Below are 42,405 nucleotides of genomic sequence, written 5' to 3'. Positions count from 1 at the left end.
GAAGCTCTTCCGCGGGGCGTGCACCCTTGAAACTGGACCAGTAAGTAGAGAATCGCTCTGAGGAAGGAGTCGATTCTCATGAAGAGAAGTAGGTTCGCTGAAAAAAGATTGTGAAGATTTTGGAGCAAGCGGACAAGGGAGACCAGACCATCACGGAGATCTGTCGTGAGCATGGAATCTCACAAGCTACGTTCTACAGCTGGCGTAAGCAGTTTCGGGGGATGAACGTAGAGAAGACACTACGTGAGTTCAAGCATCTCCGGTGGATGCGCCAACACATGGTGACCCACCCCCAAACCTTTCAGCGTTCGAGGAGTTCTTGAAAAAGTGCGGCATCCCTCCTATGCGTAAGATTGTACAAACAGCCATGAAAGGAGGGATGCCACCTTGCTGGCCTTTACGCTCACCGAAGCTTACAAGATCACCCACCCGGAGGGCAAAGTGACCTTAAGACTGAAGATCGTGGACACCTACAAGGAGTGTGGGAGCCTGAGGGAGACTGCCCGTCGGCTTTCCATCTCCCGCAATACCGTGCGCAAGTGGGTGCGGAGGTACCTGCAGGAAGGGGAGGCGGGTCTTGTGGATCGATCACGCCGTCCCCACACAAGCCCTCGCCGCACTCCCAAGGAGGTGGAGGAAGAAGTCCTTTCCCTGAGCCAGGAGCGGGGCTGGGGCAGAAGACGTATCGCTCACGCCCTGAGGCTACCCGAGGGAACGGTCAGGCACATCTTAAGGCGCCACCTGGGTGAAGGCAGGAGGAAGAGGAAGAAGCGCAAGACGTTCTACCCGGCCCGCTGGGCGTGGGAAGAGGAGGAGCCGTTCCGCCTTGCCCAGGTGGACACCAAGGACATCCTGGACAAGGGGACGCTGGGGACAAAGCGTTGGGACCACCTGAGGAAACACAGGCTTCCCCGCTACCAGTGGACATTCCTTGAGGGGCGGACAAGGCTTAGATTCTTAGCTTACAGCCACAGGCTCTCAGTGGTGAACGGGCTATGTTTTGTGGCGTTGGTGATGAGTTGGCTTAGGGCATGGGGGATCGAGGTCGAGGTGGACTGGCAAGAGGATTGGGGGTCTGAGTTTGGAGGAGAGAATCCAGAACACCTAGCCAAGCTGGACGAGAAGTACTACCGGCCGTTTGGAGCGAGGCTGCGGCGGGCTCCAAAAGGGAGGAAGGGGTACCAAGGGCGGGTAGAGCGGTCGCACCGCACTGATGACGAGGAGTTCTACATTCCCTGTCTTAAGCGGGCTAAAAACGATGAGGAGTTTCTGAGGTTGGCGCGGCGGTGGCAGTATTATTACAACGTGGAGCGGCCACACTTTGGGGCGGGGATGGAGGGGAAGACGCCGATGGAGAAGCTGCGAGAATTAGGATTAGATCTACCGGACGAGTTCGCTTGTTTCCCGGTGATCCTACTCGACAAGGTGGCGGTGATCTGGGCCTCTAAGGGGGGTCACGATGTCTTGGCCTACTACAGTACCTCATTGAAAAAGTTACCGAAGCCATGAATGTGTTGGAGCAAAGCGGCGAACCAACGCTCTGTCCCGAAGTTGAGAAGCTGGTGAGACAGATCAACTCTGTTACCATCTACCGTCTTCTCAGCGCGCATCGGCCGAAGTTTCCAAGAAGGTTATCCGGGCCTCAACCTAGTAGAGATTCGCCATCGAATGGAGAAGAACCTGAGTAAGCTGTGGAGATGCAATGGGTAACCCAAATTCTGAGGCAACGACGGATACCCCTCTGACAATTCTCGTTTTGAGGCATCACGCAAATCTTGATCGAAAGTTACGGATCACGAACCGCGGTGGTGAGCTCTATTTATGTTCCAATTCTTTGAGGACGAAGTGGACGAAATCGAGAAGGAGGATGACCCGAATCGCGTTCTCCCGGGTGGCGAACGCGAGGGATATCCCGTGTTCCACTGCGTGACGGTTGAGGGTTCCGTCGTCGGTGAACGCAGCGAACTTGACGAATCGATAGAACGGAAGCTCTTCCGTCCCGATCAGGCGAGAGAGAATCTCACGCAGGAATGCTTCCACTGTGACGTAGCTTCGCCCTTGGATCTCGATCAGCTCCTCCAGCGTGAGTTCGGCCGGGTTCGCCTCTTTCAGGTAGTCCCACAGGACACCCTCGGGCTGAGGGAGCAGTCCATAGATCGAAAGTGCGTACTCCCCACGCCGGAACGCGGAGATCGCATCGCGGATGATCCGTTCCCTGCGGATGAACGGGGGAAGGTCGAACCACGATTCGACGAGACCGACGATGAATTCCGCGGTCATGAGTTCTCCGAGCCCGTCCGGAGCGACCGGTTTACCGACCGCTGCGATGACGCGCGGGGAGAGGAGGTAGCCGTCCCGGGCGAGCTCACACAAACCAGATCGATCCATCCCGACCTGCTCGGTGTACGCTTTCTCCACCGCGGCGAGTCCTGCCTCCAGATGCGCCTTCCATGCAGCGAGCGCTCGCTGGAAGATGGCGTCCCGGTGCGCGGCCCGCTGCATGCGCCATGCGTTACGAAATGCGTTGTAGAAAGGCTTTTCCTTCTTCGGCTTGAAGTACGGGTCGAGCCCGTTCGCCTGTGCGATCAAACGGGCAAGAGGGCGGAGTGCCTCTTCTGGGAGCTTGACCCAGTCTTCTTTGACATACTCAGGCTCGATCAAGAGGGACTCGACGAGGGAGAGGAAGAACCCGCGCGCCCGCTTGGCCCGCTCCGCCTGCACGAGCTCCTCCTCGGTCGGAACGAGGCGGATCCTCACCTTACCGATCCCCGCTACTACGATCGTCTCTTCTTTCGTCAACTCACCACCTTCTCGACGGGTAGGATTTTACCGCAGAGATGCTGAAAGCACGGCAAAGGGATAATCCTGCGCAAGAGCGTGGACTCATCGGAAACCCCAGTCTCAGCGTCCTCTGCGTCTCCACGGTGCACCAAAAAAAGAGGCCGGGATCTCCCAGCCTCCGTTGTTATCAGGTGCCAATAGTGTCGCTACTTGTCGGCGAGCGCCGCCTGTGCCGCGGCGAGGCGCGCCACCGGGACGCGGTACGGACTGCAGCTCACGTAATCGAGCCCAACGCGGTGGCAGAACGCGATCGACCGCGGTTCACCTCCGTGCTCGCCGCAGATCCCGAGGTGGATGTCCGGCCGGGTCTTGCGTCCGAGCTCGCACGCCATCTTGACGAGCTTGCCCACTCCGTCCTGGTCGAGGACCTGGAACGGATCGTACTCGTAGATCCCCTTGGCGACGTACTCCTTCAGGAACTTGCCGGCGTCGTCGCGGGAGAATCCACACCCCATCTGGGTGAGGTCGTTCGTCCCGAAGCTGAAGAACTCCGCCTCGCGGGCGATCTCGTCGGCGGTGACCGCGGCACGCGGGACCTCGATCATCGTCCCCACCTTGTACGGGATGTCATCGGTGGTGAGGCCCTGTTCCTTGAGGACCTCCTGTGCAGTCTTGTCGATCACCGCCCGCTGCAGCTCGAGCTCCTTGACGTTTCCCACGAGCGGGACCATGATCTCGGGATGGACCTTGATCCCCTCCTTGTACACGGTGCACGCCGCCTCGATGATCGCACGGGCCTGCATCTCGGTGATCTCCGGATAGGTGATCCCGAGCCGGCAGCCGCGGTGCCCGAGCATCGGGTTGAACTCGTGCAGCGCCTCCACCTTCTCCTTGATTTTTTCCACCGGGATTCCCATCGCCTGCGCGACTTCGCGCTGTCCTTCAGCATCGTGCGGGAGGAACTCGTGCAGCGGCGGGTCCAAAAGCCTGATCGTCACCGGGCGGGCCCCCATGGCGCGGAAGATCCCCTCGAAATCGCCGCGCTGCATCGGGAGGAGCTTGGCGAGCGCCTTGCGCCGACCGGCCTCGTCGTCGGCGAGGATCATCTCGCGCACGGCGATGATCCGATCTCCCTCGAAGAACATGTGTTCGGTGCGGCAGAGCCCGATCCCTTCTGCGCCGAACTTCACCGCCTGGGCGGCGTCGTGCGGGGTATCGGCGTTGGTGCGCACCCCGAGGCGCCGGACCTCGTCGGCCCAGGTGAGGATGGTGCCGAAGTTCCCCGACAGCTCCGGCTCAATTGTCGGAACCTCTCCCAGGTAGACGGCGCCGGTGGAGCCGTTCAGGCTGATCGAGTCCCCTTCCTTCACTGTGTGCCCGTTGACGGTGAACTCGCCCTTCGCGTAGTCGATCACCAGATCTCCTGCCCCAGCGACGCAGCACTTCCCCATCCCGCGGGCGACGACGGCGGCGTGGCTCGTCATCCCGCCGCGGGCGGTGAGGATCCCCTGCGCGGCGTTCATCCCACCGATGTCCTCAGGTGAGGTCTCGATCCGGACGAGGATCACCTTCTTCCCCTGCTTGGCCGCTGCCTCCGCCGCCTCGGCGGAGAATACGACCGCTCCGGTCGCCGCGCCCGGGCTTGCCGGGAGCCCCTTGGTGAGCAGCACGGCCTTTTTCTCCGCCTCCGGATCGAATGTCGGATGGAGGAGCTGGTCGATGTGGGCCGGAGTGACGCGCATGAGCGCCTCCTCCTTGGTGATCTTCCCCTCGTTCACCATGTCGACCGCGATCCGCACCGCGGCCGCCGCGGTCCGCTTCCCGGTCCGCGTCTGGAGGAGGTAGAGCTTCCCTTCCTGGATGGTGAACTCGATGTCCTGCATGTCGCGATAGTGTTCCTCCAGGATCTCGCGGATCTCGAGGAGCTCCTGGTAGACCTGCGGCATCTGCTCCTTCAGCGTGGAGATCGGCTGCGGGGTGCGGATCCCGGCGACGACGTCCTCCCCCTGGGCGTTCAGCAGGTACTCACCGTAGAACTCGTTCTCACCGGTCGCCGGGTTGCGGGTGAACGCGACCCCGGTGCCGGAGTTCTCGCCCATGTTTCCGAACACCATCGCCTGCACGTTCACCGCGGTTCCGATCAGGCCGTGGATGTCGTTGATCTCGCGGTACTTGATCGCCCGCGGGTTGTTCCACGAGCCGAACACCGCCCCGATCGCCCCCCACAGCTGCTCGTTCGGATCCTGGGGAAACTCCACCCCGAGCTTGTCCTTGATCACCTGCTTGAACGACTCGGCGAGCTCCTTCAGGTCGTCGGCGGTGAGATCGGTGTCGAGCTCAACCCCGCGCTTCTTCTTCAGGGCGTCGATGATCTGCTCGAACGGATCGAGCTCCTTCTCGGACTCGGGCTTCAGGCCGAGGACGACGTCCCCGTACATCTGCACGAGCCGCCGGTAGGCGTCGTAGGCGAACCGGGCGTTCCCGGTCTTGCGCGCGAGTCCCTGCACCGTCTCGTCGGTCAGGCCGAGGTTGAGGACCGTGTCCATCATCCCGGGCATGGAGACCGCTGCTCCGGAGCGGACCGAGACGAGGAGCGGGTTGTCCGGATCCCCGAACCGCATCCCGGTCTCGGCTTCGAGCTTGCGCATGTTCTCCTCGACCTGTTCCTTCAATCCGGGCGGGTACTCACCCGGATGCTCCTCGGCGTAATAGCGGCAGACCTCGGTTGAGATGGTGAACCCGGGCGGGACCGGGATTCCGATCCTGGCCATCTCCGCGAGGTTCGCCCCTTTTCCCCCGAGGATATCCTTCATCGAGGCGTTCCCCTCGCTCTTGCCCTTGCTGAAGAAATACACGTACTTTTTCACTTGACTGCACCTCCATAAAAATTCTGCGATCCCGCGATTGAGCAATTTCAATCGCTATTTTCTCCCAATCATTCGATCCCTCAATCTCGCGATTTTACCCGGAGAAGAGCGCCTCGACGAACTGCTCGGCAGAGAACTCGTGCAGGTCCTCCGGCTGTTCCCCAACCCCGATGTACAGAATCGGGAGCTTAAGTTCTTCCCAGATGGCAAGGACCACGCCGCCTTTGGCCGTCCCGTCGAGCTTGGTGAGGACGATCCCGGAAAGGTCGATTGCGTCGTGGAACAGGCGCGCCTGCGAGATCCCGTTCTGCCCGGTCGTCGCGTCGAGGACGAGGAGCCGCTCGTCCGAGGGGCGTCCGAGCTTCTTTTGGACGGTCCGTTCGATCTTCTTCAATTCCTCCATCAGGTTGTGCTTGGTATGGAGCCGGCCCGCGGTGTCGATCAGGAGGACCCCGCCGGTCTTGACCGCGTGGTCGATCGCGTCGAACACCACGGCGGCCGGGTCGGCCCCGATCCGATGCTTGATGATGTCGGCTCCGATCCGCTCCGCCCACACCCCGAGCTGCTCGATCGCCGCCGCCCGGAACGTGTCCGCAGCAGCGAAGGTGATCGGAATCTCCGGCGTCTCGGCGCGCAGCCGAGCGGCGATCTTGGCCACGGTGGTCGTCTTCCCCGACCCGTTCACCCCGGCGACGAAGATCACCGTCGGGCTCCCGTCGGTTCGCAGGGCGAGCCGGCGCTCCGCCCCGGCGAGCCGGGCCTTGATCCCCTGCTTGAGCGCATCGAGGGGGGCGCCTCCGGCAGCGGCGAGGGACTCCACCAGCTCAGTGGCGACGCGTGCCCCGACATCAGCTGCGATCAACGCCTCCTCCAGCTCCTCCATCGTCTCCGGCTCAAGCTTGCCTCCCCGGAGGATCTGACCGAGCGGGGCGGCGAGCCCGGCGCGCGTCCGCTTCAGTCCCTGTTTGAGTCGGTCGAACCAGGCCATCACATCACCTCCGGTGCGGTCATCCCCAACAGCCCGAGCGACCGGGAGATGACGGTCTTCACCCCGGCGAGGAGGGCGAGCCGGGCGTGCGTGACTCCCTCTTCCTCTCCCAACACGCGGTATGCATCGTAATAGGCGTGAAAGGCACGGGCGACCTCGAGGGCATAATCGGTGAGAAGGTGCGGTCCGAACTCGCGTGCGCTCTGCTCGATTATCTCCGGGAACCGATCGAGGAGCTTGATCAGCCCGAGTTCCGCCGGCGCCGTCAATGGGGAGAGATCGACATCGGCCCATTCGCGTGTGATCTCCGCCTTGCGGAAGATCGAGGCGATGCGGGTGTGGGCGTACTGGATGTAATAGGCCGGATTGTCGAGGGATTGGGCACGGGCGAGGTCGATATCGAACTCGAGGTGGCTCTGCGGCTTGCGCGCCGCCATGAAGTACCGGACCACATCCTTGCCCACCTCATCCACGAGGGTGCGGAGGGTGATGAACCTGCCGGCGCGGGTCGACATCCGGGCTCTTTCCCCCCTCTCCCTGATGCTCACGAACTGGTGCACGGCGTAGGAGAGGAACTCCTCCGGCACCCCGAGGATGCGCAGCCCGGCCTTGACGCACGATTGTTCCACCACATGATCGGCCCCTTGGACGTCGATAACACGAGCGAAGCCGCGGCGAAACTTGTTCATGTGGTAGGCGATGTCGACCATGAGGTAGGTCGGGCGCCCGTCACTGCGGATGAGGACGGAATCCTTCGCTCCCCCGTGTTCCTCCGCCCGCAGCCATATCGCCCCGTCCTTTTCGTAGGTCCCGCCGCGGGCGCGCAGGGCATCCAGTGTCGCGGTCACCTCCCCGCTGCGGTGGAGATCCCCCTCGCTGAACCAGACGTCGAACTCCACCCCAAGGCGGGCGAGGTCCTCCCGGATCGACTCCTTGATCCGGGATACGGCGGCCTCCGCGAAGAACTCCCGTGCTTGGGGGGTGAACTCGGGGAACCGATCCCCGATCTCGTCCCGGACGGCGCGGGCGATCTCGATCAGGTAGTCGCCCTTGTATCCGTCCTCCGGGATCTCGCGCCGCTCCCCGAACAGCTCCCGGTATCTCACCCACAGGGACTCCGCCAGGAGATCGATCTGGCGCCCCTCGTCGTTGAAGTAGTACTCGCGCGTCACCCGATACCCGAGTGACTCATACAGGGATGCGAGGACGTCCCCGAGGACCGCCTGGCGCCCGTGCCCCACGGTGAGCGGGCCGGTGGGATTGGAGCTGACGAACTCAACCTGAAGTGACTTCCCGTTTCCGATGTTCGTGCTGCCGAATTCCTCCCCGGCTTGCAGGATCTCCCGCAGGGCAGAGTGGATGAACTCGGGTTTCAAGAACAGGTTGATGAACCCTGGTCCGGCGATCTCCACCTTGGCGAACGGTCCGTCCGGGAGATGAGCGATGATTTGCGTCGCGAGCTCGCGCGGCGGAAGTTGGGCCGCTCTGCTTCCCACAAGGGCGAGGTTTGTGGAGAAGTCCCCGAACTCCGGGCGCTCCGCCGGGGTCACCTCCACCGGCGTCGCCCTGTAGCCAAGGGACTCCCAAGCCGCGACAAGGCATTCTCTAATGCTATTGCTCAATGTCATAGATAGGGATGGATAAGCTACTTTTCCACGATGAACCGGATCCCGGTCTTCTCCTCACCGGAGATCCTCAGCTCAACAAACCCGGGGACAACCTTGATCGGAGCGCCATCTCCTTTCTCCACGAGACGACGAGCGATTGCGATCGCTTTCACTGTCTGGTTAACCGCACCGGCGCCGATCGCGTGCAGTTCAACAACGCCGTCCTTCTCCAGTGCCCCGGCGATCGCCCCAGCGACCGAGTTTGGGTTTGAACGGGATGCGACTTTCAGGATCTCCATAGCGGCCTCCTACTTCACGTACGACGTGCATCAAACCCCGCGATGACTAGTATAGCAACGGGCTCCCCTCCTGTCAAAATTGCTCCCGGCATCCCTGTCCGATGTCCGGTATAATCACCGCAATATGCAAGAGCGCAAGGGATGGAAGAGGTTTTTTCGTAATCCAGTGATGGCGATGATCGGGGGGCTCCTCATTGGAGGATTGGGGATCGGGATCGCGATCGCGATACTCATCTATTTGGTCCAACCCGCCGCCACCCCTGAGCTCCAGGGCTTGGTGTGCTACCGGACTGAGGAGTTCAATCTGTGGTATCCCAAGGATTCGTCGATCAAGAGCGGTCACTCCGTCCTCGCCGCGGAGCTGGAGGAGGAGCTGCGTGACCTCATCGCCCTCCTTCACGTGGATCCGAAACTCATCCCCCAACCGATCGACGTCTTTGTCCATCCCGATATCTCTGATCTCCAGAGCTCGATCATGAAGAGAAAAGGTCCGAACGCCAGCTCGACCTATACTGCACCACTGGACCTGCTCGTGGGGGAGGACCCACGTCCCCGCCTCGCCGAGCTGGTCCTTGCGTTCGGGTGGGGAGACTGCCGATCCCAGATCCTGAAGACGGGGATGCGGATGTACGCAGCTGATCCGAACCGCAACTTCCACGCGGTCGTCGCCGGACTCCCCGACCGCCTCTTTCTCTCCATCCCTCAACTGATCCGGTTAGAGGAGAAAAACCGGTTTCCGCCTTCTTTGTACGATCAGTTCGACTCCCCCTACTCTCCCGCCGCGATCGTCTCCCTCGACGCGTTCAAGGGGATCTTCGATCTAAGGGTCGAGAACGAGACAGGCTCGATTCCGGCGCTCGAGTCGGCGTCGCTCGTTCAATTCCTCATTGAGGAGGAAGGGGGGATTACCGGGGTGAGACGCGCATGGGGAAAGGGGAGCACGGAGCGGCTGCTCGCCCGTATCACCCCGGAGTCGATTACCCATCTCAGTGAGGGGTGGCGTGAGGCGGCACTCGCCTCCGGAATGAAAGCCCCGGACTACCATCGTTGGCATTCCTATTACCTCCTCGCAAGCGGGGATCCGGGAAGAGCCTACGCAGAGGCGAGGAAGTATCTAGTCGGGTCTGCGGATCCGGCCGAGATCGCGATCGCGGTTAAGTGTGCAATCTCCATGGGGGACTTCGCCGCGGCGGAGCGGATCGCCGCGGGACTAACCGGCGAAGTTTACGCTGAGATGAAGCGATACCTCACTCTCTTCCACGGCTGGGCGACGGCCAGCAGCGGTACGATTCGAGTGCTCGCTCCAGATCGAGCTACAGCGCAGGAGAAGGTAAAAACGCTCCAGACAAGCTATCAGGAGGTAATCGGGGAACTCGCTCTCGCACCCGCTGAACTTCCCTCTCAGGTGACGGTGTTCCTCTATCCCGACCAAGCCACAAGGACTGCAGGAGAGACGGTTACCCCGCTCCCCCCGGAGGAGAGTGCCGCCTTTCACCTCCTCGTCGATGATGACGCTGTCTTTCAGCTCGCACGGACGATCCCGGCTTATGCGTTCCGGATGGATACCTACTCGAATCTGCTCCGTGACGGCCTCGCTGTTGCCCTCACTACAGAGACCGCGGACCTCGTCGCCCAAGGAAGACGGCTCCGTCAGGAGGGACGCTGGACTTCGTTGTACATCCTCGACTACGGAACGAGCGATCCGAATACTGTCAGAATCGAGGCGGGCCTGATGTTGAAGTACGTCCTCGATCATTTCGGTCCGAAGGCGATCCGGTCCATCTGGATCGGTACGTCCCCCCTCGGAGAAGACCTCTCGCTCGACTCCGCGATTCGGGAAGCGTGCGGGCTCTCCCGTGAAGAGCTCGACAAATCGGTGGGGGAGTGGATCGACTGTTTTTCTGATTGACATTCCGCCTCCACTCCTGGTATGATTAGGTGACTCTCCACTAGACTTTAGGAAGCCCGGAGGTGATGCGGCAACTTTGCAGTATCTTTTGGGACGGCTTCAACATCAAAAAGGAGGTACAAATATGAAACGTTTCGGCCTGCGAACGCTGGTCGCACTGTCTGGTGTGGTATTGCTCTTTTCACTCATTGCGGGAGCGTACACCACAGCGCAACTGGAGGACATCGCTTCCAACGAACTGATCCCAGAAATCAGCACGGCGGCAGGGATGGCTCTCGCCGATTCCTACGCCCAGAGCAAGACGGTAGCTGAACTTGAAGCCCTGGCGGCAAACGGCCGCACGATCGGTCTGCGCACCGCAGCGAGCAAGGCGCTCGAGATCCTCTATCGTGACAAGACCGAAGACGAGCTCATGGCGATCGCCGGTGGTGACCAACCGGAGATGATCCGGGCCGCGGCGGTGAACCCGCTTGTCACCTACCTGATCGCAAAGAAGGCGGACGAGCTGAAGGCGATGGCCGCCGACACAAGCAAGACCCATGAGGTACGGCTTGCAGCGGCACGTGCCTACTACTTCATCAGCCGTCGTAGCCTGAAGGCAGCCGACCTCGAAGAGCAAGCGGTCACCAACGACTCCGACGAGCTCGCCTACGCCGCTGGTGAGGTCTTGGCCGGGTTCTACCTCTCGTTCAACCCGAAGACCCAGGCGGAGCTGGAAGACCTCGCTCTGAACGGAGAGAGCGCCGGGCTGCGGATCGCCGGGGCGATCGCCCTGTCGAGCAAGCTGATCGAGTCCGACCTCACGGCTCAGGATCTGGAGAAGGTCCTCGTCGCCGGCCACGGCGTCAAGAGCGCAGAATACCTCTACGCCTACGAGGTGGCCCTGGCCAACCGGTACGGCAAGTAAGGGACCAAACAAAGGAGGTTACATATAATGAAAAGACTGGCATTGTTGGTAATTGGACTGGCACTCGTCCTCTCTGCCGGTGCGGTGGTGTTCGGGCAGGGGTACGCGACGATGCCGAAGGATGCGTTGATCGTTCCCCTCGGACAGGAGGGGACCCCGTACGCTGACCTGCAGCCTGGAGTCAGGGGCGGGACCCTCTACACCTCGACCATCTCCAACCCGAAGAAGTGGAACGCCGTCACCGCGCACGAGACGAGCACGACCGCTTATACGGACAAGATGTTCATGGGGTTGACCACAACCAACCCGATCAACGGCGCGATCGAGCCCGAGCTCGCCAAGTCGTGGGACATCTCTGAGGACGGGCTGACGATCACGTTCCACCTGCGCCAGGGGCTCAAGTGGTCTGACGGCGAGCCGTTCACTGCCGACGACGTTGTGTTCACGTTCAACGATCTCTACTTCAACGAGGACGTGGAGACCGACACCCGCGACATTCTCCAGCTTCCGGACGGCTCGTTCCCGAAGGTGGAGAAGGTGGACGACTACACCGTCAAGGTGACCATATCCATGGTCTTCCGCCCGATCCTGAACGCGATGGGCGTTTCGATCATGCCGAAGCACAAGCTTGCCCAGTACGTGCACAAGCTCAACCCGGACGTGCCGGCGGGTACGTTCAACGGCGTGTGGGGACTCGATACCGACCCCAAGGAGATCGTCGGCATGGGACCGTTCGTCCTGGACAGCTTCACCCCGGACCAGCAGGTCGTGATGGTCCGCAACCCTTACTACTACCACTACGATCCGAACGGGGTCCAGCTCCCTTACCTCGACAAGTGGGTCGACCTGGTGGTGGCGAGCCAGGACGTGTCGCTCCTCAAGTTCCGCAACGGTGAGATCTACGCGTTCGGCGCCCGCCCGAGCGACGTCCCGATCCTGAAGGCCGAAGAGGCCCAGAAGGGGTTCACCGTCCTGATCAAGGGCGCGACGTACGGAACCCTATGGGTCTCGTTTAACCTCGATACCCCGAACGAGAAGCTGAAGGGGCTGTTCCGCAAGCTCGCGTTCCGCCAGGCGATCGCGCATGCGATCGACAAGCAGACGGTCATCAACAACCTGTACAACGGTCTCGCGGCCCCGCAGTGGAGCCCGGTGAGCATGAACTCCCCGTTCTACGCGGGACGCGACTACTACGGTGGCCCGATCACTGAGAAGAACGCTGTGATCTATGACTATGACCTGGATAAAGCGGCGAAACTTCTGGATCAGATCGGGATCGTGGACAATGACGGAGACGGGATCCGCGAGTTCGAGGACGGTACCCCGGTCGAGTTCGAGCTCAACACGAACTCCGGTAACACACTGCGTGAAGGGTTCTGCCAGATCCTCGCCGACGACCTGAAGAAGATCGGGATCAAGGCCAACTTCAACCCAGTCGACTTCAACACCCTGGTCACCAAGCTCCTCGGGGGCCAGTACGAGGCGGTCGTCCTCGGGCTTACCGGCGGAGATGAGCCGAACAACGGTGCGAACGTGTATCGCTCCACCGGAGGGCTCCACTTCTGGCACTACTCGGCGGCCAAGGGCGATATCTTTGACTACGAGAAGCAGATCGACGAGCTGTTCGACAAGGGCGTCTCTACGTACGACAACGATGAGGCGTTCGAGTACTACAAGGAGTACCAGCAGCTCTTCGCGGAGAAGGACCTCGGGTTGATCTTCACCGTCAACCAGAAGTTCACCTACGCGTACTACAACTTCATCGGAAACGGTGAGGCGACTAACCCGCTGGCGACTCCGGGCGGTGGCCTGATCGACATCGTATACATAAAGAAGTAACAACGACCCAATCGCGGGGGCGCGGCAACGCGTCCCCGCATATTTCAGAAGGTTAACGATGATAAGTTATATTATACGACGAACTTTGTACATGATTCCGCTTCTTATCATCATCTCCCTGATCTCATTTGCCATCCTGCAGTTGATGCCGGGGGATTATCTCACCCGCTCCCGGCTCAACCCGGACATCACCCAGGAGACGTTCGACGAGATGGCGCACCGCTACGGCCTCGACAAGCCGTTCATCGTCCAGTGGTGGATCTGGTTCACGCGGATCATCCGCTACGGCGATTTCGGGACGTCGTTCGAGACGCGCCAGCCCGTCTTCTTCACTCTGTTCATGGGAGGGAGGCTATTCTGGACGCTGATCATCTCGGCAAGCACGATGCTTTTGACGTGGCTGGTTTCCATCCCGCTGGGGATATACTCCGCGACCCATCAGTACAAGGTGAGCGATCACACCTTGACCTTCTTCGGATTCCTGGGACTGTCGATCCCCAACTTCTTCTTCGCTCTCGTCGTGCTGTGGATGTTGGTTGCGGTGTTTCACGTCGGCCCCGACCTCGGAGTGGGTGGGCTGTTCAGCAACAAGTACATCGAGGCCCCGTGGTCGTGGAATAAATTCCTGAACCTGCTGTGGCACTTGTGGCCAGTCTGGCTTGTGGTCGGCACCTCGGGGATGGCTGGATTGATGCGCTACATGCGCGGGAGCCTCCTCGATACACTTAGGCTTCCCTACGTGCAGACGGCGCGGGCCAAGGGGTTGTCTGAGCGCGTCGTGATCTACAAGCATGCCGTCCGCAACGCGATCAACCCGCTCATCACCATGCTCGGGATGTCCCTTCCCAACCTCCTTTCGGGAACCTTGGTGACTGCCATTATCTTCAACCTGCCGACTGTGGAGCGAGCGTACTGGCAGTCGCTCAACGCCCAGGATCAATACGTAACGATGGGGGGACTGGTATTCTTCAGCTTCCTCCTCCTCGTCGGGAACCTCCTTGCCGATATCATGCTTGCCTGGGTCGATCCGCGCATCCGATACCAATGAAAATACGGAGGAACATAGATGGGATCTAAGGCCAAGAAGGAATCACAAGCCCGACCTTCGCAATGGGGATTGATCTGGCGGGGGTTTCGGAAGCACCGCCTCGGAAACATCGGGACGGGGATCATCCTCCTGTTCGTCCTGATGGCGATCGGGGCCCAGTTCATCGCTCCCTATCCCTATGCCAGGCAATTTCGCAGCTACCCGTTCGTCAGGCCGAGCACGCTCCATTTTCGCAGTGAATCAGGGTTTTCTCTGCGACCGTACGTGTACGCGCTCAAGCGGTCGTTCGATCCCGAGACCTATCAACCGCTTTTCACCGAGGACACATCCAAAAAATACTACATTCACTTCTTCGTCCACGGCGACACGTACCGGTTTCTGGGAATATTTAAGACCGACATTCATCTGTTCGGGGCACAGGCCAAGGACGGATCCACCGCTCCTGTATTCCTGTTCGGGACAGATCAGTTCGGTCGCGATCTGTTCTCCCGCACGATGGTCGGGTCATGGATATCCCTCGCCGTCGGGCCGTTAGTCATCATCTTCAGTATGCCATTTGCCATCCTGTTCGGGGGAATCTCCGGCTACTACGGCGGTTGGATAGATATGCTGATGCAGCGTGTATTCGAGGTGTTCATGGCGATCCCCGGCCTCCCGATCCTTCTCGCACTGGGGGCGGCTCTTGCCGGGATGGGGCTCCCGCCGGCACAGCAGTTCCTGGGGATCATCATCATCCTCTCGCTGATCGGCTGGGCCGGTGCGGCACGGGTCATCCGTGGGCAGATCCTGGCGATCCGCGAGATGGACTTCGTCACTGCGGCCAAGGCGGCTGGCTCCAACGACCTGCGGATCATTCTCCGTCACATTACTCCCAACATCACGAGCTATCTCGTGGTTGCGGCGACCCTGACCATCCCGGGGATGATCCTGACCGAGGCGACGCTCTCGTTCCTCGGGCTGGGGATCCACGAGCCGATGGCAAGCTGGGGCTCTCTTCTGAACGCAGCGAACAACATCTCCGGGATCGAGCAGCATCCGTGGCTTCTGATCCCTGGGGTGTTCATCGTTATCACCGTGCTCGCGTTCAACTTCATGGGGGATGCCATCCGCGACGCCGTCGATCCGTACAGCATCGTGTAGTATAATCTCCTGCGGAATGGAGCTTTCCTAAACAAGACAACAAGGAAGGACGATCATGGGACGGATTGAGAGGACGTTCATCGAAGAGGAGATGGAGCAGTCCTACATCAACTACGCGATGAGCGTGATCCGGGGTCGCGCCATCCCCGACGTGCGCGACGGCCTCAAACCGGTCCAACGTCGTATCCTGTACGGGATGCACGAGCTCGGCCTCACGCCGGGGAAGCCCCACAAGAAGTCGGCCCGCATTGTCGGCGAAGTAATGGGTAAGTTCCATCCCCACGGGGATGCCGCGATCTACGACACCATGGTGAACATGGCCCAGCCGTTCTCCTACCGCTACCCACTGGTGGACGGGCAAGGGAACTTCGGGTCGATCGACGGGGACGTACCCGCAGCGATGCGCTATACCGAGGCGCGGCTTGCTCCGATCGCGACCGAGTTCTTGGAGGAGCTCGGCGAGGAGACGGTCGAGTGGATGCCGAACTTCGACGACTCGCTCAAGGAGCCGGTCGTCCTCCCGGCCAAGGTCCCCAACCTTCTGATGAACGGAGCGTGGGGGATCTCGGTCGGGATGACGACCCAGATCCCACCACACAACCTGGGTGAGTTGATCGATGGGATCATCTACCTGATGGATCATCCCGAGGCCTCGGTGCGCGATCTGATGCAGTTCATCCCTGGCCCCGACTTCCCCACCGGGGGGATCATCATGGGACGGGCCGGGATCGAGGAGATGTACCGGACCGGGACCGGGAAGATCACCGTGCGGGGGAAGGCGACGATCGAGGACGATCGGATCATCATCTCGGAGATCCCTTATCAGGTGCGAAAATCCGCCTTGGTGGAGGCAATCGCGGCTAAGGTCCACTCCGGAGATATCGACGGGATCTCCGATTTGCGTGACGAGTCGGATCGCGAGGGACTCCGTGTGGTGGTTGAGCTCAAGCGCTCGGCAAACCCGAACGTCATCCTGAATCGCCTGTACAAGTACACACCGTTAGAGCGAACGTTCGCCGCGGTGTTTCTCGTCATCCTGGATGGAAATCCGCGCACCCTGTCGCTGAAGGAGATCCTGAACTCGTTCATCGACTTCCGCCGTGAGGTGGTGCGCCGTCGTACCGAGCACCGGCTCAAGGTGGCGCGTGCCCGCGCCCACATCCTTGAAGGGTACAGAAAGGCCCTTTCCAACATCGAGCGGGTGATCGAGCTTCTGCGCGCGGCCAAAGACAGCGCCACCGCGGCGGCGCATCTGAAGGAGGAGCTCGCCCTCTCCGACGAGCAGACCGATGCCATCCTCAAGATGAGGCTCTCCCAGCTGACCGGGCTGGAGCGGGAGAAGATCGACACCGAGTACAAAGAGAAGCTGGAGGAGATCAAAAGCTACGAGCGGATCCTCGGGAGCGAGGAGATCCTCGATGAGACGATCAAGCGCGAGCTAAGAGCTGTAGCCGATAAGTACGGGGACGAGCGTCGCACCCTGATCACCGACGAGGATGGCGAGGTCGATTTCACCAGCCTGATCCCGGACTACGACCTGATGGTCTCGGTCACCGCCCGCGGCTATGTCAACGCCCCGCGGGCGCACGAGTTCCGCAGCCAGGGGCGCGGCGGCAAGGGGGTGATCGGTCAGCGGACCAAGGAGGACGACTACATCTCCTGCTGCGCCCTGGCGAACGCGCGCGACGAGATCCTATTGTTCACGAATAAGCGCCGCGTCTACCGCACCCAGGGATACAAGCTCCCCTCCGGCAGGCGGGACTCGATCGGGAAGAACCTGCGTACCCTGATCGCGATGGAGCAGGACGAGAGGGTGCGGGCGATCCTCCCGGTCGCCGACTTCTCGGACGTGGAGGGACGATTCTGCCTGATGGCGACCGAGAACGGGATCGTCAACCGCAACCGCCTGCGCGACTACGCCAACGTCCACACGAACGGGATCATCGCGATAAACGCCGACGAGGATGATCACCTCGTCGACGTCGCCGCCACGACCGGAGACGGGGAGGTGATCCTCGCCACCCATCAGGGGAAGACGATCCGGTTCCGCGAGGACGAGGTGCGCCTGACCAAGCGACCGTCGCGTGGGGTGATCGGGATCCGGCTCGAGGAGGGTGATCGGGTGATCGGGATGGCTCCGGTCGAGCGGGACATCACGATGGACAAGAAGCTGCTGATGGTGACGGAGCGCGGCTACGGGAAGCGGGTATCGCTCGTCGATTTTCCGCTGCAGGGCCGGGGCGGCAAGGGGGTCCTCGGGATCAAGCTCGACCGTGACTCCGGGCCGCTCGTCTCGATCGGAATCGTCTCCGACCAGGACGAGATCATCATTACCACCGAGCAGAAGGTGATCCGCATCCTTGCTGGGGAGATCAACACCTACGGCCGCTACGCCCGCGGGGTGCGGCTGATCCAACTGGAGGAGGACGACCGCATCGTCTCGGTCGTACGAACATGAAAGACAAGCCGATGGACTACGAGAAGATTGTCGATGCCCTCGCCGCCGGGGCGGCGGACCTGATCCCGCGCGAGGAGCTGGTGGAGAAGCTCCGTCGGTCCGCTGAGACGGGCCAGCCACTGCGGGTGAAGCTCGGAATCGACCCCTCCGCTCCGCATCTCACGTTGGGACACTCAGTTCCACTCCGCAAGATGCGCCAGTTCCAAGACCTCGGACACATTGGGGTCCTCGTGGTGGGGGACTTCACCCGCCGCATCGGGGACCCATCCGGCCGCGCCTCGACCCGACCGCTGATGAGCGAGGCAGAGATCGCCCGCAACATGGCAACGTACAAGGAACAGGCGTTCAAGATCCTCGATCCGGAAAGGACCGAGGTCCGCTACAACTCCGAGTGGCTCGGCCGACTCACCTTCGCCGACGTGATCACCCTCACCTCCAAGTACACCGTCGCCCGCATGCTCGAGCGGGACGACTTTGCCAAGCGGTTCGCTGAGAACCGTCCGATCAGCATCCTCGAGTTCCTCTACCCGCTCGCCCAGGCGTACGACTCGGTGGCGATCGCGGCCGACGTCGAGCTCGGCGGGGCGGATCAGCTGTTCAACCTCCTCGTCGGCCGCGAGATCCAGCGCGAATACGGGCAGGAGCCGCAGGTGGTGCTGACAGTGCCGCTCCTCATCGGGACGGACGGAGTTCGGGCGATGAGCCAATCGGTGGGAAACTACGTCGGGATATCCGAGCCGCCGGCGGAGATGTTCGGGAAGCTGATGGCGATCCCGGACGAGTTGATCGAGGAGTATTTCTTCTATCTGACCGACGTCCCCGCGGAGGAGTACCGCGGACTTTCCCCCCGCGACGCGAAGCGGAAGCTGGCGTGGGAGATCGTGCGGATGTATCACGGCCGGGACGCGGCCGATGCAGCGCGGGACGAGTTCGATCGGATCCACATCCGCCATGAGCGGCCGAGCGAGGTCCCGCAGGTGGAGATCGATCGGGCCCTGGTGAAGGACGACGGGACGATCTGGATCGTCGATCTCCTCGCCGCCACCGGACTCGTGCGCAGCCGTGGCGAGGCGAAGCGGGTGATCTCCCAGGGTGGAGTGCGGATCGACGGGGAGAAGATAGCGTCGATCGACTACGACCTCCCGTTCTCCCCGCCGCACCTGATCCAGGTGGGGAAGCGGTCGTTCGTCGAGGCGATATGATCACCTATCTCCTGATCGGGGAGGGGCCGAGCCCGGAGGTAGCCGCCCGCGTCGCGGAGCAGTACAAGGATTGCCCGTACGTCCATTTCATCGCCGCATTCGGGACGATGCTCGTCGGCGTCTTCTACTTTCCCCCGGATCGGGATTGGTGGATAAAGCTCGTCGCCGAGGAGCCAACGTTAACCTTGGGCCTGCGCCGCGCCGCCGTCTACCAGACGGATCATCCGGCACACCCAGCGGAGTACGAATTACGAATCCCCGCGCAGAAGGGGAACATTGCTCCGTGTGGTTCCAACTGCATCGATTGTGAACGGTTCTCCGCCTGCGCTCATTGCCCGGCGACGAGCTACTTCACCGGTTAGGAACCCACCGCCGCGGTTTCCTCCTCTTCCGGCTCGGTGTAAGCGGCCGTCTTCTTGATGATCTTGCGCGGGCACTTCTCAATCGCGGTCGGGACCGGGGTTTGCGTGAACACCGGAAGGTCCTTCTTCTCATCCCAGCCGACCGCGCCGTTTGAGACCTTCTCGCAGATGTGGCAGTGGATGCAGCCATCAGGACAGCGCTTCCTTCCCGGGACATCGCGCAGCGACTGGTAGTTGCACCCGAGATACTGCGGGGTGTCACCGGGGACGAGCTCGATCAGCCCCTGCGGACAGGCGGCGACGCACTGCCCACAGCCGATGCACTTTTCCCAATCCACGAACGCCACCCGTCTCTCCGGATCGATCGAGATCGCCCCAGTGGGGCAGACCGCGACGCAGTCCCCGAACCCAAGGCAGGCGTAGGGGCATTCCTTGTATCCCGAGGCGACCTGGACCGCAGCGGCACAGGTGGTAACTCCGTGGTAGTCGGCGATTACCTCCGAGCGGCCGGTGCAGTGCACGACCGCCTTCTTTCCCACCTTCGTTTCGGCCTTCAGCCCCAGGTACTCCTCCAGGCGCTTCATCCCCTCCTTGTCCTGGGATAGGGTCGGGCACGGATTCTTGACGAACACTTGCTTGTCCTTCGCCACCGCCTGGGCGTAGGCAAAGCAGCCGGGATAGCCGCACGCCCCACAATCCGCTCCCGGGAGGAACTCCTTTATCCGGGCCGCCTCCTCGAGCGTCTTGTCTTCCTTGGGGAGGAGGCGGTTGGCGAGGAAGATGGCGAGCCCCATGGCGAACCCAACGACGGTGAGGAGGACTACTGCTATCGCCTGGCTCATCAGATCATCCCCTTGAACGCGAGGAACGCAAGCCCGAGGAGCATCGCGGTGATGAACGCGATCGGGGAGCCCCGAAACGCCCGCGGAGTGTCGGCGTACTCCAGCCGCTCCCTGATCCCGGACATGATCAACAGCACGAGCAGGAAACCGGATCCCGCGCCGAGTGCCGCCACGAGCGCCTCCCAGAACGTGTAGGACTGATCGACGTTGATGAACGTGATCCCCAGCACCGCACAGTTGGTGGTGATGAGGGGGAGATAGATCCCAAGGGCGTTGTACAGGGTCAGGTTTGTCCGCTTGATCGCCATCTCGATGATCTGGACGAGGGACGCGATCACCAGGATGAAGATGACGGTCTTCATCACCTCCACCCCATACGGCACGAGGAGGTAGTAATAGATCGGCCAGGTGACGGCGGAGGCGACGAGCATCACCAGGGTAACAGCGATCCCCATGCTGACCGCACTCTTCGTCTTCTTGGATACCCCGAAGAACGGGCACAGCCCGAGGAACTTCACGAGGACCATGTTGTTCACCAGGGCCATCCCGAAGAATATCGCGATCAGTCTATTCATACTTGCTCACCCCCAACTGGCGGAACAGCGCGAGGAGGAGGCCGATCACGAGGAACGCCCCCATCGGGAACAGGAATATCGCCGCCGGGTTCTGATCGAGGCCAGGGATCGAGAACAGCTTAAACCCGAACAGCTCGAGTTTCCCGGTTCCAAGAAGCTCACGGATGAAGGAGATGAGGAAGATCGCCACCCCGAACCCGATTCCGATCCCGAGCCCGTCGGCGATCGAATCGAGGATCCCGTTCCGCCGCGCAAACGCCTCCGCCCGTCCGAGGATGATGCAGTTGACCACGATGAGGGGGATGTAGATCCCGAGCGATTTGCTCAGGGCGGGCATGAACCCCTGCATCATCAGGTCGACCACGCTCACCAGGGTGGCGATGATGACGATGAACACCGGGATCCGCACCCGATCAGGGACGTAGTTCCTGATCGCCGACACGATGATGTTGGACAAAACGAGGACGACCACGAACGCCGCCGTCATCCCGACCGCGTTGTCGAGCGAGGTGCTGACGGCAAGGGTCGGGCACAACCCGAGCATGAGGATGAACGTCGGGTTGGATTTTACAATCCCCTTGGTGAGATTCTTCCAAAACGAACTCATCCTGTCCCCCCTTTCCCGAGGCGCTGCTCGATCGCGTTCCGTACTCCTTTCACCACCGCGGTCGAGCTGATCGTCGCCCCGGTGATCGCATCGATCTTTCCCCCGTTGCGGGCGAGCTTGACCTGATCGACGCTGACTCCGCTGAACTGGTCGAGGAACGAGGCCTCCACGATCTTCGCCCCCAGCCCCGGGGTCTCCTGCTGGGAGATGATCCTGATCCCCTGCAGGGTCTTATTGTCCGGCTTGAGCCCGATCAGGATATCGATCGGGCCGCCGTACCCGCGCCCCACAGCGGTGAATGCGTATCCGATCGTCGTCTTGTCGGCGAGGATCGTGTACGTCCCGGTCTTGTCGTCGTAGGTGAACGAATCCATGTTCGGGAACAGGGCCGAGAGCATCTCCGCCACCGCCTGCTTCTTTGCGAGGGCGATCTTGTCGCGGGTGATCGAGTTGGTAAGGGTGAGCACGACAACCGCGACCAAGACGACGAAGGTGAGGAACAAAACCGGGTATGCTTCACTCTTCCTCATCCCGTCTCCTTTCGCTTCTTGACCAGTCCGTATGGCCGCGGACGGACGTGGCGATCGATCAGTGGGGTGATTGCGTTCATCAACAGGATCGAATAGCAGACCCCTTCCGGCATCGTCCCCCAACGACGGATGACCACCACCAGGATCCCGGCCCCGATCGCGAAGATGACCTTGCCCCGGGTGGTGACCGGGGTGGTGACGTAGTCGGTCGCCATGAAGAACGCGCCGAGGAACAATCCCCCGGCGAGGATCTGGAACAACGGATCCTCACCCAGGGCCCAGCTGAGCAGGGCCACGGTGCCGATGTAGAAGAACGGAACCTGCCAGCGGATCAACCCGAACGCGATCAGGATCAACCCTCCGATCAAGATGAGCATCGCCGAGGTCTCCCCCGTGCTCCCGGCGACGTTCCCGATGAACAGCGCCTTGTACATCGCCCACCGGGACAGGTTGGTGGTGAAGCTCTCGCTCAGCGGGGTGGCGGTCGTCACCCCGTCGGCGAGGAAGGAATGAACCGGCGCGATCCAGTTGGTCAACGCCCCGGCGAACGAGACGGTAGCGAACGCCCGTCCGGCGAGGGCGGGGTTGAACACGTTGTGTCCCAGCCCGCCGAACGCCTCCTTGGCGATCCAGATGCTGAACGCGGTACCCACGATCACGACCCACAGCGGGGTGCGCGGCGGCATCACCAGGACGAACAGGATCGCGGTAACGACCGCGCTCCCGTCCATCCGGAACGGGCGTCGCCGCATCCACTTGGCGACGTACTCGGCGAGGATGGCGGTGGCGATCGCGGTGACGAGCATCAGGATCACGTACGCACCGAAGAAGTAGACCGCCCCGGCGGTGGGGAAGAGGAGGGCGAGGACGACGATGTACATGTCGCGCGTGATCGACGCCGGTCCGTGCAGGTGCGGCGCCGGAGTTATCGTGAGCTTTCTATCGTTTTCCATTACTTCACCCCTGCCTTGCGCAGCTCCGCCTTTCCTGACTTGATGTAGGATACGATCGGGATGTTGGCCGGACAATTGTACGCGCACGACCCGCACTCCACACAGTCGAGGATGTGGTAGGCGGGCAGCTCTTCGAACTGCTTCTGTTTCACGATGTTCACGAATTGAAGCGGCATCAGCCCCATCGGACACGCGTCCACGCACCTGCCGCAGCGGACGCAGTCACGCTCAGGCCGGACCTCGCTCTCCTTGACCAGGACGCAGTTCGTCCCCTTGATCACCGGGGTGTCGAACGTCGGCTGGGCGATCCCCATCATCGGCCCTCCGAATATGAGCTCGTCCGCTCCCTCCTGCACCCCGCCGCACTGCTCGATCAGCCCCGCCGCCGGAGTCCCGAACCGGGCGAGGAGGTTCCGCGGGGTCTGGACCAGCCCGGTGACGGTGACTACGCGCTCCACGAGCGGCTTTCCCACCACGACTGCATCATGGATGGCAGCCAGCGTGGCGACGTTCTGCACCAGCGCCCCCACGTCCATCGGAAGCCCTCCCTCCGGGACCTCGCTTCCGAGGAGCGTCTTCACCAGCGTCTTCTCCGCTCCCATCGGGTATCGGGCCGGGACCGGAGTCACGCGCACCTCCCCCGGGAGACTGGCGCGGGAGAGGGCGTCCCGCATCCGCGAGATCGCCTCCGGTTTATTCCTCTCGATCGCCACGAACGCCCGGGTCACCCCGAGGATCCGCATCACGATCCGCAGTCCGCTCAAGATCCGATCGGGGTGCTCCCGCATCAGCCGGTCGTCGGCGGTGATGTACGGCTCGCACTCCGCCCCGTTCACGATCACGGTATGGATCGGCTTCTCCGGGGGAGGGGAGAGCTTGACGTGGGTGGGGAAGGTCGCCCCGCCGAGCCCGACGATCCCTGCATCCTTGATCCTCGCCTTCATCTCGTCCGGGGACATGGACTCAGGGTCGCCGGGCGTGAGCTCGACCCACTCGTCCTTCCCGTCCGCCGCGATCACCACCCCGGGGACGGGCTTTCCGGTCACCGGGCTCGGGACTGGGAGGACGTTCTTCACCGTTCCCGATACGGTGGCGTGCACCGGGGCGGAGACGAACCCACCTGCCTCTCCGATCAATTGCCCGACCTTGACCTCATCCCCCCGTTTCACCAGCGCCTTCGCCGGTGCGCCGATGTGCTGCTGCAGCGGGAGGGTCACCAGCTCAGGGAGTTCGGCCTGCTCGATCGGGCAGTCCGCGGAGAGCTTCCGGTACGGAGGATGAACCCCGGCGTGCCGCTTCAAACCGAGAAGTTCCAAGATCTCGTTCATATCTAGTCCTTCGCTTCCATGTACTTTTCCAACCCCGCCGTGCGGTGAAGCTCACGGGGGTTATCGTACCCGATGATAAGCCCTTCCGCCTCGGGAAGGGAATCGAGGAGAGCGATTCCGTCTTTCGGTCCGAGGACGAACGTCGCCGTGGCAAGGGCATCGGCCTCCATGCAGTTCGGAGCGATCACCGTGGCGCTCGACGAGCGGTGGGCGGAGTAGCCGGTGCGGGGGTCCATGATATGCCCCACCTCCGCGGCCGGGTCGAAGTAACGCTCGTAGTTCCCCGAGGTGGCGACCGCCCCAGCGGAGATCACGAACCGGGCGAGCATATCCTCGGCTCGCTGCGGGTTGCGCAGCGCGATCTCCCATCCCGACCCATCCGGCTTTCCCCCGTACACTCCGATGTCCCCGCCGGCGTTTATCATCGCGTGGGCGATCCCGGCGGTGCGAAGGGCGGCGAGACCCTGATCGACCGCGTATCCCTTGGCGATTCCCCCGAGGGTGATCTTCGCCCCTGGAGCAAGGGAGATGATCCGGTGCGACCCTGTCTGGGTGAGGGTGAGCTTGTCCGGGCCGACATGCACGAGGGCCGCAGCGATGCGGGCGTCGCGGGTGGCGGGATCGACCTCCCACAGGTGTTTACCGTCGGCGTCCGGGTTCTTCCACAGCTCGAGGAGCGGTTCCACCGTGATGTCGAACGCTCCCCGGCTGAGCCGGGCATAGCGCTGTGCCGCGCTAATCACTGTCCACAGATCGGAGGAAGGATCCACCAGCTTCCCTTCTTCGTTTAATCGGGATGCTTCGGCGTTCGGATCGAAATTGGACGTGGCGTGTACGACCTCCTCCATCCGGGAGAAGGCGGACTCGATCGCCTGTTTGGCTTCCCCCATGTCCTGGGAGTACACCGTCACCGTCACCCATGTGTCCATCAGCGAGCGACGATCGGAGAGCTCGACCCAGGGGGATCGGAAGAAGACACGGTCCGCGGCGATCGCCGCGGCGAGGGCAAAAACAATCACCACCAACAGGTATCTGTGGTAGTGCGGTCTCTCCTCCTGCGTGTGCTTCGACACTCAATCTCCCTTCGTGAGGCGTAAGATCAAGGCTAGCACTGAATGATGTTAACGAAACGCCCGGATTTTTCAAGCCGCGCGCTTTGGCACACGCGCCACGAGGATCGTCACTCCACCGCCGAAGATTGAAACCCGCCGTCCGATCGAGGGGAGGAGCGGCTCGAGCCGGACGATCCCCCCCGCGCGCACGAACTTGCGGAAGTTGCGGAAGTGCTCCTCCCCCACAACTCGCTCGATCGCGTTGATCAGCCACCATTCCGGGCGCGGCCGGCGGGGCGGGGAGTACTCGGCGACGATCACCGCCCCGCCAGGACGGGTGACCCGGACCGCTTCGGCCACCATCCGGTCCTGTTCGGAGAACGGGTGCTCGTGCAGGCACAGGCTGAGGATCGTTCCGGGGAACGTGCCGTCGGGGAACGGGAGCTCGAGGGCCGAGCCGATCAGATATTCGATCTCCGGTGGGCTGATCCGCCGCGCAGCGGCGATCATCTCCGGAGCGAGGTCGATCCCGGTCGATCTGATCCCCGCGGAGTGCAGGCTCCGACACTGCGCCCCGGTGGCGCACGCGATGTCCAGTGCAGCAGTCACCCCTTCCGCGATGCACAGTGCGGTGATCCTCTCCCGTAGCTTTCGCAGCAGCGGGTCGATCAGGAGCGAGTAGAGCCGGGCGCTCGCCCGACCGTAGCGGCTCACTTGACCGTCACCGTATCAGTGAGGGAATCATTATTCCCGTCGTTGTCGGTGACGGTGAGGGTAACGTCGTAATCTCCCGGCTGGGCGAATGTGTGGGTCACAGTGACCCCGGTTGCATCGGGCTCCCCATCACCATCGAAGTCCCACGCATAGGAGACGATCTTTCCGTCGAAGTCGAACGCGTCGGAGGCGTCGAACGTGACCGGCTCCCCGGCCCGGGGAGAATCCGGGGAGTAGGTGAAGTCGGCCGTTGGAGGCTGGAACGTGATCACCACCTGCTTCGGCTTGATGTATCCCCCGATCATGACCTGCTCGCTTGTCGCGGGGGAGACGTCGATGGTGATCTCCTTGTCCGTGGTGAACTCGAACCGGGGCGGGAGGGTAGAGTCGTCGACGGACAGGGTGTAGGTCCCGGGAACGAGCCCGGTGAACGAGAAGCTCCCGTCGACCTCGGTGTAGGTCTCCTTCGTCCCGTCCGGGCCGGAGATGGTGATCCGCACCTGGCCGAACCCGCCCTCGCCGGGATCGAGGGTTCCGTTCTTGTTCTCATCGTTGAACAGCTTCCCGGAGAGGTGAGCGACCGGGGTGAGAGGAATGTCAAACCACACCGTTCTCCCCGGCTGGAGATCGACTTGCAGCGGGATGTCCGCGGCCGCGGCGTCGGCCGGGAGGTGGCTCACCTTCAGGGTGTAGCGCCCCGGACCGACCGGCGGGAAGCGGAAGTGACCGCTCGCATCGGTGGAGACCTCGGCGGAATCGCTCGTCACGATCGCGCCGGCGACCGGCCGGTCACCCGCATCGTAGCTCCCGTCTCCGTCGGTGTCGATGAACACGCGTCCCTCTATCCTCCCCTTGGTGACGAGGAACGGGACCGGGAGGTCGAAGTTCCAATAGATCTGCACGCTCCAGCTGAAGCTCGGCGGGGCGGCATCCCCCCTGTCCCAGCTCGCCCTTCCTCCCAGGCGGAGTTCGAGGCCGTCGAGGATCTCGATATCTCCGCTCAGGGAGAGGTCGAAGTCGTCCTCGGTGTTGGAGATGCTCAGGTTCACCGAATGGGGAGAGTTCTCGATGTCGAGGTCGATGGAGACGTCGTTCGTGGTGGAGAGGGTCGATCCATCATTCAGGTCGATCGCCCGCTCCTGGGTGAGGTCGAGGTAGATCTCGAACGCATCGGTGGACAGGCCGATCCCCTCGTCGAACGTGAGGGTGCGATAACCGGTCCCAGCGGCGTTATCGACCCGATCGCGCACCTTGCCAGAGAAGGAATAGGGGAACGGGGCGTCGCGGTCGCTGATCCCGATGGATACGAGACGATCGACCTCGTTCTCTGCCGTCAGGTCCGGGGCCCGGTCCCAGGTGAACTCCGTAGTGGCGGTGATCCGTGGTCCATTCTCGATCGGGATCACTTCGACGTTCAGCCCGAGCTCATCGGTGATCGTCGTCTGAACGAGGGGATCTCCGACCACGTTGTTCCATCCGTGCCGGAACGATGCCCCGAGGGAGAAGTCGTCCGTGCGCAGCCGCTGGGAGAGGGAGATTCCGGCCTGATCGCTCCTGTTGCCGGGGAAGTAGGTTCCGACCGAGAACGCCTCCCCGCTCAGGAAGTAGGGGGTGGTATCGATCTGCGTGCGGAAGTAGAACGCGCGGCTGGTGAGCGTCCCATCGAGCCCGAGGGCCCCTTCGAGTCGGAGCTTCCAGCCGTCGAGCGGCTCCGCCGCCGCGGTCAGGCTCCACGCCGCGGACCGATTTGTGGCGTCACGGTCGTCCATGTAATCGATCCCGAGGTTCGCTGCGTCCGGGCCGAGGGAGATCCTCCCCCCGAACCGCGTCTCTCCGCTCTCCGTTCCTCCCCCGATCAGGTAGATATCGTAAGTGTCGGCCTCGATCGCGATTTTCCCTCCCCGGCAGTAGACGCTGAGGAGATCGGTGAGGCGCTGAGAGGTGTCCCCGATCGCGTAGGTGGCCGGAGTCTTCCGGTACTGCATGGTGAACGAGCTCACCTCGATCGGGTCCGGACCGAAGAGCGGGGAGAGGTGGAGGGTCGAAGAAAAGTAACCGTCGTACACCCCACCAGCGAGGGAGAAGTAGAAGTCGCTGTCGAGGTCATTGTCGAACAGGTCGTATTTGAGCGAAAGCCGAGTCCTCCCTGTCAATACGTCGAGGAGCGTCCCTCCCACCGCCTGCGGCGGCGGGGGGAGGACCGTGGTGAACCAGACAGCCTGATCGGATACACCGGGGTAGAGGGTGGACGCAACCCGCACAGTGAGAGGATCGCGACCTGGGGATGCATCCAAGGGGATGCTCACCGTCACCGTCACCTCCCGTTTCTCCTGCGGGGAGAGGCTGATCTCCTCGTCCGACAACTGCACCGGGAATCCCTGGGCGGAGTTCGCCTCTATCTTGAACGTGTCCTGAGCGTTCCCCCGATTCACCACCGTGAACGAATACACGACCTTGCCCCCTGGGGGAGCGCTCTTCCCCACCGGTGGAATGAGTTCGACCTTGTTCACCGGCTGCACCCGCACCGTTGCGATGGCGCTCGCCACTACGCTCGAATCACTCTGGGAGACAGCTGTAAGCCCGACCGAGTAATCCCCGGCCGCCGCTCCCGGAGGTACGGTTATCGTCAAGAAGATCGTTCCCTCCTCGCCGGCGTCGAGGGTGAGGCTCTCCGGGGCTCCGAGTAGCCCCCAGCCGCTCGGGGCGGTGTAGGTAAGGGCGAACGTGTCGGAAGTGCTTTCCTGGTTGGTGATGGAGAAGACGTGGGTGACGAACTCTCCCGGGCCGACCTCCTTGATTCCGGAGAGGACACTCACCTCCACGCCGGCGGCGAACGCAGCAAGATTCACTGCACCGACTGCTGCCGCCACGATGAACAGGAATACCCCCATCTTCCCCGGTTTCATGGTTCAACGTTACCAACAGTCACGGGTGCAGGAAAGGACCGGGAAAATAGCCGCAGCGGACCTTTGTCGCCTTCCCGAGTGATTCCGGTTACTTCACCCGGAAATCGCGCGTCCCGCCGACCGGGTTCTCCCCGCCGTAGTCGAGCATCACCAGCGCACGATAGATCCCAGGGGGGAGTGGATCAGATGATGGATCCTTCACTGTTATCGTCTGTACCGCTCCCGGGAGGACGGGAAACTCCTCCACCGCGATCGTCCGCACCGTCTCCCCGGATTGGGAGATGATGGTCACAGTCCCGGTGGGCCGAAGCTGCACGTTCCCCGTGTTCGCGAACGTTATCTTGAAGGTGAGGGGATTGAGAGACACCTTTCTCACCCGTATCACCCGTCCCTCCCGCACCTCGGTTCCGGTTATCGTGACGTAAACCTTCACTCCGAACCGCTCCACTGCCAGTACGGTCGCCCCTTCCCGCTCCACCTGATGCGGAGAGCCCTCGATCAGGATCGCTCCCCAGTAGGTGCCGTCCACGCCGGTGGCCGGAACGTTCACGGTGAACGTTACCTCCTGCGTCGCTCCCGGGGCGAGGGTGAACTTCCTGGGAGCGACGGTGATCCAATCGCTGGCGGAACGGGAGACGGTGACGAATTCCCCCCCGGCGTTCTCTACGGCGTGGACCGTCACGTGGGACGAAAAGACCTCGTCGATCCGCAGCCCAACGAAGTCCGTCAAGGCATCGATTTGCAGCCGCACTTCGAACCCGCCGTCCGTGTCCGGCGTGATCGTGCGGATGATCCGTACCGGAACAGCTCCGGTCGTGGGAGATGCGGATTCGGCAGGATTGGCGAAATTATCCGGTCCTTCAATCTTCCCCCGACCGGTCGGGCTCCCGATGGTGTAAGTGCCGGTCACCGTCACATTGGAGGACGGGGGCAAGACGTGGTACACAAGCTCCAACCGTTCACCAGCGGTAAAGCTTCGCAGGAACAGCCACCGCGCGTCGTTCGGGGGGAAAAAGTCCGTCTCTCCGGTTGCGGTGCGGACCCAGTCGTTCAGGTAGACCGTGATCTCCTGTGAGCGTGATTCGTCGTTGATGATCAGAAACGTCTGGCTCGTTGAGCCGCCCGGAGAGAGGTGCAGATCGAACTCGATCTGGGATATTTGCAAGGAGCACCCAAGTAGTGAGATAAAAACCAGAATTATGGTAAAGATTCCGCTGACAAAGATCGCTCGGCGCATCCGTTCCTCCTCATAGTCAGGTTAGCGTAAGTCTACCGGGGAAAAGAGCCCGGATGCAAGAAAAAAGCGGGACGGCGCATGGCCGCCCCGCGCATTGGTCGCAGTTACGGAGCAGTAACAGTGTAGGTCACGGTAACCGCGTAGTCACCGGGAGCATCGTCGAAGCTCGGGATGTACTCATACTGGATGTCGTCGATATGCGTAATCCCGGCTCCCCCGGTCGCCATCGTCTGATCGCTGTCGAGCGGGGTGAACGCGGTCAGATCGCCTCCCTTGACCTCAAATCGGGTCAAGTCAGCGGTCTCCGTCCCGGTGCTCGCCGCGCTCAGGGTGAGGGTGTAAGTCCGGTTGGCGAACACGTACGCGTTCTTGGTCGAGGAAACAAGCGGCGTCCACGTCCCAGTTTCCGGATCGTACAGATTCCCATCGATCGTCCCGAGGTCGACCGTCATGTCCGAGTGAGGGATGTACAGGATGATCCACCCGCTCACGTTCCACGTAACGACCGGCGACAGGCTCGCGGAGTTACCGCCGATCGCCGTATCCCCGAACGCCATCGTTCCAATCATCGCTACCGTCGCTGCTGCTACCAGCAAAATGATAAGCCTCTTCATCAAAAGCACCTCCTAATGGTTTATTTTTGAGCACCTAGCAGCTCTGCCACCATTAGGTACGCCACGGCAGCCCGACAGTCTTGCGTGAGACTCGCGGCTTTGCGCCCCGGGATCGCTCCCGGTTTGCCGTTTCGTTCATACCGACAGGCCGTAGCTTTGCGCCCCGCGCTTTCGCGCGGTTTGCCCTTCGGCGCTTGTTGAGATGAGGCCAAAACCTACGCTTGAACTGTTTGTTTCTCCTATAACACCTCCTGTATCAGCTTGTCGCAAGTATATTATACCGCCAAGTATATTTTTGTCAAGCGGAGCAATGCGAAATCAGTGAACCGAGAACCGAACGAGGTCTGCAGGGCCGGCGCTGATGCGCCGGCCCCTACGATTTTAGCTTACTTGGCGGTGACGGTATAGGTGACGATTGCGGTGTAGCTTCCCGGATCCATCGTCCGCAGATTGAACAGGGTGTAGTCGACGCTGATTTTAGCGTCGCGCTTTCCCTCATCCGCGGACAGCCCGACCTTCAGGTGATCGCTCCCGTCCCCGGAAAGGGCTACGGTGAGCGCCCAGCTGGTGTTGCTGAACACGAACAGAGTGTTAGCGTTCTCCTTGGTGACTTCATCGACACCGGCCGGGATCGTCCCGAAGTCGAACGCGTTGTCCGCGATCTTGAGCTCGACGAATCCCTGGATCGTCCAGCTGACGTTATCCTCCACCGAAGCGGTCGGTACATGGATCGGAGGAAGGGGGTTGATATGCCCCTTGCCCGCTGCAAATCCGGCAAGTCCGATCATCGCCACCGCCAACCCCAGCACCAACAGACCTACTACGAGTTTGTTCATCCTCATTGAAAGCACCTCCTAATGGTTTGTTTTTTCGAGCACCTAGCGGCTCGGCCACCATTAGGCAGGCTGCGGCAGCCCGGCTGTCTCAACCGAGACCCGTGGCTTTGCGTCCCAGGGTCGCCCCTGGTTTGCCCTTTTCGCAGTGCCCTGACGGGCGCTGCCTAGAAGGTCCGTAGCTTTGCGTCCCGCCCTTTCGAGCGGTTTGCCTTTGTAGGTGCTTCGCAGAGGATGTGGATTATTGCGGTAGAGACCTACCACAATCTTTTGATCTTGATTCGGAAGGAGCTACCCGATTTCTTTCGGGATTTGCTCCTCGAACTTTCTCTTTCCCTCTCGGTTCACTTGTCAATGACCATCACTCTCATTATGCCACATATTTGGCATTTTTAGACATTGAAAGTGATGGTTTATGATTGTGACGGAGGGAATAGGCTTTTTGTGAGAGTTTCTTGGATGTGAGAGAGGCGCTCCAGCGCGGAGGCGATGCGGATGCGGTACTGGATCGGAAACGGCTCCGGCCGCTTGTTTCTGATCTTGGATAGGTCGACCGTGGGGGCGGGATCGGTGCGGCGACGTTCGGCGGACAAGGAAACGTAGTTGATCGCCTCCCGTGCCTTGAATATCTCGGTGAGTCCCTCTTCCGTGACGTTTACTGCATCGGCGAGCTCGGTCAGGGTGGGGAGGCGCCCCTTCTCTTTCAGCAAGCGGGCCTCCACTGCCTCCACTTGCCGATTTAAGTCGGTGAGGAAGCGGGGAAACTGGCTCCGGCGCGTCCGCTCGCGGATGTACTGGCGGATCTCTCCCCGGATGATATTGCGGGCGTAGGTGAAGAAATCCTTGCCGCGGGAGAGGTCGGCATTGTATACCGCGCTCAACAGGCCGAGGTAACCGGAGTGAAACAGCTCCTCATGCGAGAACCCGCTCTGGGCGAACTCGGTTGCAATCACCTCGTTTACCCACTCCCGTCCGCGCTTGAGGAGTTCCGCCCGCGCGGCTTCGTCGTTTTCCGCGGCGCGCTTGAGGAGGTCGAGCAAGTCCTGATTCTTTCCTTCTTCCATCGCTAGAAGGTGAGGGAGAACCCGAAGCTCGCCCGGGTGATCCCAGTGAAATCGAAGTCAACGGCAGTGGAGAGGGTGATCCCGGAGAACTTTACACTCGCCTCGATCCATTCCCCGGCGAATCCGGTCAAGTCGAATTCGGTCAGGCTCGTGAAAGTGACCGGATCGATCGTGGTCTCGATTCCGATCAGCTCGCGGGAGAACATAAAGCTGTAATCGAAGTCGGTCTCCGAGGTTATGAGAACACCGGAAAAGTCGAAGGAGAGCGCGAACCCTTGGGTGTCGAACACCACCGGGATCGAAAGCGGCGGGTTCGGAGCGGCGAAGCTCGTCTTGGAGGTGAACCGGACCGGGTCGATCTGAACGTCAAGGATGAAGTCGAGCCCACTTAAGGAGAATGAGCTGTCTATCGTGACCGCGGTAAGGAATGCCATACTCGGCTCGGTCAACCGATAGCCGAGTTCGGCGATCTCCTGGGAGAATCCGCTCGTATCGAGCCAGGTGGTGCTGCTTGCGATCAATCCACAGGTGTCGACTTCGAGCCGGACGAGCTCCTCCTCGAAGTAGAACCCAGGGACGATCGTCACCCGCCAAACCGTGGGGGAGTTCGCAGCGAGATCGGCAAGATGATTGTACAGATAGAGGAGGTCATGTGAGAACGGAGCTTCCACCCCGTCCAGAGCGTTCACGAGGTCGGTTGCGCCGAACCCGGTGAGGGCGGTGATGGAAAAGCCGTCGATCAGTCCGCTGCTCACCGAAAGGACTGCCCCCATGCTGTAGCTCGGGGTTTGGACCGTCCCGATATTGGCGAGTATCAGGTCAAGTCCAAGCTCCACCCCAACAACCTGTCCGGTGAGAGAGAAGTCGTTCCAGCTGAAGTAGGGGTCAAACAATATCTCTTCCCCGATCCCAAACGCCCCCAGATCAAGAGAGGAATCGACTCCCAGCGATTGGAAGCCGGCCAGGTCGAACGCGGTCTGCATCCCGATGGAGAACCCGGCGATGGTGAACGATGCCGATACATCCGTGGTGATGTCGTAGGATGTGGGCGGGACCGGAACGAAGGTGAACTCCACCCCAACCGTCCCGGTAAAGTTGCTGGTAGTGGTGCAATCCGCGCATTCGCTAAAGCCCCATACCCACGTAAATAGGGGCAGAACCAGAATAAGCGCGATTATTCTATAGTCCATCCGTCGCATTGCGACCTCCTCCTCCGTTTATTCGCCATAAGGCTAGCAGGTGTCCGCACAGGAGAAGAGGAAATACGGGGAGGGGTGGGAGTTACTTTGTCCACCGGGAAACGGACAGGTGTCGAATCGCAAACTCGCTCCGCAGAAAGTCCGAGGCCGCGTTCGGATGACTTGACAACCAGCTCGAAACATCGTATGTTATGAGTGTTATGGCTCGATATCAGAAGTTTCATCATCCTCACCGCAGACGTACGGACGGGTAGCGTCCCGTACCGCATCTCTGTCCGAGCCAGTCTTCCATTTTCCCTCTGCACAGATGCGTTTGTAGTCGGGGCGTTGCCCGCGCGCGGTTCAATGTAAATACTTCCAGACTACAGTTTCATTACGGAGGAGTAAATGCAAAAAGTAAGACTAGTTTTAACTTTTGTGGTGGCGTTGGTCGTTGCTGCCGCTTTGGGAACAGCTTCCGGCTACGGATGCACCATGCTGATAGTGGGCAAATCAGCGACTTCCGATGGATCGGTGCTGATCGCCCGGAACGAGGACTTCCCGGGGAATTGGGCTAAGCACATCATAGTTGTGCCAAAGGCGGATCATAAGCCCGGTGAGACGATCGAATCGGCGACCGGATTCTCCATGCCGCTTCCCCCGGTTACTTACGGGTATATCTCCCTTCAGGACTGGGATCCATCCCAGGGCCGGTTCAACGAAGGGGGGATAAACGAATACCAGGTGGGGGTGAGTGCGACAGAGAGCGCTAAGCAGAACGAGAAAGCGAAGCTGGCCGACCCATTGGTCGATACCGGAGTAGGAGAGAACATCGTCACCGCCCTCGTCCTCCAACAGGCCAAGACAGCGGCGGAGGGGGTCGAGCTCGTCGGGCATCTTGTAGAGGAGTACGGGGCGAGTGAAGCGTTTGGGATGGCGATCGGTGATCCGGATGAGGCCTGGCTGCTCGAGGTCGGCGGCGGACACCACTGGGTGGCCGTCCGGGTGCCGGACGATTCCTACGTGCTGGAGCCGAACGAGCTCCGGATCGGGGAGGTAAACCTGGAGGACACCGCCAACTTCAAGGGGGCACCCGACCTCATCACGTTCGCGGAGGAGCACGGGCTATACGACCCGACGAGTGGTGAACCGTTCAACTTCGCCAAGGCATATGGGACCGCTGCTGATCCGGCCGAGCGGAATTACCGCCGGGTGTGGGGGGCGGAGCACTTCCTCACCCCATCGAGCAATCCTGATCCAGAGGCTAAGTGGTATCCGTTGTTCCTGACACCGGATGAGAAGATCGATCCGAAAACGGTCATGTCCCTGCTGCGGTACCGCTACCAAGGGACGCCGTACGACCCCGATACCTCGACGGGGAAGGGGCAGCGAGCGATCGGGATCTCCAATACCCTGGAATCGCATGTGCTTCAGTTGCGATCCTGGTTGCCGAATCCGATCGGCGGAGTGGCATGGATCGCCATGTCCGCGCCAGTGACGAGCGTCTACATCCCTTATTATTCGGGGATAACCGAGGTTCCCTCCGCTTATCAGCTCGGAACCGACCACTACGACGACAAGTCCGCTTATTGGACGTTCCGCACGGTAACCACCCTGGCGTTCACCGATCTTCCCAAGCTGGGAAAGGAGGTGAAAACAGTATGGCAAACATTTGAGGCGGGTGAGTTTGCGCTCCAGCCCGCGGTAGAAGAGACGGCGATGCAGCTATACACTGATGATCCCGACCTGGCGATGAAATTTCTCACCGCTTACTCGGACGGGCTCGCCCTTCGGGCGTTGGATCAAGCTCACGCCGTGCAGGAAAAGCTATTGACCAAGATGGCCGGTGAAGCACACGGGGCCTATTAGGGCTACTTGACTCCCGGTCCGCAACAGTGGTATAGTGATTTCTAAGGAGGTGTTTGCGTTATGAAGAAGTTTCTAGTAGGGCTGCTTCTTCTCGCTGTAGTGGGATTGGTGTTCGGTGGGATGGCGATCGCGAAGGACAAGTACGTCGTCGCTTCCGATATCCCGTGGGATCCGTTCGAGATGGTGACCGCGGACGGACAGTACTTCGGGTTCGACCTCGACGTGATGCGGGCGATCGCGGTGGTGGAGGGATTCGACATTCAGATCCAGAACATCGCGTTTGACTCCATCATCCCGGCGGTCAAGGCTGGGAAAGCCGACATCGGCGCATCCGGGTTCACCATCACCGAGGAGCGGGCCAAGACGGTCACTTTCTCGAACCCGTATTACCTTTCGAACCAGGCGGTGGTGATCCGCAAGGACTCCGGACTGAACATCGTCACCGCCCTCGCCGGGAAGGGCCCGACCAAGGCGATCGGTGCCCAGAACGGGACGACCGGATTCGATTGGATCAAGGACAACCTGATCGACAACGGCTTCCCGGTCAAGCAGAAGGGGTACGAGACCTATCCGATGGCGATCCTCGACCTGGTCAACGGCCGTGTCGATGCGGTAATCCAGGACCAGCCAGCGTCGCGCGCGTCCCTCGCCGCCTATCCGACGAAGCTGACGATCGCTGGGATCATCAACACCTACGAGTACTTCGGATTCCTGGTCGCCAAGGACGACCCCAAGGGGATCCTCCCCAAACTTAACGAGGGGATGGAGAAGCTCGGATTGACTGCGCGGAAGAACCCGACCGGCAAGTACGACCTCACCGTCGTTCCGGGAAGCGTGTGGGACAACTTGATGAAGGCCTACTTCGGCCCGTCCTCGGACAAGATCGAGGCGGCGTGGCTGAAGACGAAGGACCTTCTCCTCAACGCCCAGACCCTGGCCGACGTGGAGAAGTTCGCGGCCGCGTTTGCAGAAGAGGCGAATAAGTAAAACCGGATTACATTGGGGCCTCCACCTGTCGCTCGGGGGGAGGCCCCATTTCCTGAAAGGGGGACTCCAATCGCTGGAATATCCGTCATCATCCGTAGTCTGCCCGATCTTCTGCGTGCTACCATCCTCAACATCGAGCTTCTGCTCGCCCTCATCACCGTCGGGCTGGTAGTGGGGACAGTGGTGGCGCTCCTCGAGGTCTACGGCGGGCGTGGACTCCGCTACCTCGCCATGGGGTACGAGTGGGTCTTCCGCAGCATCCCGGCGTTGGTCTTGCTCATCCTGTTTTACTTCGGGTTGTCGGAGTTCGGGATCAACCTGTCGCCGTTCCTCGCCGCGACACTGGCGCTCGGATTCCGGTCGTCGTCGTATCAATCGCAGATCTTTCGCGGGGCGATCCAGGCGCTCCCCCACGGGCAGATGCAGGCCGCGCGGTCGGTCGGATTGAGCCGGACCCAGGCGATCCGCCATGTCATCCTTCCCCAGGCGTTTCGCCTTGCGATCCCCGCGTGGTCGAACGAGTTCTCGTCCGTGGTCAAGGACACCACGCTGGCGTATGCGGTCGGGTTGAACGAGGTCCTGCGCCACGCACGGTTCATCATGGTGCGTCACTACAACCTGGCGATGCTCGCGTACATCACCGTGGCGCTGATATTCTTCGTGTTGACCTACACCGGGAACCGGTGGCTCGGCTGGCTGGAGAAGAGGCTGCGCATCCCGGGGCTGGAGGCGCGGGGAGGAGGGACGCTATGAGTCTACTGGTCGTGGAAGACATCCACAAGAAATACGGAAAAGAAGAGGTGCTGAAGGGAGTCTCGTTCTCGTTGGAGAAGGGTGAGACCAAAGTAGTGATCGGCCCGTCCGGGACGGGAAAGTCGACCCTGTTGCGCTGCATCAACCGGCTGACCCCGCCGGACAAGGGGCGAGTACTGCTCGACGGGGAGGACGTGACCCATCCCAAGTCGAACATCAACAAGCTGCGGGCGCAGATGGGATTTGTCTTTCAGGACTTCAACCTGTTCGCCCATCTGACTGCGCTGGGGAACGTGCGCCTCGGGCCGATGAAGGTGAAGGGGATGAAAAAGGATGCGGCGACCAAGCTGGCGATGGAGGAGCTCGCCCGCGTCGGACTGGCGGACAAGGCCGATGCCTACCCGGCGCAGCTCTCCGGCGGGCAGCAACAGCGCGTCTCCATCGCCCGTGCCCTTGCCATGTCCCCCAAGCTGATCCTGTTCGACGAGCCGACGAGCGCCCTCGACCCCGAGCTGATCGGGGAGGTCCTTACGGTGATGATCGAGCTGGCCAAGGAGGGGATGACGATGCTCGTCGTCTCGCACGAGATGGGGTTCGCCCGCTCGGTCGCCGACGAGATCATCTTCATGGAGCACGGGGTGATCGTGGAGCAGGGCCCCCCCGATCAGCTGTTCAACGCGCCCAAGCACGCCCGCACCGGGGAGTTCCTGCACAAGATCACCGAGCTTTACGGGGAGACGGCCTGATGGAGCTCGTGTTCGAGTGGAACTGGCTTCCTCAATTGGCAAATGGGCTCGTGATCACGATTGAGATCACGGTTATCTGCATCGCGATCGGGATCGTACTTGGGCTCTTCCTCGCCATGGCGCGGGTGTACGGCTCCCGATGGTTGAGCCTCCCAGCCGCAATCTACATCCAGTTCTTCCGCGGGACTCCCCTCCTGGTGCAATTGTTCTTGGTCTACTTCGGCCTGCCGACATGGGGGATCTCCTTACCTCCGATCCTGAGCGGGATCCTTGCGCTGGGGTTGAACACCGCCGCCTACCAGGCCGAGTACTTCCGCGGCGCGATCCAGGCGGTGCGGGGAGGACAACTGATGGCGGCCCGGTCGGTGGGGATGAGCCTTCCGCAGGCGATCCGCTACGTCATCCTCCCCCAGGCGCTCCGGATCGTGATCCCGTCTTGGTCGAACGAGTTGATCCTCATGCTCAAGTACACCTCGATCGTGTACATGGTCACCGTCCTCGACCTGATGGGGACGGGATACCGGATCGCGGCGCGCAACTTCCGCTACTTCGAGGTGTTCATCGTCGTCGCCTTGTTCTACCTGGCGCTCGTGTTCATCGTCACCCAGCTCTTACGCCTGCTCGAGCGGAAGGTGCACATCCCCGGGCTCGGGGCCGGAGCGCGGATGGAGCACCACTAGAGCGGATCCCCGAACCGTTGCGGAACGCGATCTCCTCGATCGACCGCCGTGGCGTCCCCGGATCGTCCACCACCACGAACCGCCATGGCTGGTGGTTCGCCCCCGACGGGGCGAGGCGACCGGCGGCGATGATCCGGCGGATCGCATCATCCGATACCGGCCCGGTCCGGAACCGGCGCACCGATCTCCGCGACCGGGCCAGATCGCGGAGGTTCACCCCTTGTCGATCTCCATCTTGGAAATGACAAGTCCGGTGAGGAGCTTGGGGTAGAAGTCGGTCGATTTCTGCGGCATCTTCTCCCCGTGATCGGCGACCCGGATCACCTCCTGCGGGCTCGTCGGGTTGAGGAGGAAGAAGATCTGCTCGGCCCCGGAGTCGACAGCCTCGATCGCGGCATCCGGATCGCGGGTGTAGGTGATGTTCCGCTGCTCCTCCAGCGCTGTTGCATCGATCCCGAGGAGCCGCTCGAGGATCGCGGCGTGGAGGATCGCGACGTCGAGCCGCTTCCAATCGGATGAATGCCCCTCGATCAGCCGGTCCATCAGCGACTCGTCGCGCAGGGTAAAGGTGTAAAACTTGCCTCCAGTGTACACCCCAAAGGTGTGCCGGGCCTTGCCCTGTTTCACTGCCTCCTCCATCGCCGCGCGGTCTGAGTGCTCGACGACCTCGAAGTCCTCCCGCGCCCGCGCGATGAACTCCGCCGGATCGAAGTCCGGGATCCCGTGCACCAGCCGGTGGATCGGGCGGATCGTCATTCCCGGCTCGTCGATGTTGAACAGGGTCATCATCCGATGATCGAACGACTCCGGCGCGGCCGGGCGCCATCCCTTCTCCAGGCACTCCCGCATGAAGTTGACCGCGGTCTCGTAGCGGTGGTGGCCGTCGGCGATGTACAGATCCTTATCCGCGAGCGCGTCCTGCACCGCGGAGATCACCCCGGAATCGGTGATCCGCCACACGCGATGGACATTGCCGAAATCGTCGGTCGCCGCGATCGTCGGGGGGACACCGTCGATCGCTCCCGCAAGAGCGGCATCGGCGCGGCGGGCCGGATCGGAGTAGAGCATGAAGATGTGCCCGAAGTTCGCCTCGGTCGCGCGCATCAGCTTCAGTCGGTCCTCCTTCGGCCCCTTGAGCGTCCGCTCGTGGGCGTGCACCTTCTCCGGTTCGAGCTTACCCAGAGCGATTACTCCCTTGCGCACGAGCCTCTCCCCGTTGAACGTGTACTCCTGATGGTAGGCGTAGAACGACGGGGTGGAATCGCGTTTCAGGACTCCCTTCTCGATCCATTCGGACAGGAACCGCGCCGCGCGGGTGTAGACGTTCTCCCCGTCATCGCCCGGCTGCGGTTTCCCCTTGATGATGCGCACGATGTTGTACGGGCTGCGTGCGTAGTAGATCTCCTGCTCCTTTTCGCCGATGCGGTCGTACGGCTGGGTCACGACCGCGCTGATATCCCCGACGATCTCAGGGTTGTAGCGGTATCCGCGGAACGGAATGATCTGCGCCATCGCTCCTCCTAGGCTGATTTTGCGAACTCGATCACGATCTTCGCCGCCTCGCTCCCGACCCGGGCCTGGGCCTCCACGGTCGATGCCCCGATGTGCGGGGTGAGGGACAGGTTCTCCTGTCTGAACAGCGGGGAGTTCACGTCCGGCGGCTCGGTCGCGAACACGTCGAGCGCCGCCCCGGCCACCTTCCCGCTTGCGAGCGCATCCGCCAGCGCGTCCTCGTCGATCACCCCGCCGCGGGCGCAGTTCACGATCCGGACACCGTCCTTCATCATCTCGAACTCGTTCTTCCCGATCGTCGCGCCCTCGTTGGGGTCGAACGGGATGTGAAGCGAGATGAAATCGCTTCTTGCCAGGAGCTCCGCAAACGGGACCATCGTCACGATCTCGGGAAGCGGTGACTCGCTCACGAACTTGTCGAACGCGATCACGCTCATCCCGAGGGCGTGCGCTTTCTTGGCGAGGGCCTGACCGATCCGGCCGATTCCCACGATCCCAAGGGTCTTCCCCGTGATCTCCACCCCCTTGAGCGCCTTCTTCTCCCACTTGCCGGCTCTGAGAGAGACGGTGCCGCGCCCGATGTGGCGGGCGAGCGACAGGATGTGGCCGAGCGCTAGCTCGGCGACCGAGTTCGTGCTCGCGCCGGGGGTGTTCCGCACCTCGATCCCCTTGGACTTGGCGTAGTCGACGTCGATATTGTCGAGCCCGACCCCGGCGCGGACGATCAGTTTCAGGTTCGTCGCCGCGTCGATCACTTCCTTGCGCACCTTGGTTGCGCTCCGCACCACGATCGCCGCGTAATCCGGGATCGTCGCGATGAGCTCCTCCGGGGACATGTCGGTCTTCACGTCGACCGCCAGCCCCGCACCCTTCATCTCCTCCACCGCGTCTTTCGCGAGCGGATCGGAAACAAGCACACGAAACGCCATCTTTCCCTCCTTTACAGTCCGAGGACTTCCTCGATCGCCGCGAGCAGCCCGCGGATCTCGTCGGGCTGGGTGTCACCCATGTGGGCGATGCGGAACGTCTTTTCCTTGATCGCGCCGTAGCCGTTCGAGATGCGCACGTGGTAGTCGTGCACCAACCGGTCGATCAGGTCCTTCACCGAGATCCCGCGCGTGTTCTTCACGCAGGTGAGGGTCTTCGACCAGTACCCCTCCTCCGGGTAGATGTCGAAGTACTTCTTCGCCCAGTCCTGCACGATCTTCGCCATCCGCTCGTGGCGGGCGAACCGCTCCTCCAGCCCCTCGGCGAGGAAGGCGTCGAGCTGGGCGTTCAGGGCGAAGAGGTGCGGGATCGCCGGCGTGGACGGGGTCTGGTTTTTCTGGTGGTACTTGTACATGTTGTTCAAGTTGAAGTAGTAGCTGCGCGGCGGGACGGTCTTCGCCCGCTCGAGTGCCCGCTCGGATACCGCGGCGACGGTGAGCCCGGCCGGGAGGGCAAACGCCTTCTGCACCCCGGCGAGGACGAAATCTATCCCCCACGCATCGGTCTCGATCTTCACCCCGGCCATCCCGCTCACCGCGTCGACGAGCAGGAACACGTCGGGATATTGCTTCACCACTTCCGCGATCTCGGCCACCGGGTTCATCATCCCGGTCGAGGTCTCGTTGAGGACGAGGGTGACCGCGTCGTACTTGCCGGTCTTCAGTTGTTCGTCCACCATCTCCGGCTTGATCGCGATGTTCCACTCGATCTCGAACGCATCACACGGGACGCCGTTTCCGACGGTGATATCGTGCCAGCGCTTGGAGAACGCGCCGTTCACCAGGTTCAGGCAGCGCTTGGCGACCAGGTTCGTCACCGCCGCCTCCATCGCGCCGGTTGAGGACGAGGTGAACAGAAAGACCGGGTTCTGGGTGTAGAGAAGCTTCTGCAGCTTCGGCTGGATCTCGGCATAGAGGGCCGAGAACTCGGGCGAGCGGTGATGGACTTGGGGAGTGGAAAGCTCCTTCAGAATCTCCGGCCGGACCTCGGTCGGGCCGGGGGTGAAAAGTCGATTGTGCATACTGACCTCC

The 42,405-nt window shown here is 61.6% G+C and carries 38 protein-coding genes and 4 riboswitches; of the genes, 15 read left to right on the top strand and 23 right to left on the bottom strand.

Annotation, left to right across the window (positions count from 1 at the left end; translation table 11 throughout):
* Positions 1-110: 110 nt before the first annotated feature.
* Both J7J55_01810 and J7J55_01805 read left to right on the top strand, forming a co-directional pair.
* Positions 111-323 carry a transposase gene (locus J7J55_01810; GenBank protein ID MCD6141440.1) on the top strand — a complete coding sequence of 71 codons (213 nt, stop codon included), beginning with the start codon at positions 111-113 and terminating at the stop codon, positions 321-323.
* Between the two features lie 118 nt (positions 324-441).
* Positions 442-1,509, top strand: a complete 1,068-nt coding sequence (locus tag J7J55_01805) for a helix-turn-helix domain-containing protein (GenBank protein ID MCD6141439.1) — start codon at positions 442-444, stop codon at positions 1,507-1,509.
* Positions 1,510-1,815: 306 nt separating this feature from the next.
* On the opposite strand, the gene J7J55_01800 is transcribed toward J7J55_01805, so the two are convergent.
* The 5 genes from J7J55_01800 to J7J55_01780 form a co-directional block, all read right to left on the bottom strand.
* Positions 1,816-2,799 (bottom strand): hypothetical protein, encoded by a 984-nt coding sequence (locus J7J55_01800; protein ID MCD6141438.1) that lies wholly within the window; start codon positions 2,797-2,799, stop codon positions 1,816-1,818.
* A gap of 188 nt (positions 2,800-2,987) precedes the next feature.
* Positions 2,988-5,648 (bottom strand): pyruvate, phosphate dikinase, encoded by a 2,661-nt coding sequence (locus J7J55_01795; protein MCD6141437.1) that lies wholly within the window; start codon positions 5,646-5,648, stop codon positions 2,988-2,990.
* A 94-nt stretch (positions 5,649-5,742) separates the two neighbouring features.
* Positions 5,743-6,636, bottom strand: coding sequence for a signal recognition particle-docking protein FtsY (gene ftsY, locus J7J55_01790; GenBank protein ID MCD6141436.1), 894 nt, complete (start codon positions 6,634-6,636; stop codon positions 5,743-5,745).
* Positions 6,636-8,258, bottom strand: a complete 1,623-nt coding sequence (locus J7J55_01785) for an arginine--tRNA ligase (GenBank protein MCD6141435.1) — start codon at positions 8,256-8,258, stop codon at positions 6,636-6,638. Before J7J55_01785 ends, ftsY begins: the two co-directional genes overlap by 1 nt.
* A gap of 23 nt (positions 8,259-8,281) precedes the next feature.
* Positions 8,282-8,542, bottom strand: coding sequence for a stage V sporulation protein S (locus J7J55_01780; protein ID MCD6141434.1), 261 nt, complete (start codon positions 8,540-8,542; stop codon positions 8,282-8,284).
* 169 nt (positions 8,543-8,711) lie between these two features.
* Between J7J55_01780 and J7J55_01775 the strand changes: the two genes are divergently transcribed.
* The 8 genes from J7J55_01775 (at position 8,712) to J7J55_01740 (ending at position 19,407) form a co-directional block, all read left to right on the top strand.
* On the top strand, positions 8,712-10,451 hold the full coding sequence (locus tag J7J55_01775) for a hypothetical protein (protein MCD6141433.1): 1,740 nt from the start codon (positions 8,712-8,714) through the stop codon (positions 10,449-10,451).
* 124 nt (positions 10,452-10,575) lie between these two features.
* Positions 10,576-11,358 (top strand): hypothetical protein, encoded by a 783-nt coding sequence (locus tag J7J55_01770; protein ID MCD6141432.1) that lies wholly within the window; start codon positions 10,576-10,578, stop codon positions 11,356-11,358.
* Between the two features lie 27 nt (positions 11,359-11,385).
* Positions 11,386-13,197, top strand: a complete 1,812-nt coding sequence (locus tag J7J55_01765) for an ABC transporter substrate-binding protein (protein ID MCD6141431.1) — start codon at positions 11,386-11,388, stop codon at positions 13,195-13,197.
* 91 nt (positions 13,198-13,288) lie between these two features.
* On the top strand, positions 13,289-14,245 hold the full coding sequence (locus J7J55_01760) for an ABC transporter permease (GenBank protein MCD6141430.1): 957 nt from the start codon (positions 13,289-13,291) through the stop codon (positions 14,243-14,245).
* 18 nt (positions 14,246-14,263) lie between these two features.
* Positions 14,264-15,385 (top strand): ABC transporter permease, encoded by a 1,122-nt coding sequence (locus J7J55_01755; protein ID MCD6141429.1) that lies wholly within the window; start codon positions 14,264-14,266, stop codon positions 15,383-15,385.
* Positions 15,386-15,440: 55 nt separating this feature from the next.
* Complete coding sequence (gene gyrA / locus J7J55_01750) at positions 15,441-17,843, top strand: DNA gyrase subunit A (protein ID MCD6141428.1); 2,403 nt, start codon at positions 15,441-15,443, stop codon at positions 17,841-17,843.
* An 11-nt stretch (positions 17,844-17,854) separates the two neighbouring features.
* Complete coding sequence (locus tag J7J55_01745; GenBank protein MCD6141427.1) at positions 17,855-19,045, top strand: tyrosine--tRNA ligase; 1,191 nt, start codon at positions 17,855-17,857, stop codon at positions 19,043-19,045.
* Positions 19,042-19,407, top strand: a complete 366-nt coding sequence (locus J7J55_01740; protein MCD6141426.1) for a hypothetical protein — start codon at positions 19,042-19,044, stop codon at positions 19,405-19,407. The genes J7J55_01745 and J7J55_01740 overlap by 4 nt, the downstream gene beginning before the upstream one ends.
* On the opposite strand, the gene J7J55_01735 is transcribed toward J7J55_01740, so the two are convergent.
* From J7J55_01735 to J7J55_01670, 14 genes are all read right to left on the bottom strand, one after another.
* On the bottom strand, positions 19,404-20,249 hold the full coding sequence (locus J7J55_01735; GenBank protein MCD6141425.1) for a 4Fe-4S dicluster domain-containing protein: 846 nt from the start codon (positions 20,247-20,249) through the stop codon (positions 19,404-19,406). The genes J7J55_01740 and J7J55_01735 overlap by 4 nt on opposite strands.
* Positions 20,249-20,824: an RnfABCDGE type electron transport complex subunit A gene (locus tag J7J55_01730; GenBank protein ID MCD6141424.1), complete on the bottom strand. Its 576-nt coding sequence runs from the start codon at positions 20,822-20,824 to the stop codon at positions 20,249-20,251. The genes J7J55_01735 and J7J55_01730 overlap by 1 nt, the downstream gene beginning before the upstream one ends.
* Positions 20,817-21,431, bottom strand: a complete 615-nt coding sequence (locus J7J55_01725) for an electron transport complex subunit E (GenBank protein ID MCD6141423.1) — start codon at positions 21,429-21,431, stop codon at positions 20,817-20,819. Before J7J55_01725 ends, J7J55_01730 begins: the two co-directional genes overlap by 8 nt.
* Positions 21,428-21,961, bottom strand: coding sequence for an RnfABCDGE type electron transport complex subunit G (locus J7J55_01720; GenBank protein MCD6141422.1), 534 nt, complete (start codon positions 21,959-21,961; stop codon positions 21,428-21,430). The genes J7J55_01725 and J7J55_01720 overlap by 4 nt, the downstream gene beginning before the upstream one ends.
* Positions 21,958-22,914, bottom strand: a complete 957-nt coding sequence (locus tag J7J55_01715; protein ID MCD6141421.1) for an RnfABCDGE type electron transport complex subunit D — start codon at positions 22,912-22,914, stop codon at positions 21,958-21,960. Before J7J55_01715 ends, J7J55_01720 begins: the two co-directional genes overlap by 4 nt.
* Complete coding sequence (rsxC, locus tag J7J55_01710; GenBank protein MCD6141420.1) at positions 22,914-24,242, bottom strand: electron transport complex subunit RsxC; 1,329 nt, start codon at positions 24,240-24,242, stop codon at positions 22,914-22,916. The genes J7J55_01715 and rsxC overlap by 1 nt, the downstream gene beginning before the upstream one ends.
* Positions 24,243-24,244: 2 nt before the next feature.
* Positions 24,245-25,315: an FAD:protein FMN transferase gene (locus J7J55_01705; GenBank protein ID MCD6141419.1), complete on the bottom strand. Its 1,071-nt coding sequence runs from the start codon at positions 25,313-25,315 to the stop codon at positions 24,245-24,247.
* A 69-nt stretch (positions 25,316-25,384) separates the two neighbouring features.
* Positions 25,385-26,008: a class I SAM-dependent methyltransferase gene (locus J7J55_01700; GenBank protein ID MCD6141418.1), complete on the bottom strand. Its 624-nt coding sequence runs from the start codon at positions 26,006-26,008 to the stop codon at positions 25,385-25,387.
* Entirely contained in the window at positions 26,005-28,914 is a 2,910-nt protein-coding gene (locus J7J55_01695; GenBank protein ID MCD6141417.1) for a PKD domain-containing protein, read from the bottom strand. The genes J7J55_01700 and J7J55_01695 overlap by 4 nt, the downstream gene beginning before the upstream one ends.
* 88 nt (positions 28,915-29,002) lie before the next feature.
* Positions 29,003-30,151 (bottom strand): hypothetical protein, encoded by a 1,149-nt coding sequence (locus tag J7J55_01690; protein MCD6141416.1) that lies wholly within the window; start codon positions 30,149-30,151, stop codon positions 29,003-29,005.
* Positions 30,152-30,255: 104 nt separating this feature from the next.
* A complete protein-coding gene (locus J7J55_01685) occupies positions 30,256-30,765 on the bottom strand; it encodes a hypothetical protein (protein MCD6141415.1) in 510 nt (169 codons plus the stop codon).
* A 62-nt stretch (positions 30,766-30,827) separates the two neighbouring features.
* A riboswitch (cyclic di-GMP riboswitch) is annotated at positions 30,828-30,903 on the bottom strand.
* Position 30,904: 1 nt separating this feature from the next.
* A riboswitch (cyclic di-GMP riboswitch) is annotated at positions 30,905-30,960 on the bottom strand.
* A gap of 191 nt (positions 30,961-31,151) precedes the next feature.
* Positions 31,152-31,601 (bottom strand): hypothetical protein, encoded by a 450-nt coding sequence (locus tag J7J55_01680; protein MCD6141414.1) that lies wholly within the window; start codon positions 31,599-31,601, stop codon positions 31,152-31,154.
* A 70-nt stretch (positions 31,602-31,671) separates the two neighbouring features.
* Positions 31,672-31,747: riboswitch (cyclic di-GMP riboswitch) on the bottom strand.
* Positions 31,748-31,750: 3 nt separating this feature from the next.
* Positions 31,751-31,821: riboswitch (cyclic di-GMP riboswitch) on the bottom strand.
* Positions 31,822-32,011: 190 nt separating this feature from the next.
* Positions 32,012-32,662: a hypothetical protein gene (locus J7J55_01675; protein MCD6141413.1), complete on the bottom strand. Its 651-nt coding sequence runs from the start codon at positions 32,660-32,662 to the stop codon at positions 32,012-32,014.
* 2 nt (positions 32,663-32,664) lie between these two features.
* The gene (locus J7J55_01670; protein ID MCD6141412.1) at positions 32,665-33,852 is read right to left on the bottom strand and encodes a hypothetical protein; all 1,188 of its coding nucleotides are present in this window, start codon (positions 33,850-33,852) and stop codon (positions 32,665-32,667) included.
* 396 nt (positions 33,853-34,248) lie between these two features.
* On the opposite strand from J7J55_01670, the gene J7J55_01665 reads away from it, so the two are divergent.
* From J7J55_01665 to J7J55_01645, 5 genes are read left to right on the top strand one after another with little or no spacing between them, the layout of a single operon-like run.
* Complete coding sequence (locus tag J7J55_01665; protein ID MCD6141411.1) at positions 34,249-35,709, top strand: C69 family dipeptidase; 1,461 nt, start codon at positions 34,249-34,251, stop codon at positions 35,707-35,709.
* Positions 35,710-35,769: 60 nt separating this feature from the next.
* Complete coding sequence (locus tag J7J55_01660) at positions 35,770-36,696, top strand: transporter substrate-binding domain-containing protein (GenBank protein MCD6141410.1); 927 nt, start codon at positions 35,770-35,772, stop codon at positions 36,694-36,696.
* A 12-nt stretch (positions 36,697-36,708) separates the two neighbouring features.
* On the top strand, positions 36,709-37,449 hold the full coding sequence (locus J7J55_01655; protein MCD6141409.1) for an amino acid ABC transporter permease: 741 nt from the start codon (positions 36,709-36,711) through the stop codon (positions 37,447-37,449).
* Positions 37,446-38,195: an amino acid ABC transporter ATP-binding protein gene (locus tag J7J55_01650; GenBank protein MCD6141408.1), complete on the top strand. Its 750-nt coding sequence runs from the start codon at positions 37,446-37,448 to the stop codon at positions 38,193-38,195. Before J7J55_01655 ends, J7J55_01650 begins: the two co-directional genes overlap by 4 nt.
* Positions 38,195-38,875 (top strand): amino acid ABC transporter permease, encoded by a 681-nt coding sequence (locus tag J7J55_01645; protein ID MCD6141407.1) that lies wholly within the window; start codon positions 38,195-38,197, stop codon positions 38,873-38,875. Before J7J55_01650 ends, J7J55_01645 begins: the two co-directional genes overlap by 1 nt.
* On the opposite strand, the gene J7J55_01640 is transcribed toward J7J55_01645, so the two are convergent.
* From J7J55_01640 to J7J55_01625, 4 genes are read right to left on the bottom strand one after another with little or no spacing between them, the layout of a single operon-like run.
* Positions 38,796-39,092 (bottom strand): nitroreductase family protein, encoded by a 297-nt coding sequence (locus J7J55_01640; GenBank protein MCD6141406.1) that lies wholly within the window; start codon positions 39,090-39,092, stop codon positions 38,796-38,798. The genes J7J55_01645 and J7J55_01640 overlap by 80 nt on opposite strands.
* Positions 39,089-40,387, bottom strand: coding sequence for a DUF1015 domain-containing protein (locus J7J55_01635; protein ID MCD6141405.1), 1,299 nt, complete (start codon positions 40,385-40,387; stop codon positions 39,089-39,091). Before J7J55_01635 ends, J7J55_01640 begins: the two co-directional genes overlap by 4 nt.
* Positions 40,388-40,395: 8 nt before the next feature.
* Positions 40,396-41,316 (bottom strand): D-2-hydroxyacid dehydrogenase, encoded by a 921-nt coding sequence (locus tag J7J55_01630; GenBank protein MCD6141404.1) that lies wholly within the window; start codon positions 41,314-41,316, stop codon positions 40,396-40,398.
* Between the two features lie 11 nt (positions 41,317-41,327).
* Positions 41,328-42,395, bottom strand: a complete 1,068-nt coding sequence (locus tag J7J55_01625; GenBank protein ID MCD6141403.1) for an alanine--glyoxylate aminotransferase family protein — start codon at positions 42,393-42,395, stop codon at positions 41,328-41,330.
* Between the last annotated feature and the right edge of the window lie 10 nt (positions 42,396-42,405).

This window comes from Candidatus Bipolaricaulota bacterium (assembly GCA_021159055.1).
Classification (GTDB): Bacteria; Bipolaricaulota; Bipolaricaulia; order UBA7950; family UBA9294; genus S016-54.
Note: the sequence above shows the minus strand (reverse complement) of the source record. Positions and strands in the feature narration are given on the sequence as shown.

Coding starts and splice junctions, on each gene's coding strand:
- J7J55_01725 (MCD6141423.1), bottom strand. CDS start 21,431: ATGAGTTCGTTTTGGAAGAATCTCACCAAGGGGATTGTAAAATCCAAC.
- J7J55_01665 (MCD6141411.1), top strand. CDS start 34,249: ATGCAAAAAGTAAGACTAGTTTTAACTTTTGTGGTGGCGTTGGTCGTT.
- J7J55_01675 (MCD6141413.1), bottom strand. CDS start 32,662: ATGGAAGAAGGAAAGAATCAGGACTTGCTCGACCTCCTCAAGCGCGCC.
- J7J55_01740 (MCD6141426.1), top strand. CDS start 19,042: ATGATCACCTATCTCCTGATCGGGGAGGGGCCGAGCCCGGAGGTAGCC.
- J7J55_01735 (MCD6141425.1), bottom strand. CDS start 20,249: ATGAGCCAGGCGATAGCAGTAGTCCTCCTCACCGTCGTTGGGTTCGCC.
- J7J55_01755 (MCD6141429.1), top strand. CDS start 14,264: ATGGGATCTAAGGCCAAGAAGGAATCACAAGCCCGACCTTCGCAATGG.
- J7J55_01760 (MCD6141430.1), top strand. CDS start 13,289: ATGATTCCGCTTCTTATCATCATCTCCCTGATCTCATTTGCCATCCTG.
- J7J55_01770 (MCD6141432.1), top strand. CDS start 10,576: ATGAAACGTTTCGGCCTGCGAACGCTGGTCGCACTGTCTGGTGTGGTA.
- J7J55_01745 (MCD6141427.1), top strand. CDS start 17,855: ATGGACTACGAGAAGATTGTCGATGCCCTCGCCGCCGGGGCGGCGGAC.
- J7J55_01715 (MCD6141421.1), bottom strand. CDS start 22,914: ATGGAAAACGATAGAAAGCTCACGATAACTCCGGCGCCGCACCTGCAC.
- J7J55_01780 (MCD6141434.1), bottom strand. CDS start 8,542: ATGGAGATCCTGAAAGTCGCATCCCGTTCAAACCCAAACTCGGTCGCT.
- rsxC (MCD6141420.1), bottom strand. CDS start 24,242: ATGAACGAGATCTTGGAACTTCTCGGTTTGAAGCGGCACGCCGGGGTT.
- J7J55_01720 (MCD6141422.1), bottom strand. CDS start 21,961: ATGAGGAAGAGTGAAGCATACCCGGTTTTGTTCCTCACCTTCGTCGTC.
- J7J55_01670 (MCD6141412.1), bottom strand. CDS start 33,852: ATGGACTATAGAATAATCGCGCTTATTCTGGTTCTGCCCCTATTTACG.
- gyrA (MCD6141428.1), top strand. CDS start 15,441: ATGGGACGGATTGAGAGGACGTTCATCGAAGAGGAGATGGAGCAGTCC.
- J7J55_01765 (MCD6141431.1), top strand. CDS start 11,386: ATGAAAAGACTGGCATTGTTGGTAATTGGACTGGCACTCGTCCTCTCT.
- J7J55_01650 (MCD6141408.1), top strand. CDS start 37,446: ATGAGTCTACTGGTCGTGGAAGACATCCACAAGAAATACGGAAAAGAA.
- J7J55_01630 (MCD6141404.1), bottom strand. CDS start 41,316: ATGGCGTTTCGTGTGCTTGTTTCCGATCCGCTCGCGAAAGACGCGGTG.
- J7J55_01660 (MCD6141410.1), top strand. CDS start 35,770: ATGAAGAAGTTTCTAGTAGGGCTGCTTCTTCTCGCTGTAGTGGGATTG.
- J7J55_01775 (MCD6141433.1), top strand. CDS start 8,712: ATGGCGATGATCGGGGGGCTCCTCATTGGAGGATTGGGGATCGGGATC.
- J7J55_01625 (MCD6141403.1), bottom strand. CDS start 42,395: ATGCACAATCGACTTTTCACCCCCGGCCCGACCGAGGTCCGGCCGGAG.
- J7J55_01690 (MCD6141416.1), bottom strand. CDS start 30,151: ATGCGCCGAGCGATCTTTGTCAGCGGAATCTTTACCATAATTCTGGTT.
- J7J55_01730 (MCD6141424.1), bottom strand. CDS start 20,824: ATGAATAGACTGATCGCGATATTCTTCGGGATGGCCCTGGTGAACAAC.
- J7J55_01680 (MCD6141414.1), bottom strand. CDS start 31,601: ATGAACAAACTCGTAGTAGGTCTGTTGGTGCTGGGGTTGGCGGTGGCG.
- ftsY (MCD6141436.1), bottom strand. CDS start 6,636: ATGGCCTGGTTCGACCGACTCAAACAGGGACTGAAGCGGACGCGCGCC.
- J7J55_01685 (MCD6141415.1), bottom strand. CDS start 30,765: ATGAAGAGGCTTATCATTTTGCTGGTAGCAGCAGCGACGGTAGCGATG.
- J7J55_01645 (MCD6141407.1), top strand. CDS start 38,195: ATGGAGCTCGTGTTCGAGTGGAACTGGCTTCCTCAATTGGCAAATGGG.
- J7J55_01635 (MCD6141405.1), bottom strand. CDS start 40,387: ATGGCGCAGATCATTCCGTTCCGCGGATACCGCTACAACCCTGAGATC.
- J7J55_01695 (MCD6141417.1), bottom strand. CDS start 28,914: ATGAAACCGGGGAAGATGGGGGTATTCCTGTTCATCGTGGCGGCAGCA.